Annotated in this window: 41 protein-coding genes, 1 tRNA gene and 2 pseudogenes (1 of these 44 only partly in view); 20 read left to right on the forward strand and 24 right to left on the reverse strand. The window is 65.2% G+C overall.

Going from position 1 to position 45,310, the window contains the following annotated elements:
• Both RZA67_RS10770 and RZA67_RS10775 read left to right on the forward strand, forming a co-directional pair.
• Nucleotides 1-1,102: the 3' portion of a PepSY-associated TM helix domain-containing protein gene (locus RZA67_RS10770; protein ID WP_317212744.1), read on the forward strand. It extends 506 nt beyond the left edge of the window; the window shows 1,102 of its 1,608 coding nt (coding positions 507-1,608); the start codon falls outside the window, past its left edge; it ends in the stop codon at nucleotides 1,100-1,102.
• Nucleotides 1,099-1,428: a DUF3325 domain-containing protein gene (locus RZA67_RS10775; RefSeq protein ID WP_317212745.1), complete on the forward strand. Its 330-nt coding sequence runs from the start codon at nucleotides 1,099-1,101 to the stop codon at nucleotides 1,426-1,428. The genes RZA67_RS10770 and RZA67_RS10775 overlap by 4 nt, the downstream gene beginning before the upstream one ends.
• A gap of 50 nt (nucleotides 1,429-1,478) precedes the next feature.
• Here the strand turns inward: RZA67_RS10775 and rlmKL are convergent, their stop codons facing one another.
• Nucleotides 1,479-3,617 carry a bifunctional 23S rRNA (guanine(2069)-N(7))-methyltransferase RlmK/23S rRNA (guanine(2445)-N(2))-methyltransferase RlmL gene (gene rlmKL / locus RZA67_RS10780; protein WP_317212746.1) on the reverse strand — a complete coding sequence of 713 codons (2,139 nt, stop codon included), beginning with the start codon at nucleotides 3,615-3,617 and terminating at the stop codon, nucleotides 1,479-1,481.
• A gap of 156 nt (nucleotides 3,618-3,773) precedes the next feature.
• Nucleotides 3,774-4,301, reverse strand: a complete 528-nt coding sequence (locus RZA67_RS10785; RefSeq protein ID WP_317212747.1) for a hypothetical protein — start codon at nucleotides 4,299-4,301, stop codon at nucleotides 3,774-3,776.
• A gap of 63 nt (nucleotides 4,302-4,364) precedes the next feature.
• Here RZA67_RS10785 and RZA67_RS10790 point away from each other — a divergent pair, with 63 nt between their 5' ends.
• Nucleotides 4,365-4,940, forward strand: a complete 576-nt coding sequence (locus tag RZA67_RS10790) for an N-acetylmuramoyl-L-alanine amidase (protein ID WP_317212748.1) — start codon at nucleotides 4,365-4,367, stop codon at nucleotides 4,938-4,940.
• Nucleotides 4,941-4,973: 33 nt separating this feature from the next.
• On the opposite strand, the gene RZA67_RS10795 is transcribed toward RZA67_RS10790, so the two are convergent.
• From RZA67_RS10795 to RZA67_RS10810, 4 genes are all read right to left on the reverse strand, one after another.
• The gene (locus RZA67_RS10795) at nucleotides 4,974-5,435 is read right to left on the reverse strand and encodes a hypothetical protein (protein ID WP_317212749.1); all 462 of its coding nucleotides are present in this window, start codon (nucleotides 5,433-5,435) and stop codon (nucleotides 4,974-4,976) included.
• A gap of 226 nt (nucleotides 5,436-5,661) precedes the next feature.
• Nucleotides 5,662-6,543: a sulfurtransferase gene (locus RZA67_RS10800; protein ID WP_317212750.1), complete on the reverse strand. Its 882-nt coding sequence runs from the start codon at nucleotides 6,541-6,543 to the stop codon at nucleotides 5,662-5,664.
• Complete coding sequence (locus tag RZA67_RS10805; RefSeq protein ID WP_317212751.1) at nucleotides 6,540-7,322, reverse strand: CoA pyrophosphatase; 783 nt, start codon at nucleotides 7,320-7,322, stop codon at nucleotides 6,540-6,542. Before RZA67_RS10805 ends, RZA67_RS10800 begins: the two co-directional genes overlap by 4 nt.
• 194 nt (nucleotides 7,323-7,516) lie before the next feature.
• Entirely contained in the window at nucleotides 7,517-8,218 is a 702-nt protein-coding gene (locus RZA67_RS10810; protein ID WP_317212752.1) for an FKBP-type peptidyl-prolyl cis-trans isomerase, read from the reverse strand.
• A gap of 256 nt (nucleotides 8,219-8,474) precedes the next feature.
• Between RZA67_RS10810 and RZA67_RS10815 the strand changes: the two genes are divergently transcribed.
• Nucleotides 8,475-8,828, forward strand: a complete 354-nt coding sequence (locus tag RZA67_RS10815) for a hypothetical protein (protein WP_317212753.1) — start codon at nucleotides 8,475-8,477, stop codon at nucleotides 8,826-8,828.
• The gene (nth, locus tag RZA67_RS10820; RefSeq protein WP_317212754.1) at nucleotides 8,828-9,505 is read left to right on the forward strand and encodes an endonuclease III; all 678 of its coding nucleotides are present in this window, start codon (nucleotides 8,828-8,830) and stop codon (nucleotides 9,503-9,505) included. The genes RZA67_RS10815 and nth overlap by 1 nt, the downstream gene beginning before the upstream one ends.
• A gap of 70 nt (nucleotides 9,506-9,575) precedes the next feature.
• On the opposite strand, the gene RZA67_RS10825 is transcribed toward nth, so the two are convergent.
• Nucleotides 9,576-10,874, reverse strand: a complete 1,299-nt coding sequence (locus RZA67_RS10825; protein ID WP_317212755.1) for a porin — start codon at nucleotides 10,872-10,874, stop codon at nucleotides 9,576-9,578.
• A 303-nt stretch (nucleotides 10,875-11,177) separates the two neighbouring features.
• On the opposite strand from RZA67_RS10825, the gene pstS (RZA67_RS10830) reads away from it, so the two are divergent.
• The 7 genes from pstS (RZA67_RS10830) to RZA67_RS10860 all read left to right on the forward strand — a co-directional run bounded on the left by pstS (RZA67_RS10830) (nucleotide 11,178) and on the right by RZA67_RS10860 (nucleotide 17,861).
• Entirely contained in the window at nucleotides 11,178-12,197 is a 1,020-nt protein-coding gene (gene pstS / locus RZA67_RS10830; RefSeq protein WP_317212756.1) for a phosphate ABC transporter substrate-binding protein PstS, read from the forward strand.
• Between the two features lie 330 nt (nucleotides 12,198-12,527).
• The gene (gene pstS, locus RZA67_RS10835) at nucleotides 12,528-13,613 is read left to right on the forward strand and encodes a phosphate ABC transporter substrate-binding protein PstS (protein WP_317212757.1); all 1,086 of its coding nucleotides are present in this window, start codon (nucleotides 12,528-12,530) and stop codon (nucleotides 13,611-13,613) included.
• An 83-nt stretch (nucleotides 13,614-13,696) separates the two neighbouring features.
• Entirely contained in the window at nucleotides 13,697-14,665 is a 969-nt protein-coding gene (pstC, locus tag RZA67_RS10840; RefSeq protein ID WP_317212758.1) for a phosphate ABC transporter permease subunit PstC, read from the forward strand.
• Entirely contained in the window at nucleotides 14,665-15,528 is an 864-nt protein-coding gene (gene pstA / locus RZA67_RS10845) for a phosphate ABC transporter permease PstA (RefSeq protein WP_317212759.1), read from the forward strand. The genes pstC and pstA overlap by 1 nt, the downstream gene beginning before the upstream one ends.
• Before the next feature lie 19 nt (nucleotides 15,529-15,547).
• Nucleotides 15,548-16,378, forward strand: coding sequence for a phosphate ABC transporter ATP-binding protein PstB (gene pstB / locus RZA67_RS10850; RefSeq protein WP_317212760.1), 831 nt, complete (start codon nucleotides 15,548-15,550; stop codon nucleotides 16,376-16,378).
• A 59-nt stretch (nucleotides 16,379-16,437) separates the two neighbouring features.
• Nucleotides 16,438-17,151 carry a phosphate signaling complex protein PhoU gene (gene phoU / locus RZA67_RS10855; protein ID WP_317212761.1) on the forward strand — a complete coding sequence of 238 codons (714 nt, stop codon included), beginning with the start codon at nucleotides 16,438-16,440 and terminating at the stop codon, nucleotides 17,149-17,151.
• Nucleotides 17,152-17,426: 275 nt separating this feature from the next.
• Nucleotides 17,427-17,861 (forward strand): hypothetical protein, encoded by a 435-nt coding sequence (locus RZA67_RS10860; RefSeq protein WP_317212762.1) that lies wholly within the window; start codon nucleotides 17,427-17,429, stop codon nucleotides 17,859-17,861.
• Between the two features lie 83 nt (nucleotides 17,862-17,944).
• On the opposite strand, the gene radA is transcribed toward RZA67_RS10860, so the two are convergent.
• Nucleotides 17,945-19,327: a DNA repair protein RadA gene (gene radA, locus RZA67_RS10865; protein ID WP_317212763.1), complete on the reverse strand. Its 1,383-nt coding sequence runs from the start codon at nucleotides 19,325-19,327 to the stop codon at nucleotides 17,945-17,947.
• 211 nt (nucleotides 19,328-19,538) lie between these two features.
• On the opposite strand from radA, the gene RZA67_RS10870 reads away from it, so the two are divergent.
• A complete protein-coding gene (locus RZA67_RS10870) occupies nucleotides 19,539-21,596 on the forward strand; it encodes an EAL domain-containing protein (RefSeq protein WP_317212764.1) in 2,058 nt (685 codons plus the stop codon).
• A 519-nt stretch (nucleotides 21,597-22,115) separates the two neighbouring features.
• Here RZA67_RS10870 and cyoD read toward each other — a convergent pair.
• From cyoD to cyoA, 4 genes are read right to left on the reverse strand one after another with little or no spacing between them, the layout of a single operon-like run.
• The gene (gene cyoD / locus RZA67_RS10875; protein WP_317212765.1) at nucleotides 22,116-22,463 is read right to left on the reverse strand and encodes a cytochrome o ubiquinol oxidase subunit IV; all 348 of its coding nucleotides are present in this window, start codon (nucleotides 22,461-22,463) and stop codon (nucleotides 22,116-22,118) included.
• A complete protein-coding gene (gene cyoC, locus RZA67_RS10880; RefSeq protein ID WP_317212766.1) occupies nucleotides 22,463-23,101 on the reverse strand; it encodes a cytochrome o ubiquinol oxidase subunit III in 639 nt (212 codons plus the stop codon). Before cyoC ends, cyoD begins: the two co-directional genes overlap by 1 nt.
• Nucleotides 23,098-25,095 (reverse strand): cytochrome o ubiquinol oxidase subunit I, encoded by a 1,998-nt coding sequence (gene cyoB, locus RZA67_RS10885; protein ID WP_317212767.1) that lies wholly within the window; start codon nucleotides 25,093-25,095, stop codon nucleotides 23,098-23,100. Before cyoB ends, cyoC begins: the two co-directional genes overlap by 4 nt.
• 2 nt (nucleotides 25,096-25,097) lie before the next feature.
• A complete protein-coding gene (gene cyoA, locus RZA67_RS10890) occupies nucleotides 25,098-26,144 on the reverse strand; it encodes a ubiquinol oxidase subunit II (RefSeq protein WP_317212768.1) in 1,047 nt (348 codons plus the stop codon).
• A gap of 271 nt (nucleotides 26,145-26,415) precedes the next feature.
• Here cyoA and RZA67_RS10895 point away from each other — a divergent pair, with 271 nt between their 5' ends.
• Nucleotides 26,416-26,571, forward strand: coding sequence for a hypothetical protein (locus RZA67_RS10895; protein ID WP_317212769.1), 156 nt, complete (start codon nucleotides 26,416-26,418; stop codon nucleotides 26,569-26,571).
• 202 nt (nucleotides 26,572-26,773) lie between these two features.
• Here the strand turns inward: RZA67_RS10895 and RZA67_RS10900 are convergent, their stop codons facing one another.
• From RZA67_RS10900 to RZA67_RS10925, 6 genes are all read right to left on the reverse strand, one after another.
• On the reverse strand, nucleotides 26,774-27,766 hold the full coding sequence (locus tag RZA67_RS10900) for a 2-hydroxyacid dehydrogenase (RefSeq protein WP_317213983.1): 993 nt from the start codon (nucleotides 27,764-27,766) through the stop codon (nucleotides 26,774-26,776).
• Between the two features lie 183 nt (nucleotides 27,767-27,949).
• Nucleotides 27,950-28,567 carry a hypothetical protein gene (locus RZA67_RS10905; protein ID WP_317212770.1) on the reverse strand — a complete coding sequence of 206 codons (618 nt, stop codon included), beginning with the start codon at nucleotides 28,565-28,567 and terminating at the stop codon, nucleotides 27,950-27,952.
• 334 nt (nucleotides 28,568-28,901) lie between these two features.
• Entirely contained in the window at nucleotides 28,902-29,240 is a 339-nt protein-coding gene (locus RZA67_RS10910; RefSeq protein WP_317212771.1) for an immunity 53 family protein, read from the reverse strand.
• A 66-nt stretch (nucleotides 29,241-29,306) separates the two neighbouring features.
• Nucleotides 29,307-32,675, reverse strand: coding sequence for a peptidoglycan-binding protein (locus RZA67_RS10915; protein ID WP_317212772.1), 3,369 nt, complete (start codon nucleotides 32,673-32,675; stop codon nucleotides 29,307-29,309).
• Between the two features lies 1 nt (nucleotide 32,676).
• Nucleotides 32,677-33,393, reverse strand: coding sequence for a DUF1629 domain-containing protein (locus RZA67_RS10920; RefSeq protein WP_317212773.1), 717 nt, complete (start codon nucleotides 33,391-33,393; stop codon nucleotides 32,677-32,679).
• Between the two features lie 132 nt (nucleotides 33,394-33,525).
• On the reverse strand, nucleotides 33,526-34,242 hold the full coding sequence (locus tag RZA67_RS10925; RefSeq protein ID WP_317212774.1) for a DUF1629 domain-containing protein: 717 nt from the start codon (nucleotides 34,240-34,242) through the stop codon (nucleotides 33,526-33,528).
• Nucleotides 34,243-34,519: 277 nt separating this feature from the next.
• Here RZA67_RS10925 and RZA67_RS10930 point away from each other — a divergent pair.
• The 3 genes and pseudogenes from RZA67_RS10930 to RZA67_RS10940 all read left to right on the forward strand — a co-directional run.
• Nucleotides 34,520-34,765, forward strand: a pseudogene (locus tag RZA67_RS10930) (IS3 family transposase); the annotation flags it as partial.
• A pseudogene (locus RZA67_RS10935) lies at nucleotides 34,758-34,949 on the forward strand (integrase core domain-containing protein); the annotation flags it as partial. The pseudogenes RZA67_RS10930 and RZA67_RS10935, both read left to right, overlap by 8 nt.
• A 130-nt stretch (nucleotides 34,950-35,079) precedes the next feature.
• Entirely contained in the window at nucleotides 35,080-35,622 is a 543-nt protein-coding gene (locus RZA67_RS10940) for a hypothetical protein (protein WP_317212775.1), read from the forward strand.
• A 198-nt stretch (nucleotides 35,623-35,820) separates the two neighbouring features.
• On the opposite strand, the gene RZA67_RS10945 is transcribed toward RZA67_RS10940, so the two are convergent.
• Nucleotides 35,821-35,896 (reverse strand) — tRNA-Thr (locus RZA67_RS10945).
• A 144-nt stretch (nucleotides 35,897-36,040) separates the two neighbouring features.
• Between RZA67_RS10945 and RZA67_RS10950 the strand changes: the two genes are divergently transcribed.
• On the forward strand, nucleotides 36,041-36,991 hold the full coding sequence (locus RZA67_RS10950) for a hypothetical protein (RefSeq protein ID WP_317212776.1): 951 nt from the start codon (nucleotides 36,041-36,043) through the stop codon (nucleotides 36,989-36,991).
• Nucleotides 36,988-37,677, forward strand: coding sequence for a hypothetical protein (locus tag RZA67_RS10955; RefSeq protein WP_317212777.1), 690 nt, complete (start codon nucleotides 36,988-36,990; stop codon nucleotides 37,675-37,677). Before RZA67_RS10950 ends, RZA67_RS10955 begins: the two co-directional genes overlap by 4 nt.
• An 86-nt stretch (nucleotides 37,678-37,763) precedes the next feature.
• Here RZA67_RS10955 and ispH read toward each other — a convergent pair whose 3' ends face one another.
• The 5 genes from ispH to murJ all read right to left on the reverse strand — a co-directional run bounded on the left by ispH (nucleotide 37,764) and on the right by murJ (nucleotide 44,720).
• A complete protein-coding gene (gene ispH / locus RZA67_RS10960) occupies nucleotides 37,764-38,714 on the reverse strand; it encodes a 4-hydroxy-3-methylbut-2-enyl diphosphate reductase (protein ID WP_317212778.1) in 951 nt (316 codons plus the stop codon).
• 46 nt (nucleotides 38,715-38,760) lie between these two features.
• On the reverse strand, nucleotides 38,761-39,267 hold the full coding sequence (gene lspA, locus RZA67_RS10965; protein ID WP_317212779.1) for a signal peptidase II: 507 nt from the start codon (nucleotides 39,265-39,267) through the stop codon (nucleotides 38,761-38,763).
• Nucleotides 39,267-42,098, reverse strand: a complete 2,832-nt coding sequence (gene ileS, locus RZA67_RS10970; protein WP_317212780.1) for an isoleucine--tRNA ligase — start codon at nucleotides 42,096-42,098, stop codon at nucleotides 39,267-39,269. Before ileS ends, lspA begins: the two co-directional genes overlap by 1 nt.
• The gene (locus tag RZA67_RS10975) at nucleotides 42,095-43,042 is read right to left on the reverse strand and encodes a bifunctional riboflavin kinase/FAD synthetase (RefSeq protein ID WP_317212781.1); all 948 of its coding nucleotides are present in this window, start codon (nucleotides 43,040-43,042) and stop codon (nucleotides 42,095-42,097) included. The genes ileS and RZA67_RS10975 overlap by 4 nt, the downstream gene beginning before the upstream one ends.
• Before the next feature lie 73 nt (nucleotides 43,043-43,115).
• Entirely contained in the window at nucleotides 43,116-44,720 is a 1,605-nt protein-coding gene (gene murJ, locus RZA67_RS10980; RefSeq protein WP_317213984.1) for a murein biosynthesis integral membrane protein MurJ, read from the reverse strand.
• A 116-nt stretch (nucleotides 44,721-44,836) separates the two neighbouring features.
• On the opposite strand from murJ, the gene rpsT reads away from it, so the two are divergent.
• Nucleotides 44,837-45,106 (forward strand): 30S ribosomal protein S20, encoded by a 270-nt coding sequence (gene rpsT / locus RZA67_RS10985; RefSeq protein ID WP_005408560.1) that lies wholly within the window; start codon nucleotides 44,837-44,839, stop codon nucleotides 45,104-45,106.
• Nucleotides 45,107-45,310 lie beyond the last annotated feature (204 nt).

Genomic DNA, 45,310 nt, shown 5'->3' on the forward strand with positions numbered 1-45,310 from the left:
CCACAAGAAAATATTCAAGGACTTCTTCACCTTCCGCAAAGACAAGGGGCTGCGCTCCTGGCTCGATTTCCACAACGTCAGCGCGGTGATGGGGCTGCCCTACCACGCGATGATCACCTACACCGGCATCGTGACGCTGATGATCATGTACCTGCCGTGGGGGGTGAAGGTGGCCTATCCGCAGGACGAAGCCGCGTTCTACGCCGAAGCGTTTGGCGGCATGAGTGAAGTGACCACCGTGGCCGAGGGTCGCGCCACGCCGATGCCGATCGCACAGCTGCTGGACAGCGCGCGGGCGCACTGGAAAGGCCAGGACGTGGCGGGCTTCAGCGTTACCCATCCAGGCGCGGCCAATGCAGTGATCGACATCCAGCAGCGCGATGGCCGACGGCTTTCCATCGATACACCCGCGCTGCGCTATGACATGGTCAGCGGTCGCCTGCTGGAGCAGACGCCGGCATCCGGTGCCGCCACCGCAACACGCGGCGTCCTGTACGGGCTGCACCTGGCCCGCTTCGCTGACTGGGGCCTGCGCGCCCTGTTCTTTCTCTCCGGCCTGGCTGGCTGCCTGATGGTCGCAAGCGGTGTGGTGCTGTGGGCAGTGAAGGAACGCCCCAAGCATGCCAAACGGGGCCGCATCGGCTTCGGCCTGCGCCTGGTCGATGCGCTGAACATCGGCGCTGTCGCGGGCCTGCCGATCGCATTTGCCGCCTATTTCTGGGGCAACCGGCTGTTGCCGCTGGGGATGGCCGAGCGAGCCAGCGCGGAGGCCGATGTGTTCTTCTACGCCTGGGGCACGGCGCTGTTCGCCGCCTTCGTCTGGCCACGGCGCTTGATGTGGGCCTGGCAGCTGTACATCGGTGCGGCTGCCTTTGCACTGGTGCCGGTGGTCAACGCCCTGACCACCGGTGCGCACCTGGGTGTGACGCTGCGCAACGGCGACTGGGCGCTGGCTGGCATTGACCTGTCGATGCTGGCGTTCGGCGCGATGCTGGCGCTGTGCGGCTGGCGCATGCAGATCTGGCAGCCGGCGCTGAGCGCTGCGGAAAAGAAGAAGCGCGCGGCAGCTGCCGCTGCGTCCGCGTCGGGAGCACGGGCATGATGATCCTGGCGCTGGGGTTGAGCTTTTCGGCTTTCACCGCCCTGTCGTTTGCGATGGAAAAACACCAGCTCGAGCTGCATGGCAGGCAAGCCGCCTCGGTGACGCGGCGACGACTGTGGCAGCTCGCCGGCTGGGCGCTGTTGACCGTCGCCTTCGCGCTGAGCGTGGTCGACCATGGCTGGGCACAGGGGCCGGTGCTGTGGTTGGGCGCAATGACGGTGTCCGGCATGCTGTTGGCCCTTGGACTGTATCCCTACCGTCCGCGCTGGATCGTGCCGGCGGCCTGGGTGCTTCCGATCATCGGCCTGCTGGCCGCGCTGGCGTGACCCTTCCGAAGAGCAGCCGACCGTGGGGTCGGCTCTACCACAGCGTGCCGTCACGGCAGCCGCTTGAGCTCCCAGGCGCGATGGATGCGGGCGTTGCGCTCGAAATCCGGAGCGATGGTCCTGGCGGAGATTTCGCGGCAACGCGCGAAGCCGGCAATCGCGTTCTCTTCCAGTTTGAAACGGCGGAAGTTGTTGGAGAAATACAGCACGCCCTCAGGTGAGAGCCGCTCGACCGCTGCACGCAGCAGCCGCACCTGCTCGCGCTGCACGTCGAAGTCCTCTGCCCGCGACGAATTGGAAAACGTCGGCGGGTCACAGAAGATCACGTCGTACTGACCACGGTCGGCTTCCAGCCACGCCATCGCATCGGCCTGCACGAGAAGATGCTGGCTGCCGCCCTGCCCGTTCAAGGCCAGGTTGTCATAGCACCATTGCAGGTAGGTGGCCGACAGGTCGACGCTGGTGGTGCTCGCCGCCCCGGCCACCGCTGCCTGCACGCTGGCCACACCGGTGTAGCAGAACAGGTTGAGGAAGCGCTTGCCGCGCACCTCGCCCGCCATCTGCCGGCGCAGCGGGCGATGGTCCAGGAACAGGCCGGTGTCCAGGTAGTCGAACAGGTTCACCTGCAGCAACGCGTCGTTCTCGCGCACGGTGATGAACTCCTCGCGCTGCTCGAAGCGCCCGTACTTGCTGCCGCCCTTGCCGCGCTCGCGCGACTTCATCGCCACCTGCTCCGGCGGCACGCCAAAGACCTCGCGGGCGGCCGACAGCAGCTCGTTGCGGCGCCGACGCACGTCGTTCTCCGGAATGGCGGCCGGTGCCGCGTATTCCTGCACATGCAGGAACGTACGGCGCTTGCCGCCATCCTCTTCGTAGACGTCGATGGCGGCTGCGTACTCGGGCAGGTCGGCATCGTAGGCGCGGAAGCAGGTGATGTTCTCGCGCGCGCGCCAGCTCTTGAGTTTCTTCAGGTTCTTGCGCAGGCGGTTGGCCACCATCTGCGCGCCTTCGCTGAGCTCGCGTGGCTGTGCCGGGTCGCGCCCCGGCACGGCCACGGGGTCGCAGACGATCAGCGCGCACTCCAGCGCGCCGTTGAACATCTGATACTTCTTGCCAGCGCGCAGACCCGTGGCGAAGGCCAGTTCTTCATTGCCGCACAGCAGGCTGGCGCGCCACTGCGGCACCGCCTTCTGCAGCGCGCTGCCCAATGCACGGTACAACGCCGGGTCGGCGGCCAGACGCTCGTCGTACGGCGGATTGCAGACCACGCAGCCGATCGCCTGCGGCGGCGCTGCCAGATCGGCTACGTCGGCGCGGGTGAAGCGGATGGCGTGGGCCACGCCGGCGACCTCGGCATTCTCGCGGGCCGCCTCGATCGCCAGCGGATCGATGTCACTGCCCTGGATGACAGGCTGCAACGCCGCCAGACCCGCGCTCTCACGCTCGCGTGCCTCGGCCAGCAGCGCTTTCCAGCCGGCCTTGTCAAAGCCGAGCCAGCGGCTTGGCGGCAGGCTGCCGTGGCGCATCAACCCGGGCGCCACATCCGCGGCCATCAGCGCGCCTTCGATCAGCAGGGTGCCACTGCCACACATCGGGTCGAGCAGACCGCCACCGGCGGCATGCAGCCTGGGCCACTGGCCGCGCAGCAGCAGCGCGGCGGCCAGGTTCTCCTTCAACGGCGCCTCGTGCGCCGCGCCGCGCCAGCCGCGCCGGTGCAGTGGGCCGCCACCAAGATCGATGGAGACACTGGCCCGCCCCTTGCGCAGCGACAGGTTGACGCGCACATCCGGCAGGTCTGTGTTGACCGACGGACGCTCCAGCCCTTCACCGCGCATGCGGTCGACGATGGCGTCCTTGATCCGCTGGGCAGCAAACCGCGCGTGGGTGATCCTGTCACCGGACACATGGGCGTCCACCGCCAGGGTGTGCTCGGGCAGCAGGTGCTGGTGCCACGGCAAGGCGCGGATGCCGTGATACAGCGCGTCCTCGTCGGGGCACTCGAACTCGGCGATCGGCCACAACACGCGGCTGGCCAGCCGTGACCACAGCACGATGCGCTGGGCCTGGGCCAGCTCGCCCTCGGCGTTGACACCGGCGATGGTCGCGGTGGCCTTGGCCAGGCCCAGGGCCGACAGCTCGTCGGCAAGCAGGTATTCGAGGCCCTTGGCGCAGGAAACGAAGAAGTTCACGGGATGAAGTCACCGATGGTCGGCGCACGGCTGGCCGCCATGACGCGCAGAAGTGGGGGCCGCAGGCACGGCCGAGGGGTCCGCGCCAACGGCAGCGGCAGCCCCATTGTAGTCAATGTGGCCGCGGCCGCCCCGTCGGGGTGCGCAGGGCGCTGTTCACAGCCGGCGCAGCAGTGCCGCAAAGGCGTCCGCCGAGGCCTGCACGTGGTTGGCGAGCCGGTGGCCGTCGTCCAGCAGCAGCAGCGGCGCACTGCGCCGCTGGGCCCAGCCGATCACCTCGGCGACCGGGATCAGCTCGTCATGCCAGGCATGGACCACGCTGGTGGGCACATCGGCCGCATCCAGCGCGGGCATCGGGCCCATCGTGGTCGGCGGCACCATCAGGAACAGGCCGGCCACTGGCACCTGCAGCGACGCGATGGCCGAGATGTAGGCGCCCAGACTGGAGCCGGCCAGCACCACCGGCCCGCGCGCGGCCGCCGCGGTGGCCAGCGCGATCAGCCGCTGCAACCGGGCGGGCACATCGCCCACCCGGCTGACCGCCTGCATCGCATCGAGATCGGTGAAATCAGGACGCTCGTGGGTCCAGCCCAGCGACTGCGCCACGTCGGCCAACGCGGTGACCTTGGTGGCGTCCGGGCCGCTTTCAAAGCCGTGGGAGAGAATGCAATGGCCGCGGCTCATCGGCGCGCCCGCGCGGGGGAAGAGAGGGATTTCATGCGCTCATGCTAGTGCTAGCATCGTCGCATGCCTACCCCGTTGTTGCCCGGCCTGCGTCTGCAGCCCCTCCCCTACCACGACCGCCTGGCCGAGCGCCGCAGCAGTGCAGTGCAGCTGGTGGTGATTCACTGCACCGAACTGCCCGACCTCGCAACGGCCCGCGCGTACGGCGAGCGCGTGTTGTATGACAGCGGCACCGGCAACAGCGGGCACTTCTACATCGACCGCGACGGCAGCGTGGTGCAGTACGTGGCACCGGAACGGATCGCTCACCACGTGCGCGGCATGAATGCCGAGAGCATCGGCATCGAGCTGGTCAACAGCGGGCGCTACCCGGACTGGTTCGACAGCCGCCATCAGGGCATGGGCGAAGCCTATCCCGAGGCGCAGCTGCAGGCGCTGGAAGCGCTGCTGCAGGCGCTGCAGACCCGGTACCCAGGCCTGCACACGATTGCCGGTCACGACCAGCTGGACCTGGAACAGGTGGCGGCCAGCGATGATCCGGCGATCAACGTGGCGCGCAAGCGCGACCCGGGTCCGTTGTTTCCGTGGTCGCGCGTGCTGGCGGCCACCCGCCTGCGGCGGTGGCCCGGGGGAGACTGAGGGCGGCCCCGGCAACAGGCGGAGCAGCCCGGATCAGTCGCCCAGACTCTGCAGCAGCAAAGCCGTCTTCGTGGTGCGCTGGCCTTCCAGTGAAACCAGCGCGTCCGGGACCGTCACCTTGCCGGCCGCCGCGCTCTGGTTGCGTACCGCCACCAGCATGGTGAACGCCTGGTGCGGTGCGCCCTTGACCTGCACGCAGCCGACGTAGCTGTCATCATCCCAGTGCACGCCGGTGAAGCCGGGCTCGCCACAGTCGATGTCCAGCACCTGCAGACCAAGGCCCGGATGGTCGACAAGGTCGACGGCGTAGATCTGGATCGCGCCGCTGGTGGCGGTCGACGCCGGTACCTTGATGCGCACCACCGCCGTTTCGCCGATGGCCAGTTCCGGGAAGTCGACCTGCTGCAACGGGGGTTGCGCCTGCTGCGCCAGGACCGGTGCGCTGATGGCAGCCAGTGCGGCCAGCGCGATGGCATAAGAAATGCGTCGAGTCACGAGCGATCTCCAGAGTGGAAGGAAATCCGATCGTGCCCCGCGGAGATATCAGGCAAACAATCCGGAAACGACCAATGGCCGCAACTGCGCGCGGGCGCACATTGCTACCCAATTCGCGTCACGTTTTTCGCTGGGCGTGGCGCCACCTCACGCACGCGTCGCCACTGCAGGCACGTCGACTGCGTCACCGGCGCAGTATTGGCAGCGCCGTACCCTGCGGCCACACTCAGCCGCTGCACGCCACCGGTCGGGTGCGGTCGGCGACCCAGCCGCTCCAGGAATCGGCATAGATGCGCGCACCCGCCAGACCGGCATGTTCCATCGCCAGCGCCAGATGGCAGGCAGTGACGCCCGAGCCGCACATCAGCACCACCTGCGTCGGTTGATGTGCGCCGATCACCGCCTGCAGCTCCGCTCTGAGCTCGTCGGCCGGCCGCATCCGTCCGTCCTGCACGTTCAGCGCGAAAGGACGGTTCACCGCGCCGGGCACGTGGCCCGCAACCGGGTCCAGCGGCTCGACCTCACCGCCGAACCGCTCCGGCGCACGCGCATCCACCAGCCAGCCCGGAGCGTGCTTGAGCCGGTTGGCGATCTCCTCGCTGCCGGCCACCTGCTGCATGTCGAACCGGCCCGGATACGGAGCGAGCGCGGACGGCGCGGCCGCACGATCGGTCACCGGCAGACCCTGCGCCTGCCACGCCGCGAAGCCGCCATCGAGCACCGCTGCACGGCGATGGCCCAGCAGGCGCAGCAGCCACCATAGCCGCGCAGCGGCCATGCTGCCGTCGGCCGCGTCATACACCACCACCTGGGTCTGCGGGCCGATACCCCAGCGGCCCAGCGTGGCGCTGAACGCCTCACTGTCCGGCAGCGGGTGACGACCATGGCCGATGCGCGACAGGTCGGAGAGATCCTCGTTGAGGTCGGCATGAACGGCACCCGGCAGGTGCCCGGCCGCATGCAGCGCGCGACCCGCCCGCGGATCGGCCAGCGAGAAACGTGCATCGATCACCCGGATCGCATCGGCTCCGGGTGGCGGTTCGGCGAGCACAGCCGCCAGGCTGTTCGCATCGACAAGCGTGGTCCAAGGCAGTTCGATCACGGTCATGGCAGTTGCTCCAGGCGACGTCGCAGGTTGTACAGAATGGCAGCGGTCGCGCCCCAGATGCGCTGGCCGGGCCAGGCATATTCCAGGACATGACGCACGCGGCCACGATGATTGATTTCCACCTGGCGCAGGTTTTCCGGCGCCATCAGATAATCGAGCGGCACCTCGAAGACCTCGGCGACCTCGCTGGGCTGCGCGACCGGCACGAAATCCGGGTCGACCACCGCAACCACCGGGGTGACGCGGTAGCCGGTGATCGTCACAAACGGGTCCAGATACCCCAGCGCCTGCACCTGATCGGCCGGCAGGGCGATTTCTTCCTGGCTTTCGCGCAGCGCTGCCGCCACCGCGTCGCGGTCGTCCGGTTCAGTGCGGCCGCCGGGAAAACCAACCTGCCCGCCATGCTGCCGCAGCGTCTCGGTGCGACGCGTCAGGATCACCTGGGCCCCATCGGCACGCGGCACGATGCCGGCCAGCACGGCCGCTTCCACCAGCGGGCCGGACGGCAGCAGGTCATCAAGCTCACTGCGGTTCCAGCCATCGCCCTGCGGGACATGGTCGAGCGGATGCAATGCCTGCAGCAGACGCGCGTGGTCGGCGAGCGGGCCCCGCAGTGACTGCCGCAGCTGCTCGCGCAGGGGCAGCACCTTGTGCAGGATGTGGCTGCGCTGCGTGGCGCTCATTGAAGGCCAGCCGGCGATTTCGTCGATATGGCGCAGGCAGCCGCTGCAGTGCTGGTGCATGTCCAGCGCGCAGACACCGATACAGGGGGATGGCACGACACGCGCCGCAGGTTCCTTTGAGTGCACCCGGCAACAGTAGCGCGAAAGCGGGGCGAAAAGGCGAACGCGGGCTTAGTTGCGGACGGCGCGCCGGTACCTGCCGCGGGTGGGACCGCCTGCGCGGCGGCCGCGTCGCAGGCACAAAAAAACGCCGGTGCACAGCACCGGCGTTTCGGGTCGAGCGCAGCAGATTACTTGACGCTGACCAGCTTGATCTCGAACTGCACGGCCACGTTCGGCGGGAACGGGGTGCGCGGGTCGGCCCCGTACGCCTGTTCCGGCGGCAGGGTAACTTCCCACTTCGAACCGGCCGGCATCTGCAGCAGCGTGTCACGCATGGCCTTCATTTCGACCTCGCTGACCTTGATCGCCGGGATCTGCTGGGCCGGACGGGCTTCGCTCGGACGCTCGCCGTACGGGAACGGGCCGGCCACTTCCAGCTGCACGGTGCTGGCCTGGGTCGGCTTGGCGCCGCTGCCGGACTCGATCACGCGGTACTGCACGCCGCTGGCCAGGGTCTGCACGCCGGACTTGGCGCGGTTCTGGGTCAGGAACTGGGTGCTCTTGGTCTTGTTGTCAGCGGCAGCCTTGTCGTACTCGGCCTTGGCAGCCTGGGCACGAGCCTGCTCGCGCTGCTGGAACGCTTCAACCGCCGGACGCAGCTGGTCGGCAGTGATGCCCGGCTGCTTCTTGGCGTAGGCGTCCTGCAGACCCTTCACCACCGAGTTGATGTCCAGCTGCTCACCACGACCGGTCAGCTCCGCCAGGTTGTTGCCGTAGTCGTAACCGAAGTAGTAGCTCAGCTTGCCCTTTTCGGACGTGATGTCCTGGGCGAAGGCATTGCCCGTCAGGGCCAGGGCCGCGACGGCGACCGCGATAGAACGCAACTTCATCAAACAATTCTCCAGGGGTGGTAACTCAGGGAGCGGTTGGTCAGAAATATCAATTCGCCGCCCTGAGGCGACGGGTTAGCATAGCCGTGGAGACCGTGAACCGCCACTAACGACGCATGCTTCGACAGAGAAAATCTGAAGGAGTTCAATATCACTTTTTTTTAACGTTTTCTGAGAGTTAACGTCGTCCCCACCTCCTGGTTGGTGCCGACACCGGTCTGCTCCCCACTGCTCCGCCCCACACGACCCGCTGAACATGACCCGTAATCCCAAGCCTGCCGCGCTGTTTGCCCAGGTCCAGGCAGATGACCTTGATGCCGCACTGGCCGCCGGCCTGATGGAATACCGGCCTGCTCCTGACGACACCCTGTGCGTTCCGGGCCACCCCGAACTGCCGCAGACGCTGCTGCAGACGCAGGCACGGCTGCGCGCTGCATGGCAGGCCCGTGAGCGTTACCGCGATAGAGCCGTGCGCCTGGCGCGCAGACAGGCCGAACGCGACGCACGTCGTCCGCCGCCTCCGCCGCCGGACGGCAAGGTGGTACTCCCCTCGGCCGCAGCGGCCATTCTGGCGCGGGCCAAGGCGCGCGCCGCTGGCGGTCAGCCCTGATGGCGGCCGCGCGCGCGCCGGCGCGGCGCCCCTCGAAGATGCCGCGCGCCGACGTGGTGGAGATGTTCACCCGTCTGCGCGAGCTCAATCCGCATCCGAAGACCGAGCTGGAATACAGCAGCCCCTTCGAACTGCTGGTGGCCGTGGCACTGTCGGCACAGGCGACCGATGTGGGCGTCAACAAGGCCACCCGTCGCCTGTTTCCGGTGGCCAACACCCCCGCAGCGATGATTGCGTTGGGCGAAGACGGTCTGAAGCCCTACATTGCGACCATCGGCCTGTTCAATGCCAAGGCCAAAAACGTCATCGCCACCTGCGCGATGCTCCTGGAAAGGCACGGGGGCGAGGTACCCCGTGAGCGCGAGGCCCTGGAGGCCCTGCCCGGCGTCGGACGCAAAACCGCCAACGTGGTGCTCAACACCGCCTTCGGCGAACCGGCGATGGCCGTCGACACCCACATCTTCCGGGTCGCCAACCGCACCGGGCTGGCGCCGGGCAAGGACGTGCGTGCGGTGGAGGATGCCCTGCTGCGGGTCATCCCGGCTGAATTTCTGCTCGATGCGCACCATTGGCTGATTCTCCACGGACGCTACGTCTGCAAGGCGCGCAAGCCGGATTGCCCCAACTGCGTCATCGTCGACCTGTGCCGGTTCAAAGACAAGACGCCGCCGTCCTGACGCACGACCAGTACAGAAAAGCCCCCGGCGATGCCAGGGGCTTGTTTCACAGCAGACCCGCTGACGCGTGTTACCAGGCGAACTGGGTACGCAGTGCGTATTGGCCGGTCCTGTCGCCGGTGACCTCGTTGTCACCCTTGGTGTAGTTAAGCATGAAGCGCAGGTTGGGATTGACGTAGTAGTTCACACCCATCAGCCAGCTGCTCACTTCGCGGTTGAGCGTCTCGTTCTCGGCATTGTCGTAACGTGCGGTCAGTTCCCACAGGCCCTTGTCGGCGACCTTCGGCGAAGCGAACACACCGGTGGCCGGCTTGTAGGCCTTGTGACCGCCGTTGAGCATCAGGCTGCCCTGCACGTAATAAGTGGTGACGTCCTGGTCCCGGCCGCCGGGCTGGCCGAAGGTGGCATCGGCGTACTCGGCCTGGAAGAAGGCCGGACCAAACGAACCGGCAGCCTCGACCGCGTAGACGTCCACGGTATTGCGGCTGGCGCCGGTGGTGGTGGCGATGGTCTGCGACGGACCGCGACGGCCGGCATAACTGGAGCTGGCAACGAGGTCGGCCGAGCCCTTGTTGGCATCTTCGCGGCTGAACCAGGCGCCCAGATGCAGGGTGCGGTCGTCGGTGTTGATCGGCGCAAAGGTCACGCGGCCCGCCACACCGGTGCCCTCGTTGCGGCTGGCCGCCGCGCCACGCAGGTTGAACACGCTCAGGCCGGCGGTGTAGTTGTCACCGGCGCGCTGGTAGCCCACACCCTGCTGGAACTGGCGACCGCTGAACAGACCGGTCGCCGAGGCAAACGGGCGCTCCATCATCAGCAGTTCGTTGGAACTGGTCAGTTCCTCCATCGCGCGGTACGGCTTGAAGTGACCAATGGTGAACCTGCCGCCCAGTGCGGAGCGTGCCAGGTAGGCATCGCGCAGGCCGTCGAGGTTGCTGCCGGCCGAGAAGTCCTGTTCCAGTTTGTATTCCCACCCGTAGGCTTTGCCGGCCAGGGTCAGGCGGGCACGGCGGAATTCGGTGGTGCCGGTGGTATCGGCGATGTCGCGGTCGAAAGCATAGGCATCGAAGTGGATGCGGCCACCGACCGAGACCTCGAATTTCTTGTCGGCCGAGGTGACCTTCAGGCCGCCCTTGGTTTCGATCTTCGGTGCATTGTTGACCAGCTTGTCCAGCGCTTCGGCGGTATCGATGTTGACGCCCGACTGCGCGTCATCACGTTCTTCCAGCTCCACCAGCTTGGCCTGCATGGCCGCCAGCTGGTCACGCAGTTCGGCAATCTGCTGGTCACGCGTGTGGGCAGCGGCAGCGGTAAGACTGGTGGTGCCCATGGCGACGCCGAGCGCGGCAGCCAGAAGGGAATGACGCATGGGAAAGCTCTCCGGGTAAGGGTCAGTTGAACAACTGGCTCTGCCGGTGCCGCTCCTGGTCAGAGCATGAACGGTCCGTCAAAGATGCGTTAAATGGTCATCGGCGTTGATGACGGTCCGATGCCGGATGGATGACAACGCGATGACACGCACGCCTTGCCGTGCCGGCAGACGGCGATGGGGTGCCCGCCTCGGGCTGTCACGGTTCGGACATGCAGGTGACGCTGCGGCGTCATCAAACGGTTATGGAATGTGCACCGTCACGACGGGCAGCCGCCTGTCGACCACCCAGGAGCCGTTCCCGTGATCCACGCCTTCAAGTCGCGCGCCGCCATCGCCATGCTGGCCGTGTCGTGTGTCTTTGCCGCCAACGCCAACGATGTGACCGGCGCGGGTGCTTCCTTCATCTTTCCGGTAATGTCCAAGTGGTCGGCCGACTACAAGGCCGCCACCGGCAAGCAGGTCAACTACCAGTCCATCGGTTCCGGCGGTGGCATTGCGCAGATCAAGGCGCGCACCGTTGACTTCGGTTCCTCCGACGCACCGCTCAAGCCGGAAGAACTGGCTGCAGCCGGCCTGGTGCAGTTCCCCTCGGTGATCGGCGGCGTGGTGCCGGTGGTCAACGTGCAGGGCGTTGCACCGGGCGCGCTCAAGCTCGATGGCGCGGTGCTGGCCAACATCTTCCTGGGCAACATCAGGAAGTGGAATGACCCGGCCATCGCTGCGCTCAACAGCGGCCTGAACCTGCCCGACCTGCGCATCACCATCGTGCACCGCTCCGACGGTTCGGGCACCACCTTCAACTTCGTCAACTACCTGTCCAAGGTCAGCCCGGAGTGGAAGAGCAAGGTCGGCGAAGGCACCTCGGTGCAGTGGCCGGCCGGCATCGGTGGCAAGGGCAACGAGGGCGTGGCCGCCTACGTGCGCCAGATCAAGGGCGGCATCGGCTACGTCGAACTGTCCTACGCCCTGCAGAACCGTCTGGCCCATGCGCAGATGCGCAACGCCGCCGGTCGCTTCGTGCAGCCCTCGGATGCGTCCTTCGCCGCTGCCGCCGCGAGCGCCAACTGGGGCGCGACGCGTGACTTCCACCTGGTGATGACCAACGCACCGGGCAACGATTCGTGGCCGATCACCGCGACCAACTTCATCCTGATGCAGAAGCAGCCGCGCAATGCCGCCAGCGCCAAGGCCGCGCAGGACTTCTTCAAGTGGGTGTACACCAATGGCGATGCGCAGGCCCGCTCGCTGGACTACGTGCCGCTGCCGGACCCGCTGGTCCGCCAGATCGAGACCTACTGGTCGCAGAACCTGAAGTACTGATCCGCCGAAAAAGGCCCCCGCAGGCCGGGCAGCGGCAGGGACTCTCTCCCCCTGCCGGTGCCTCCCGGGCGTGTGACCCCACCGGTCATGCGCCCGTTCTGCGTTTCATGAGTCGTTGCCAAGCCTGCCCACAACGCGCTGATCACCGCGCAGTCGGGGGATGCGAACCCGGAACAATCCGCGCCGCCGACGCCGGCCGGGGGCATGAAAGCCTTGTCAGAGCGTGATCGGGGTCATGCCTGTCATCAACGTCATCAGGCTGTAACAAAAACATCATTTCATAGCCGCAACCGCCGGAACGCCCGGCCCTACCCCGCTATGGAGTGACGCATGAAACTGCACCCGGCCGGCCTTGCCGCCCTTTCCCTGGCCATTGCGCTGGGCCTGTCGGCCTGTGGCGACAAGCAGGCTGCCCCGCAGCCGCCCACCGATGCCAGCGCCGCCGCACCGGCCGCAGGAGACCGGGTGTCGGCCGAAGTGTCGGGCGCCGGCGCCTCCTTCATCTTCCCGCTGGTTTCCCGATGGTCGGCCGACTACAACGCCGCCACGGGCGCCCGGATCAACTACCAGTCCATCGGCTCCGGCGGCGGCATCGCGCAGATCAAGGCCGGCACGGTCGATTTCGGCTCCTCCGACAAACCGTTGAGCAGCGAAGAACTGGCGCAGGAAGGCCTGGTCCAGTTCCCGTCGGCGATCGGCGGCGTAGTGCCGGTGGCCAACATCGAAGGCCTGGAAGCGGGCAAGCTGCGGCTGACCGGCGCCCTGCTGGCCGACATCTTCGCCGGCAGGATCAGCACCTGGGACGACCCTGCGCTGGCCGCCGTGAACCCGGGCGTGAACCTGCCGGCAGGCAAGATCACCGTCGTCTACCGCTCCGATGGTTCGGGCACCACGTTCAACTTCACCAATTACCTGTCCAAGGTCAGCCCGGCCTGGAAGAACGGCGCCGGCGAAGGCACCTCGGTACAGTGGAGCGGCGGCGTCGGCGGCAAGGGCAACGAGGGTGTGGCGAGCTACGTGAAGCAGATCAAGGGCGCCATCGGCTATGTAGAGCTGGCCTACGCGCTGCAGAACGCCATGCCGTACGCCTCGCTGCAGAACGCCGCCGGCAACTGGGTTGAACCCAGCGCCGACACCTTCGCTGCGGCTGCCGCGAGCGCAGACTGGGCCAGCGCCAAGGATTTCAACCTGGTCATCACCAATGCACCCGGTGAGCAGGCGTGGCCGATCACCGCCACCAACTTCATGCTGATGAAGAAGCAGCCCAAGGATGCCAAGCGCAACCAGGATGCCCTGGCGTTCTTCAAGTGGGCCTTCGAGAACGGCCAGGCCCAGGCCAGTGCACTGCACTACGTGCCGCTGCCGGCCGAGCTGGTCAGCCAGATCGAAGCCTACTGGGCCGCCGAGCTGAAGTGATGCCGACACGGTGCCCGCCCAGGGCGGGCACCGCTCAGCCTTCCGATGCACCTTCCCGCCCTTTCTGGCCCTGCAGTCACCCAATGAACTCCATCGCCCAGCCGGTAGCCGCACCTTCGTCGCGTGACACGCGCGATGCCCGCAACGACACACTGTTCCGATGGGTGCTGGTGGGCACCGTCATCTTCGTCCTGGTCGCGCTGGCCTGTGCCGCCCTGTCGATGCTGTGGGGCGGCCGCCACGCCCTGCAGAGCCAGGGCCTGAGCTTCTTCTTCTCGGCCGAGTGGAACCCGGTGGAGAACAAGTTCGGCGCACTGGTGCCGATCTACGGCACCCTGGTCACCGCCCTGATCGCCATGCTGATCGCCGTGCCGATCAGCTTCGGCATCGCCTTTTTCCTTACCGAGGTCGCCCCGCGCTGGCTGCGCGGCCCGGTCGGCACCGCCATCGAACTGCTGGCCGGCGTGCCTTCGATCATCTACGGCATGTGGGGCCTGTTCGTGCTGGTGCCGGTGATGACCGAATACGTAACCCCGTTCCTCAACGACACGCTGGGTGAGATGCCGATCATCGGCCCGGTGTTCCAGGGCCCGCCGCTGGGCATCGGCATGCTGACCGCTGGCTTCGTGCTGGCCATCATGGTCATCCCCTTCATCTCCTCGGTGATGCGCGAGGTCTTCCTGACCGTGCCGACGCGGCTGAAGGAGTCGGCCTATGCGCTGGGCTCGACCAGGTGGGAAGTCAGCTGGGACATCGTACTGCCCTATACGCGCTCTGCAGTGATCGGCGGCATCTTCCTCGGCCTCGGTCGCGCGCTGGGTGAAACCATGGCGGTGGCCTTCGTGATCGGCAACAGCGTGCGCCTGTCGCCCTCGCTGCTGGAACCGGGAACCACCATCGCCGCGCTGATCGCCAACGACTTCGGCGAAGCCACCGAAACCTACCGCTCGGCGCTGCTGCTGCTCGGCTTCGTGCTGTTCATCGTCACCTTCATCGTGCTGGCCATCGCCCGCCTGATGCTGATGCGTCTGTCCCGCAAGGAGGGCAACTGATGTCCGGCACCGCTGATTCGCTGTACCTGCGCCGCCGTGTGGGCAATGTCGTGGCCATCGCGGCCTCGTGCATCACCGCGCTGTTCGGTCTGTTCTTCCTCGGCTGGATTCTGTGGACCCTGGCTGCAAAGGGCCTGGCCGGCATCAACGTGGAGCTGTTCACCCAGATGACGCCGCCGCCCATGCAGCAGGGCGGTCTGGCCAACGCCTTCTTCGGCAGTGCCGTCATGTGTGCGCTGGCCATCGCCATCGGCACGCCGCTGGGCGTGCTGGCCGGCACCTGGCTGGCCGAGTACGGCAATGCCCGCAAGGCGGGCACCGTGGTGCGGTTTGTCAACGACATCCTGCTGTCGGCACCGTCCATCGTGCTGGGCCTGTTCGTCTACACCCTGTACGTGATGCAGACCGGCGGCAGTTTCTCGGCATTCGCCGGTGCGCTGGCCCTGGCGTTCATCGTGCTGCCGGTGGTGGTGCGCACCACCGACGAGATGCTCCGCCTGGTGCCTTCGCAGATGCGCGAGGCGGCGCTTTCGCTCGGCATTCCACAGTGGAAGGTGATCGTCCAGGTGCTCTACCGCAGCGCGTCGGCCGGCATCGTCACCGGCATCCTGCTGGCCCTGGCCCGCATCTCCGGCGAGACCGCGCCGCTGCTGTTCACCGCCTTCGGCAACCAGTACTGGAGCAGCAACGTGTTCCAGCCGATGGCCTCGGTGCCGGTGGTGATGAACCAGTTTGCCGGCAGCCCCTACGAATCCTGGCAGGTGCTGGCCTGGGCCGGCGCACTGGTGCTGACCGTCTTCGTCCTGCTCATCAGCCTTGCCGCCCGCGGCATCCTGCTGCGCAACCGTATCTCCCATGACTGACCTTCATCCGGACATTGCCATGAACGATCTTTCCCATGCCGTGCCGATGCAGCGCATCGCAGTGCCGGCCTCGCACCAGGCGCTGGATACGCCGGCACCGGTCAAGCTGGCCGCACGCGGGCTCGACTTCTACTACGACAGGTTCCATGCGCTGAAGAACATCAATCTGGAAATCCCGGAGAAGCGCGTCACCGCGCTCATCGGGCCCTCCGGTTGCGGCAAGTCGACCCTGCTGCGCATCTTCAACCGCATCTACGCGCTGTATCCCAAGCTGGAGGCCAAGGGCGAGGTGTTGCTGGACAACGAGAACATCCTCTCGCCCCGGTACCCGATGAACCGCCTGCGCAGCAAGGTCGGCATGGTCTTCCAGAAGCCGGTGCCGTTCCCGATGACCATCTTCGAGAACGTGGCCTATGGCATCCGTCACCACGAAAAGCTGTCCAAGGCCGACATGGCCGACCGTGTCGAGCAGGCGCTGCGCCAGGGCGCGCTGTGGGACGAGGTGAAGGACAAGCTCAACCAGAGCGCGCTGGGCCTGTCCGGCGGCCAGCAGCAGCGTCTGTGCATCGCCCGTGCCGTGGCCCTGCGCCCGGACGTGCTGCTGCTGGACGAGCCGACCTCGGCGCTGGACCCGATCTCCACCAGCCGCATCGAGCAGCTGGTGGAAGAGCTCAAGCACAAGTACACGATCGTCATCGTCACCCACAACATGCAGCAGGCTGCGCGCGTATCCGATTACACCGCCTTCATGTACCTGGGTGACCTGATCGAACACGACCGCACCGAAGTCATCTTCTCCCAGCCCTCGCAGCGTCAGACCGAGGACTACATCACCGGTCGCTTCGGCTGATCCCGGTCCCGCTCCCACCCAGGGCGCCAGCCGGGCAGCACCCGGCTCTACATGATGAAATGACCATGAATCTTCCCAACGAGCACATCGTCAAGAGCTACGACGAAGAACAGCAGCGGCTGGTGTCTGAAATCGTGCGCATGGGCGAAATGGCCGCCGCGCAGCTGGACGCAGCGATGGACGTCATCGAGAAACGCGACGAAGCGGCTGCCCGGCGCATCATCGCCAACGATGAGGCCATCGACGCGCTTGAGCAGCAGATCAGCCACGATGTGATGCGCCTTGCTCTGCGCGGCCCGATGGCACGTGACCTGCGCGAAATCCTGGCAGGTCTGCGGATTCCGGCCGACATCGAACGCATCGGCGACTACGCTGCCAATGTGGCCAAGCGCTCCATCGCGCTGGGCAAGGTCCCGCCGCTGCCTCAGATCCAGGGGTTGCGGGCACTGGGGCGGCTGGCGGCTGTGCAGGTCCGTCGTGCAATCGAGGCCTATCGCGACAACGATGCCGACGCCGCACTGGCGCTGCGCGAAGACGATGCACGGCTGGATGCCCAGTACACCGCCCTGTTCCGTGAGCTGCTCACCTACATGATGGAAGATCCGCGCAACATCACCCCGTGCACGCATCTGCTGTTCATGGCCAAGAACCTGGAACGCGTCGGCGACCACGCCACCAACATCGCCGAGAATGTCTGGTTCCTGGTGCATGGCGAGCAGCCACTACCGCCACGCGAGAAGCGTGACGAAACCTCCAGCAGTACCACGATGTAGGAGAACCTTGCATTTGGCCTGGGATTTTGCTGATGCCATCCCAGTTGAACCCTGCATGAAGTAAGAGTGTTCCGAGGCGGTACGTGTAGGCCCGCCTCAATCGGGTGTCGCAATGGGCGCGAAATCAATGCCCATGACGAGCCGTATGGACCGTTGCCGGAAGGCAACGGTCTTTTTTTTTGCCCCGCATCGCTTTGTTGCCAACGGTCACAGCAAGAGTGTCGGCTATGCCACTTTTTCAGCGCTCCCCATCGGCCTAGGGTCCGGGTCGCCGGTTGAGCAAACGCGATTCAGCAGGCAAGCACGACACCGTGCGCACTTTTTTCCTTTGTGAGGAACAGGCGATGACCATCTCCAACCTTCATATGGAACTGCTTTCCACGCCGCAGGCGGCGCTGACCTGTAGCACCGCCGCCGAAGGCCGTTGCGGCTACATCAACGCTGCCGAGGGCCGCTGCGGCTACGTCAACGCGGCTGAAGGCCGCTGCGGCTACATCAACGCCGCTGAAGGCCGCTGCGGCTACATCCAGGCCGCCGAAGGCCGCTGCGGCTACATCAACGCCGCTGAAGGCCGCTGCGGCTACATCAACGCCGCTGAAGGCCGCTGCGGCTACATCAACGAGAAGCGGAGCATGACGACCAACGGTCGTCACCTACCAGAAGCGGAGCATGACGACCAACGGTCGTCACCTACCAGAAGCGGAGCATGACGACCAACGGTCGTCACCTACCAGAAGCGGAGCGTGACGACCAACGGTCGTCACCTACCGAGGGCGGGCTGCGGTGGAGGGGGTTATTCGGCGGCGGCGTCCAATGCCTCCGAGAGCCGCTCGACGGCAATCACTTCCATGCCTTTCACGCTGCCACCCTTGGGCGCGTTGGCCTTGGGCACGATCGCGCGTTTGAACCCATGCGTCGCTGCTTCGCGCAGGCGGTCTTCGCCGTTCGGCACTGGTCGGATCTCACCGGACAGACCGACCTCGCCGAAGGCGATGGTCTTCTCGGCCAGGGCGCGGTCGCGCAGCGAGGACAACACCGCCAGCAGCACTGGCAGGTCGGCGGCGGTTTCCTGCACACGGATGCCACCGACGACGTTGACGAACACGTCCTGGTCGCCGACCAGGACGCCGCCATGACGGTGGAGCACCGCCAGCAGCATGGCCAGCCGGTTCTGCTCCAGCCCCACCGCCACCCGTCGCGGATTGGACAGCGGCGAGGCATCGACCAGCGCCTGCACTTCCACCAGCAGCGGCCGGGTGCCTTCGCGGGTGACCATCACGCAGCTGCCCGGCTGCCGCGTGCTGCCACCGGAGAGGAAGATGGCCGACGGGTTGGACACTTCCTTCAGGCCCTTGTCGCCCATCGCGAACACGCCGAGCTCGTTGACCGCCCCAAAGCGGTTCTTGAACGCCCGCAGCAGACGGAAGCGGCTGCCGCTCTCGCCTTCGAAGTACAGCACCGCATCGACCATATGCTCAAGCACGCGAGGGCCGGCGATACCGCCCTCCTTGGTCACGTGGCCGACCAGGAACACGGCCGTGCCGGTCTCCTTGGCAAAGCGCACCAGCCGGGCAGCGCTCTCACGCACCTGGCTGACCGAACCGGGCGCAGCGGTCAGACTTTCGGTCCACAGGGTCTGCACCGAGTCGGCCACGATCATCCGCGGTGACTCCTTGGCGGCATGCGCCAGGATCGACTCGATGCCGGTCTCGGCCAATGCGTTCACCCCGTCCAGGGGCAGCTCCAGCCGGTGCGCGCGCCCGGCCACCTGCGACAGCGATTCCTCACCGGTGACATAGAGCACCGGCAGCTCGGCGGCCATCTTCGCCACCGCCTGCAACAGCAGCGTTGACTTGCCGATGCCCGGGTCGCCGCCGACCAGTACCACGGCGCCCTCGACCAGGCCGCCCCCCAGCACGCGGTCAAACTCGCCGATGCCAGTGCTCACCCGCAGATGCTCGGTCTGCTGGACGTCCTTGAGCGCGGTGACCTTGGGCGGGTCCACCTTGCCAGCCCAACCGGCACGGCGCAAAGACGGCGCCTTGGCGGCCGTGGCACTCTCCAGCACCACCTGGCTCAGCGAGTTCCAGGCGTTGCACTCGGTGCACTGGCCCTGCCACTTGCTGTACTCGGCGCCACACTCCCCGCAGACGTACGCGGTCCGGCTCTTGGCCATGGTTGTTCCTGCTGTTGAAACCGGCAAGGAGGATAGCCGAGCAGGGTCGCACCCGTTGAGATGCGTGCCCGCGATGAACACTGGACCGGCGCCTGAACAGAGTCGTCACGACGGCCGCGCAAGGGGGTGCTAAGGTTCGCCGCCCGCCGGCCGCTAACGGTACGGGCCTGCGCCCCGCTCGCCCCATTTCCGTTGACCCGCAAGGTGTGCCATGACTGGCAGCTACAGCCAGACGCTCGTGCTTTTCTCACTGCTGGTGGCCATCCTGGCCTCCTTCACTGCATTGGACATGGCAGGGCGACTGGCCACCTCGGAGGGGCGCGTCGCGCGCTGGTGGCTGGCCGGTGGGGCCCTGGCGATGGGGCTGGGCATCTGGTCGATGCACTTCATCGCGATGCTGGCCTTCGAGCTGCCCATCCCGATCGGCTACGACCTGGATATCACCCTCTACTCGCTGGCGGTGTCGGTGGGCGCGTCGGCCTACGCGCTCTGGCTGGTTTCACGCCCAGCGCTGCCGACCAGCCGGCTGCTGGCCGGTGCGGTGCTGATGGGGCTGGGTATCGCCACCATGCATTACCTGGGCATGGCCGCGATGCGCATGCAGCCGGGCATTGTCTACGACCCGTTCTGGTTCATCGCCTCCATCGTGGTTGCCATCAGCGCCTGCGCGGCAGCGCTGTGGATCGCCTTCCGTCTTCGCAGCGAGGGGGCGCGCACCCTGCCCCTGCGTGCCATTGCGTCGGTGGTGATGGGACTGGCGATCGTGGGCATGCATTACACCGGCATGGCCGCGGCGAACTTCCAGGAAGACAGCATCTGCGGTGCGGTGGCCGACGGTGGCATCGAATCGCGCTGGCTGGCCGTGCTGGTCATCGTCACCACCATGGGCACGCTGGCCATTGCCCTGATGGCCTCGCTGTTCGACCGGCAGATGCGCGCACGCACCGGGGTGCTGGCCGCATCGCTGGAACGCGCCAACCTCAAGCTGGTCGAGGCCGCCCTGCACGACCCGTTGACCCAGCTGCCCAACCGGATGCTGCTGCAGGACCGCATCGAGCAGGCCATCGAGAAAGCCAAGCGTCGCGGCCATCGCCTGGCGGTGATGTTCTGCGACCTCGACGGCTTCAAGGCGGTCAATGATGCCTACGGCCACCAGTTGGGCGACAAGCTGCTGGTTCACGTCAGCCAACGTGTAAGCCAGCTGCTGCGTCCGCAGGACACGCTTGCGCGGCTGGGTGGCGATGAGTTCGTCATCGTGCTGGCCATCGATGAGGCCGACGATGCGGTAGTGATAGCCGAGCGGGTCATCGCCGCGGTCGCCGAGCCGTTCATGGTGGACGCAGCCGAAATGCAGGTCAGCGCCAGTCTCGGCATCGCGCTCTACCCCGACGATGCCACGCGCGAACGCGATCTGATGGCCCACGCGGACGCGGCGATGTATCACACCAAAGGCACAGGACGTAACGGCTACACGTTCTTTACCGCTTCGATGCAGGTCAGCGCCAACCGCCAGCTGCGGCTGCTGCAGGACCTGCGACGCGCGGTGCAGCGCAACGAACTGGTGCTGCATTACCAACCCAAGTTCGTCGCCGCCGGCCACCCGGCCGTCGGTGCCGAAGCCCTGCTGCGCTGGCAGCACCCCGAGCTGGGGATGCTCGGGCCGGATACTTTCATTCCCATCGCCGAGCGCAGTGGGCTGATCCTGCCGATCGGCGACTGGGTGCTGGACCGCGCCTGCGCACAGCTGCGGCAGTGGCACGATGCAGGCCACACGCACTGGACCATGGCGGTCAACCTGTCCCCGCTGCAGTTCGCTGCGCCGGGACTGGTGGAGACCGTGCGCAATACCCTGGCCCGGCACTGTCTTGAAGCGGCGCGGCTGACGCTGGAGATCACCGAGACGACCGCGATGAAGAACGTGGAGAGCAGCCTGGAGATTCTCAACGCACTGACCGCACTGGGCGTGCGCATCGCCATTGACGATTTTGGTACCGGTTACTCCAGCCTGCTGTATCTCAAGCGCATGCCGGCAACCGAGCTGAAGATCGACCGCGCGTTCGTGCGCGACCTGGAGAACAACACCGAGGATGCAGCGATCGTGTCCTCGATCGTGGCGCTGGGGCGCTCGCTGCAGCTGCAGGTGGTGGCAGAAGGCGTGGAAACCGCCGGCCAGCGCGACTACCTGAGCGCACTCGGCTGCGACCAGCTGCAGGGCTATCACCTGGGGCGGCCGATGGCAGCCGAGGATTTCCTGCTCAAGGTAGGTTGAAGCCAAGCGAAGCGCGACTTCGCTGCGGGTAGATGACGACCGTTGGTCGTCATGCTTGCGGGCCACCACGGAACCTAGAGCAACAGCATGACGACCAACGGTCGTCAGCTACCAAGAGCGCGGCGCCGCCCCGGTAGGTGACGACCGTTGGTCGTCACGCTTGCGGGCCGCCGCAGAACCCACAGCAACAGCATGACGAACAACGGTCGTCAGCTACCAAGAGCGCGGCACCGGCCCGGCAGGTGACGACCGTTGGTCGTCACGCTCTGGGCCGCCGCAGAACCCACAGCAACAGCATGACGACCAACGGTCGTCAGCTACCCAGCACGGCGCGGCTCCGCCCCGGTAGGTGACGACCGTTGGTCGTCACGCTTCGGGCCACCGCAGAAAACACAGCAACAGCGTGACGACCAACGGTCGTCACCTACCCTACGCGCGGCGCTGCTGTCCAACGCGCGGCGGAAAACAGAAAGGCCGCCCGAGGGCGGCCTTTCCGTGTGTGGCAACGTCCGGGGGACGTCAGTGCATCATGTGCACGTTCATGTTGTGCATGACCCACAGGGTGCCGGCCACGATGATGCCGATCACCACGATGGTGAAGGCTGCAGCGTTGACGTTCCAGCGGCTCTCCGACGAGCGGTCCAGGTGCAGGAAGAACACCAGGTGGACCAGCATCTGCAGCACCGCGGTCACGGCGATCACCACACCGTTGACGGTGCGCGAGAAATCACCGGACATCACCATCCAGAACGGGATGACGGTCAGGATCACCGCCAGCACGAAGCCGATCAGGTAGGACTTGATGCTGCCGTGGCTCTCACCGCCGGCGGCATGGCCGTGGTCATGTGCGTGGTTGTGATGTGCCATTACAGCGCTCCATTGAGGTAGACGACGGAGAACACGCCGATCCAGATCAGATCCAGGAAGTGCCAGAACAGGCTCAGGCACGCCATGCGGGTCTTGTTGGTGGCGGTCAGGCCGTACTTGCTGATCTGGATGAACATCACCAGCAGCCACAGCAGACCGGCGCTGACGTGCAGACCGTGGGTGCCGACCAGCGCGAAGAACGCCGACAGGAAGGCACTGCGGTCCGGGCCGTACCCCTGGTGGATCAGGTGCTGGAACTCCCAGACTTCCATGCACATGAAGCCAAAGCCCAGCAGCCAGGTGATGGCCAGCCAGAAGTACATCGCGCCGACCTTGCCACGGTGCAGGAAGATCATGCCCAGACCGAAGGTCAGCGAGGACGTCAGCAGCAGCGCGGTTTCCCATGCCACGAAGGACAGTTCAAACAGGTCCTTCGGGCCGGGGCCGCCGTCGGTGCCGCCAACCAGCACCACGTAGGTGGCAAACAACGAAGCGAAGATGAGGCAGTCGCTCATCAGGTACACCCAGAAACCGAAGACGGTGTTGCCGCCGGTGTCGTGGTGCTCGTGCTCATCATGGCCGTGGGCCGCCGCTTGCGCGGCGTGCCCATGGCTCAGGGTGTGGGTTTGCGTGCTCATGCCTTCAGCTCCGACTTCACCAGGCCCTGGGCTTCCAGGTGCTTGCGGTGTTCGTTTTCAATGCGCTCCACCTCGGCCGCCGGGACCCAGTAGTCCACGTCCTGGTCGAAGGTGCGGTAGATGAACGTGCCGATCATGCCGACCAGGCCCACGATGGCCAGCCACCAGATGTGCCAGATCATCGCAAAGCCGAACACCAGGCTGAAGGCGCCGATCACCACACCGGTGCCGGTATTGCGCGGCATGTGGATGTCGGTGTACTTGACCGGCTTCGGCCAGGCTTCACCACGCTGCTTGCGCTCCCAGAAATCGTCCAGCTCGGTGACTTCCGGCAGGGTGCCGAAGTTGTAGAAGGCCGGCGGCGAAGAGGTTTCCCACTCCAGCGTACGCGCATCCCACGGGTCGCCGGTCAGGTCGGCGGTCTTCTTGCGGTCGCGGATCGACACGTAGATCTGGATGACCTGGCACAGGATGCCGGCGCCCACGATGAACGCACCGGCTGCAGCGACCAGCAGCAGCGGCTCGTACGCCGGGTTGACGGTGCTCTGCAGACGACGGGTCATGCCCATGAAGCCCAGCACGTACATCGGCATGAAGGTCACATAGAAGCCGATGAACCAGCACCAGAAGGCACACTTGCCCCAGAACTCGTTCAGACGGAAGCCGAACATCTTCGGCCACCAGTAGGTGATACCGGCGAACATGCCGAACACCACGCCGCCGATGATGACGTTGTGGAAGTGGGCGATCAGGAACAGGCTGTTATGCAGCACGAAGTCGATGGCCGGGATGGCCAGCATCACACCGGTCATGCCACCGATCACGAAGGTGATCATGAAGCCGATGGTCCACAAGACCGGGCTGGTGAAGTGCACGCGGCCGCGGAACATGGTGAACAGCCAGTTGAAGATCTTCACACCGGTGGGAATGGAGATGATCATCGTCGTTATGCCGAAGAAGGCATTGACGTTGGCACCCGAACCCATGGTGAAGAAGTGGTGCAGCCACACGATGAAGGACAGCACGCCGATGGCGGCCGTGGCGTACACCATGCCCTTGTAGCCGAACAGTGCCTTGCGCGAGAAGGTCGCGATGACTTCGGAGAACACACCGAACGCCGGCAGGACCAGGATGTACACCTCCGGGTGACCCCAGATCCAGATCAGGTTGATGTACAGCATGGCGTTGCCGCCACCGTCATTGGTGAAGAAGTGCGTACCCAGGTAACGGTCCAGGGTCAGCAGCACCAGGGTGATGGTCAGCACCGGGAAGGCGGCGACGATCAGCACGTTGGTGACCAGCGCCGTCCAGGTGAAGATCGGCATCTGCATCAGCTTCATGCTGGGGGTACGCATCTTCAGGATGGTAATGAAGAAGTTGATACCGCTCAGCGTGGTGCCCAGGCCTGCGACCTGTAGGCCCCATATGTAGTAGTCCATGCCGACGCTTGGACTGTATTCGATGCCCGACAGCGGCGGGAAGGCCAGCCAGCCGGTGGCGGCGAACTCACCGATCCACAGCGACAGCATGATCAGCACCGCACCTGCCACGAACAGCCAGAAGCTGAGCGAGTTGACGAACGGGAACGCGACGTCGCGCGCGCCGATCTGCAGCGGCACGGCCAGGTTCATCAGGCCGGTGATCAACGGCATCGCCACGAAGAAGATCATGATCACGCCGTGGGCGGTGAAGATCTGGTCGTAGTGGTGCGGCGGCAGATAACCCTCGGACCCGCCGACCGCGATGGCCTGCTGGGTACGCATCATGATGGCGTCGGAGAAGCCGCGCAGCAGCATGACGAAGGCGACGATCAGGTACATGACACCGATCTTCTTATGATCCACCGAGGTGAACCACTCCTTCCACAGATAACCCCACAGCTTGAATTTGGTGACCAGGGCGACGACGCCCAGGCCACCGAGCACCGCGCCGACCAGCGTGGTGAGCACGATTGGATCGTGCGGGACCGAATCCCAGGAAAGTTTACCCAACATGCTCATTCTCCCGAGCCTGCGTGGCCGCCATGGCCAGCGTGCTCGTCTTCGGTGGTATGGGCATCATGATTCACGCCGGAGGCCTCGGACTTGTGCTCCTCGACCGGGGCGTGACCCTCGTGACCCTCGTGCGAGCCGGCATCGGCCGCCGCGGCACCATGGCTGGTGTGCTTCATGCCGTAGTGCTGGTTGTCGCCCATGTGCTTGGCGATGACCCAGTCGAACAGGCCTTCTTCAACCTGGCCGTAGTACGTCACCGGGTACCACTCGGCATTGCGCTCTTCGCCCAGGGCCTTGAACGAGGCCTGGTCCAGGGTGTTCTGACCGGCACGCACCTGCGCCAGCCACTGCTGGTATTCCGCCTCGGTGACCGAGTGGGCGGTGAAGTGCATCTTGGCAAAGCCGGCACCGCTGTAGTGCGAGGACATGCCCGGGAACTCACCGGTCTCGTTGGCGATCAGGTGCAGCTTGGTTTCCATCGCCGCCATCGAGTAGATCATGCTGCCCAGATGCGGGATGAAGAAGGCATTCATCACCGTGTCGGAGGTCAGCTTGAAGTTCAGCGGGGTATCGACCGGGAACTTGATCTCGTTGACGACCGCGATCTTCTCTTCCGGGTAGATGAACAGCCACTTCCAGTCCAGCGAGATCGCCTCGATGGTCACCGGCTTGACGTCCGAATCGATCGGACGGTACGGATCCAGCGCGTGCGAGGAACGCCAGGTCAGCACGGCCAGCACCAGCACGATCATGCACGGGATCGACCACACCACCACTTCGATGGCGGTGGAGTGCGACCACTTCGGCTCGTAGCGGGCCTTGGTGTTGGAAGCGCGGTACTTCCAAGCGAAGACCAGGGTCATGATGATGACCGGAATGACGACCAGCAGCATCAGCACGGTAGCCGTGATCAGCAGCGTCTTTTCGTCATGGCCGATCTGGCCCTTCGGATTGAGAATGGCTACTGCGTCGCAGCCGGTGAGCATCACCAGCATTGCAAACAGCAAGCCTGGGCGCAGATAGCGTCCAAGGGTTTTCAACGGAATCATCGGTCGATCCAATTGCGTAGGGAATGCCTCTCCCGCCCTGCCCGGTCCGGCCAAAGCCGGCCCGACCTGTCGGTTGGGACAGGCGCGGGAAGACGGGAGTCGAGTCAGCCTTTCAATTTTAGGCCGTCACCGACCATTTAAGAAAGCCATTGACATTGATCCGACGCAGTTTTGGTCGTTTTCGGCCTGCGACACGTTGTCGCACGGACCTGTCTGGCGCCACGCCCACGGCATGTATATACATGCAGGCCGCCCGGATGGAGGGCTTCTGGTGTGGCGGGACTCTGGCTTCGGATGGGACTCTGGCTTCGGCTGGGACCCCGGCTTCGGCTGGGACCCTGACTTCGGCTGGGACCCCGGCTTCGGCTGGGACCCCGGCTTCGGCTGGGACCCCGGCTTCGGCTGGGACCCCGGCTTCGGTAGGTGACGACCGTTGGTCGTCACGCCTCAGCGGCGCAGCCGTGCCGCGCTGGTGTACTCCAATCAACGGCGTGACGACCAACGGTCGTCACCTACCGATCAACAGCGTGACGACCAACGGTCGTCACCTACCAAAGCAGACGCGATCTCCGTGGATCACTCCGCCCAGCGCGGCTCGGGTGTTGGCCGTCACGCCCTTGCCGACCCCCTCACCCTACCGCGTTGGCACACGCCCGGCCAGCAGCAAAATCCCCCAGATTCGCCAGCGTGATCGCCGCGATCTCCTCCAGCGCCTCCCCGGTCAGAAACCCCTGGTGGCCGGTCACCAGCACGTTGGGGAAGGTCATCAGCCGCGCGAACAGCTCATCTTCGATGATCTGCCCGGACCGGTCCTGGAAGAACAGCGGCCCCTCCTGCTCGTAGACATCGATGGCCAGGCTGCCCAGCCGTCGCGACTTCAGCGCACCGATCACTGCCTCGGTGTCCACCAATGCCCCGCGCGAGGTATTGACCAGCATCGCGCCCGGATTCATCAACGCCAAAGCCGCATCGTCGATGAGATGGGTCGTCTGCTCGCTGAGCGGACAATGCAGCGACACGATGTCAGACCGCTGCAGCAGTTCGGTCAGCGGCACCACATCGCCCAGCTCGGCGAACGCCGCCGACGGGGCCGGATCGTGCCCAAGCACGGTGCAGCCCAGCCCGTGCAGGATGCGCGCGGTGGCCAGGCCGATCCGCCCGGTGCCGATGACGCCCACGGTGCGCCCGTGCAGGGTGCGGCCGATCAGCCCGTCAAGCATGAAATTGCCCTCGCGCACCCGGTTGTAGGCCCGATGCGTGTGCCGGTTGAGGGTCATGATCAGGGCCAGCGTGTGCTCGGCCACCGCCTCGGGAGAATAGGCAGGCACCCGTGCCACGAACAGGCCAAGCCGTGCCGCCTCGGCCAGGTCGACATTGTTGTAGCCGGCACAGCGCAGCAGCACCGCGCGCACGCCGTGGCCATGCAAGGCGCGCAGCGACGGCGCATCCAGGCGATCGTTGACGAATACGCAGACCAGCTGGCAGCCCTCAGCCAGCGCGGCGGTGTGCACGTCCAGCGCCGCGTCGTAGTACAGCAGCCGCGCCGGCAACCCGGCCTGCTGGTTGGCCTGGTCGAGGAACTGGCGGTCGTAGGGACGGGCACTGAAGACCGCCATCTGCAGAGGCGTGGAAGCGGAAACAGCGGTCATGGCGGCTCGCACAATGGATGGGCATGGGTTTGCATGGTGCACGAGTGCGAGGGACGTTGGGGTCCGAATGGTGGCGGCATGGGACGTCCCTGCACTGCCCGCGGCCAGACGGACCGAGCCAGGGTCGATCCATCCGGTGCGCGCAACGGCTCCCGGTCAGCCTGGCAGCCTGCGCCATCTGCACATCAGTCGGTCACGCGGGTCGTTCAACGCGCGCAGCGGCGTGATCTTGCTGGCCACCACCCAGAAGTCGGCATGGTCGGGGATCCGGATCATCGAGAGGTCCTGCCCCAGGTGGCGCAACCCCGCCAACTGTCGCCCGGTAGGCGAGTCGAACGGGAAGTCGGCAAGAAACTGAGCTTTACCCTCGATCATTACCGCCGCACCGAGCGGGACACCCGCCCACTGTCGCGCAAGCTCAGGTGACAGCAACACCGCGACCGGCGGCAGCGGTCGACCAAACGGCCCATCAGCGTCTTTCTCGTCGATACTGCCGATAGACGCGATAGCGTGGCCGTCGTACTGCGGGCCCTGCACGCCTTGATAAGTGGCACGCTGCATCTCACCGTAGGCGCGTGCGGCGAAGCGGATCTCCTTGCCGTCGAACGATGGTTGCAGCGACTGCACCCCGAGATCGCGATATGGCACCGCGCCGTCGACCCGCGGGTAGACCAGGTCCTCCGGCTTGGGCAACTCCAGGCAGACCGTCCGCCTTACCTCGGGCGAGAGAAAACCGGCAGCTGCTGCCAGTGCCACTGAAAACAGGCCGCCCAACGTAAACCGGCCCCTGCGCGAAGCCCAGAAACCGTTCTGCCCGGTGCTGCCAGGCTCATTATCCTGTGCCATTCCGTCCCCCTGTCCTTGGTTGAACCCTGCGCACGGCAGCAACACTGCCGGCGATCACGTTCCATCAGTTTCGTTGTCGCTGTCACGGCGCCAGATCGACCTGGGCTGTTCACGTTCTCCGGGTTCACGGGCCGACGCGGACTACCTCAGCTCAGTATGCCCGCCCAGGCCTCGCGCAGGAAGCCAAGGCTCTGCTCTTCGGAAGAGTGCCTCTCCACGTCAGGCCTCCTTTCCATTGAAGATTTGACTTTGAACTGTCGCGCTACTCAATCCCCAGGGGCGGAACTCGCGCATCCTGACGGCCTATGGAGCAACCCTCAGCGAAGTCCAGAAACTGAAGCACGATCTCCTCCAGGTTGAGCGCTCCACCGCAACCGATATAGCGCCCATCCGAAATCTCGGACTGAATCCAGTCGATCTCCGACCGATCGACGCGTGTCCTCGGTAGCGAATATTCACTTAATTCCGTATCAATGAGGTCAACAGTGAGGATCCAGCCGGGGTTATCCAAAGTGTCTATCTTGACACCGTAGGAATGCTCCCAATCTCCATCACAGTGATTCGAGTACCATCTTTGCAACAGCGCAATCGCAGTGTCCATAAGTAATTCAGGTTCCGCTCAGCGGTCTGAGCTGGCAATGGAGGTCGGCGAGATCTGACGATGTTTTCAGGTGTGACCTCCCAACGTCATCACCGGCCCGCTTGGATTCTGATTGATCTGTTGCTGTTCCTTCTGGAACTGCGCCAATTCCAGCGCACGCTGCTGCGCCAGTTCCTGGATCTGTTGCACACTCTCTTCCAGCGTCGGTGCCGGGGTGGTCAGCGATACGTCGGTGTGGAAACCCGGTGTATTTCCGTAGACAAAGGCGATGTCACGCTCGACAGTTGTTTTCCTGAACTCGGCCACATGCTCTACCCCGGCCTCCTTGGCCGCATGGAGCACTTCGGCCGCCTTCTCTTCGGATGTGCCTGCCGGCAGCGTCGAGCGGATCGCGGCGAACAACGCGAAATCGGGGTGATCGCTCGGAAACGCCCGCTGCGCAGCGGGTAAACATGGCGCGGCCTGCTCCAGATCGCGATCACGCCCGGGAGCATTTGGCCCCACACCCGCCCCGTCGAGGCGCGCCGAGGCAGCATGGCCGGTGCGCTTCCGCTCCACATGCGGTGCGGTCGGCGAAGTCTCCTCCTGGTTGACGGGGCTTTGGAGCGAGGACGCTTCGTGCCGGGGATACGCGTTTGCCAGCCGCCCCAGCTGCTCTATGGATGCCGGTGGCTCTGCCAACCGCAGGGGCTCCTGACGGGACTGCCGGGCCAGCGATAGCGCTGTGTCCACGGCCGGATCGGCCACACCCGTGGTCGGGAGGCCATGGGCCTGCTGGAACTGGCGCACCGCATGCTCGGTTTCAGGGCCGAAATGCCCATCCTGTGGCACCGGTTGACCGTTCGGACCGTGCGCGCCGACCTGGTGCAGGCGGTACTGAAGAAACTCCACCTCCGGCCCGCGATGCCCCACGCGCAAACCTTCCCTCTCATCGGGCGTGGTCGACACGGACGGAGCCGGTTCGGCAGGTGTGGTGACGCGCTGAGCCTTCTCCGGCTGTGCAGGCTCAACGTGAGCCGGTGCAACGGCAGACACGGTCGGTGCCGGCGCTTGTGCCGGAACGGCTTCGGTGGCCTGCGCCGGCTTACGCTCGCGCTGCGCATCCAACACCGCGCGTGGCGCCTGCATGCCGGTACTACGCGATGCATGCACAGTGGTCGCCGCGAAGCGTGCCACGTCGTGCGTCTCCTGCATGGAAAGGCCTTGCCGATGGGCTTCACTCAGCGCCTGCTGGTGGGCGTCCCGCTCCTGCGGTGACAGCGGCGCGATGCGCAGTTCGGGTACATCGTACTGCGGTGCCTGTCGCCTGCTCGCCTGCACCTCCTGCAGCGCCTGCTGGATATCCTCGGTGCTGGTGGTGGCCACGACGCGATACGCGCCGTCCGCACCCATCTGGTAATGGTCGACAGCGCGCAGTGCCCGTGCGGTGCCGCCCTTGATGATCTGGCCGGTGGCATCAACCTGCACCTGCGCCGCCTGCGATTGCAATTGCACGGGCCCGGTGAGCCCGTGTGCGTCGCGGGTGCGCTGCGTAGCCAACGCAATGGCTTCGGCGACATCGGGTTCCAGCTCAATACCAGAGAGCCGATAGCGATGGACCAGTTCATCCTGCTGTTGCCGCTCGGGCGTCAACGGCGGCTGGGCCTGCAGTTGCGCGACCCGTTGCTGGTGCGCGACCACGAACGGCTGGCGAAGCACACGCGTCAGCTCCAGTTCGGCCGCCAGGTTGCCCTGCGCCACAACGCCGTTGTGCGACCACGCGCCGTCATCGCTGCGCTCGTAGCGGGTGTTGTCACTGCCGATCACCACAGGGGACCTGGGCAGCGCGGCCTGCACGGCGGGCGGCAGGTCACCGAGCTCGTGGCCCCGCTGCGCGAGATGATGTTCCTGGTACAGCGCGGCGATGGACTCACGTCCGGTGGCGATGTTCTGCAGGATGCGGGCCACGGCCTGATGGTTCAGCTCGGCGGCGCGCTCGGGCGTTGCCGTCTGCGGTTGCAGGATCGGATCGCGGGATGTGCCCACATTGACCAGACGCTCCCAGTCCTCGGTCAGCGCATTACGGCGCCAGTTGGGGTTGGTCGCGCCGGTCCGGTCGCTGTTGCCCGCAGGGATATCAAATGGATCCTGCGGCGTGGGTGCGTTGGCCAAGGCGATTTCTGCGGCCCGGCGATTGGCCGCGAGATTCAACTCGCGGGTTTTCGCGTAACTGGCGTGGACACGACCCGCGACGGGATGTTCCAGCCCATCACGCGGGTTGCCCAGCTGCGCTTGCCGACTCCAGCTGCCGTCCCTGAATGTCCATTCCACGTTCTGGCGGTCGGTCTGGTGCGTGATCTCGCGGGCATCTTTCCACTCGACCGCCTTCTCCAGCACGATCGCACCGGCTGCCGCCGTGCTCGCGATCACCGCGGCCGGGGCGCCGACAAGGTACGCCGTCGTGCCGGCGGCCCAGCCGCCGAGGCTGCGCCCGGCGAAGCGTTCCAGCTCCGACTTCGCCGCCCGCGGATTGTCCTGCCTGTCCAGTTCGGCCGCGCGCTGCAGACTCAGCGTCAGGTCGATACCGGTTGCCAACGGACCGGCTGCGCGCAGCAGGGTGTGCTGCGGTACTTCGCCGAGTATCGCCTCGAGGGTAGCGAAGCCGCCTTGCGACAACGGCTTGTAGCTCGCCCGGGAAAGACCGATCAGGTCGTAGACCCCATGCTTGGAGAGCGGGCCAATGCCAGGCAGGTCATCCACCAGTATCTGCTGGATTCTGGCGGCATTGGAATCGGACAAGGCCAGACGCCCGGATGCCTGCGCATCGGCAATGGCGAGCCTGAACTCCATGCGCCCGGCCACATCCCGCACCGGCGGCTCGCCCTTGGCACGCACCACCAGCATCGGGCCGTTGTGGACCTGTTCGATCAGGTCCATCACACGCCGTTCGGAATGGATGATGGCCGCCCATTCGGATTCCACCATGGTCATCGAGCGCAGCGACTTCAGTGTGTCGGGGTGGTTGGCCCGCACCTGCTCAAGATCGGAAAGGCTCTGGAGATTCCTCTGCCGCCCCTCTTCCCGCGACATGTTGCCGGGGATGCTGGGGAAGATTTCGCGGTGGATCATGCCGACTTTGAGTGTGTCCTGAAGCTCGTGCACATCGGAAAGAGCGCGTTTCAGTGCGTCGATATCATCAAGACCTGCAGATCCAACCCTATCGTCGAGAATGCGGTTCAGTTCTACGCGAACATATCGGGTGTACGAGCTATCCGTCTTTCCACGATGCGGCGCGGCGTCGATCTGGTCTGCAAAGTCCTTGTCGTACGGAAGATAGAGACGGTTACTTGAAGCGTCTTTGTCGATCAGTTGATTAGCGGCAAGCGCTCCCAGCAGGGGGTGCCCATCAAAAATGCGCGACTCGATGACATGGTGACTTTGCAGGATGGTCGCCATTTCAGCGGTTCTCCGGCCAGTAGCTCGGAGGTAGCGTGTAAACCCCAAGAGCGGCGGCGTCTTCAAGCAACACACCACGGGTATCGGGCTCTTTACCGAAGCCGTGTTCGATCAGCGCGTCTCGCAGCGTGCGATCACAGAAAACCATCATGCTGTTGTAGGGAGTCAGGAAGACGTGCGCAGAACCCACGACATCCTTCTTGAAAGCGAATCTGGCACCACTACCTTCGCTGTAGTACTTGCCGCCCGGGTAACTGTCTTTCAGTAAAATGCGGATCTTTGAAGTGGTTTCATCAACTGCGTCAAGTGTCCTCACTACATCACACAGGTAGTGCTTCGGTCCAACGGTACCGTCATGGAGGATGAACTCGCATTCCGCGAACGCGAATCCCTCTGGGTCGACGGACTCAAAGACTCGCTTCAGTGGCTCGGAAACGAGCCAATAGCCGCCGAAGCTGGAATCGAGATCGTTCACCATGCGATCCGGCCGGCTTTGACGCAGACGAGGCATCTCATTGAACGAGCGAAACGCTGCGCCATTGGGCTGATGGAGCCTGTCTGGCGGCGTCACGACTTGACGCATGTTCTCGAACACCACGCCATGCTCAGGGCCGTCCATATCTACGCTGAGGATGTAAAACTCCCCTTCCTTCGGGCGGTTGATGACGATATCTCCGTCATCAAGTGCGAAAGTTCCCTTGTCATTGTTGCCGGTCATGGGTGTAGCCTCGATGTTGCAATGATTGGATGGATCCGATTGTGCGTCGTTAAGCCCTTGTTCGCGGTAGAACCGGGCTCAGCGAACATTCTCGACTCGATGACATGGTGACTTTGCAGGATGGTCGACATATCAGCGGTTCTCCGGCCAGTAGCTCGGAGGTAGCGTGTAAAGCCCAAGAGCGGCAGCGTCTTCGAGCAACACGCCACGGGTATTGGGTTCTTTACCGAAGCCGTGTTCGATCAGCGCGTCTCGCAGAGTGCGATCACAGAAAACCTTCATGCTGTTATAGGGAGTCAGGAAGACGTGCGCAGAACCCACGACATCCTTTTTGAAAGCGAATCTGGCGGCACTACCTTCGCTGTAGTACTTTCCACCCGGGTAACTGTCTTTCAGCAAAATACGGATCTTTGAAGTGGTTTCATCGACTGCGTCAAGTATTCTCACCACATCACACAGGTAGTGCTTCGGCCCCACGGAACCGTCATGGAGAATGAACTCGCATTCCGCGAATGCGAAGCCCTCCGGGTCGACGGACTCGAAAACCTGCTTCAGGGGTTCCGAGACCAACCAGTATCCGCTGAAATCGGAATCCAAGTCTCTAACGGTCCGCCCTTTATGCGTTTGGCGCAATCGAGGCTTCGCCTTGAGCAGCGGAAATCCCCCATCCTTCGGGCGCAGAATCAATCTTGGTGGCGTCAGAAGCTCATCTTCATTTTCGAAGACAACCCGATGCCCTGGGCCACCCGGTTCTACGCCAAGAATGTAGAACTCCCCTTCCTTCGGGCGGTTGATGACGATATCTCCGTCACCAAGTGCGAAAGCGCTCTTGTCACTGCTGCCGGTCATGGGTATGGCCTCGATGTCGCAATGTTTGAATGGATCCGATCGTGCGCCGTGAAGTTTTCGATGGGTGCGGAACCGGTCAATAACGTCCGTACAGGGCCCGGCAGCGCTCCGTTTCAGTGACGATCGCGCCGCCCTGCGAGCCACGGGGCTGCGAGCGGTTCCGCTTGCGAAGCAGCGCGTGATTGGTGACGAGGGTGCGCGAGAAGTCCTTGCCACAGGTCGAGTTGTACCCCGCTTTCAGCGACACTTACAAGAAGGTCAATTCAGGTCATGAGGAGTGTTCGTATCAAAGCTTAGGAAATTCAGTGCCGAGTTCAGCGCGGTACGCTCGGGCAGGCGAGCCAGCCCGGCGTCAGCTGCTCCCAGGTGGCCCGGAAGCTGGGAATTCGCGACACCTTGCCGACCCCGTTGGGAGCGCGGGGCACAGAGCCAAGGCATTGTCGCTTCGGCGGCACCGGAACACCTCGGGATGAGGAGTTGGCCTGCCTCAAGGCGCGAGTTGGCGTGCGTAAAGAAGGAACGGGGTGGTCGAACGCGTGATCCGGACGCTCAAAGAGCAATGTGTGCACCGACATCGCTCCGAGGGCCGGACCAACGCGCTGCGGGTGATTGCTGACTGGATCGCCTTCTACAACCAACAGCGACCGCATCAGGCGCTGAAGATGATGACCCCAGATGCGGCTTATGCCGCTACATTGACCGCGTGACCTGAGCAGAAAGCGGTGGGTCTTTACAGTTCAATTCAGGTGTTGCGCTTGCAAGTTGAGACCGCCCTTACTCAAGAGCAAGCACTGACGGCCGCTAGTCATTAACGGATAGCAAAGAAAGGAGCATTAAATGAACCAGTGGCCTCCGCACTCAAGGATCATATGCAGGAACCTGGACCAACAAGTAATCGCCAAGTCGAGCCGTAGCAGGCTCGATTTGTCTGACTCGCTGATGTCTGGCGATGCATCCGAGATACTTGAATGTACGATTGAGGTGTCAGTACAAGCAGACTCATGGACGACATGGAAAAATGAAAATGTCGAGAAGATCGAACGCCACATCGCTTACGACCTGAACTTCGATGCGTATGAAGTCGACATCAGAAGGATTAGCACGCCAAGTCGCGCACTGTGCAGCAAGCCATTCACATGGCAATTAAAGATATGGGTTGACTATGGTGACGATGATGACAGCGCAATTGCTCGCAAGGCAATTGGCAAGCGCTTCAAGGCCGCCAACAGCAACGCATCGGTAAAGACGATCCAATCGAAAATCGAAAGCGTATTCGGGCTACCTCGCGGCAGCGTCTGCCTACTTGACCCCAGCGGCAAGAACGCGCCCGCAGGGAGCAAGATCAGGAGCCTTCGAGAAAAGTGGAAGCGCACCGAGTAGTAGAGGTATGTCTGTAAGCCCCAACAAAGCCCGCAGCATCCAATCACTCGACCTCCTCTCTCCCAGGTCAGCGTCGCTGTTTTGGGCGATACACCGGGCCTGACCACACGCGCCAACCCAAAAACCTCGACAAATCAACGATTTCCGCCTTCGACCAAACAAAAAGCCCCGACCTGGGCCGGGGCTTTTCATCAAACATGGTGCCGGAAACAGGAGTCGAACCTGCGACCTACGCATTACGAATGCGCCGCTCTACCAACTGAGCTATTCCGGCTGAGCGGGCAAGTTTACGGGGCCGCCGGGTAACGGTCAATCCATTCGCAGTGACGCGCAGGAGGCGTCGTACGGGATCGCTATAGGCCTCTTCACGGCGGAGCGGTACGCTAGGGGGCTTGCTCTACTGCCACTGCCCTACCCCATGAAACCCATGCTCTGGTTCTGGGGCGCGTTCCTGCTGTTCTTTGCGCTCCCCTTCCCCTGCATCATCTACTTCGGTGAGCAGTCCGGCTCGCCCGCTCCTGCCTCCACCGCGTGGGCGCTCACGCTGCTGGGTGCCTCGCTGGCGCTGTGGCTGGGGCTGATCTACCAGTGGCTGGACAAGCTCCTGCTGGGCCCGCCTCGCTCCCTGCTGCGGGTCAAGGACATCAGCACAAGCGGCCTGCCCCGCCGTGCGCGGATCGAGCGCGCCATGCAGACTGGAACGCACGTGCGCGGCTTTGCGCAGTGGCAGTTGCAGCTGGCCTTCGACAACCTGTCAGATACCCCGATCACCGAGCAGCTGCAGGTGGTCGATACGCAGCCAGCCTTGAACCGCTTCGTCGAGGGTCGGTCGCTGGACATCCGCCTCAGCCGTCAACCGGGCCCGTTCCCGAACATGGTGCTGGAAGGGGCGCAGTCCGAGCTGGACACCGGGAGTCTGGTGCGCCGTGCGCTGGGGCTGCTGCTGTTCGTCGCGTTGATCTGTGCCGCGTATGCGATGGTCTGGCAGCGCCAGAACGCGGGGCTGGGCTGGACGTTCCTGTCGCTGGGCCACCCGCTGCTGGTCTGCCCGTTCGTGCTGTGGCTCTACGTGCTGGCGGGGCAGTTGTTCCTGCGCAGGATTGGCGGCGATGCCCGCGGCGAGGTGCTGAAGTACCGCGGCATCGGCGTGGAGGCCAAGGTGCTGGGGGTCCGGCAGACCGGGACCTACCTCAACGAGCAGCCACAGGTGGAGTTCGAGCTGGAGTACCCCGATACGCGCGGTACGGTTCACCGGACGAAGGTGCGCCATTTCATCGCGCAGATCGACCTGGCCCACATCCCGCGCGAACGCGTGCAGGTGCTTTACGACCCGGAAAATCCGGCCACTGTCCGCATGGAGGTCGCATGAAGCGGGTACCTGCCACGGGCTGGCCGTTCGCCCTGATCCTGTTGCTGCTGCTCTGCGTGGCCAAGCTCGGTGGCGCCTGGGCGACGATCGAGCAGACGCTGCGGGCCGACGCGGTGCGTGCCGAGGCGGAGGCCACACGTGCGCAGGCAGCGCAGATCGAAGCGCAGCAGCGCGCGCGCGCCAGCGAACCCAAGGCGCCTGCGCCAAACCGGTTGTTCGACCAGGCCTGGCTGGTCGATGCCCGTGAACAGCTGCTCGCGCTGCCGCAGTTCGAGGGCCAGCCGCTGAAGGTCTTCGATGACATCCACTTCTACGACGACGGCCGGATCAACCTGGAAGTGGTGGATCCGCTGCAGCCGGGTAACGTGGATGAATACGGCTTTGACGAGGGCGTGTGGACGCGCGGCAAGCCGGTGAATCCGAACCGCATGGCGCCGCTGATCACGCTGGAGCGCAACAGTGCGCCGCTGGCGGATGTCGACTTTGCGGTGGTGGCGCGCATCGCCTCCGCGTTAAGGGAGCATCGTGCGCGCCTGCAGGCCGAGCCGGAGGAGGTCAGCCATGTCTACGTGGTGGTCCGTCGCGGCAAGCTGCGCTGGCTGCCTGAGGATGTGCATGGCGATCGGGAGTCGGTGGAGCTCAGGTATGACGCGGGCGGCAATGTGACGGCGGTGCGGCGGCGTTGAGGACGTCCCGCCGGAGGCCAGAGCGTGACGACCAACGGTCGTCACCTGCCGAGGGGCGCCCAGCGGGCGCAGGGCGAGGCGGCTGATCAGTCGATCAGGCGCAGGCGCAGTTCCTTGGGCAGGGCGAACACCATCGATTCGGGTTCGCCGTCCAGTTCGCCGACGCTCTGCGCGCCAAGCTCGGCCAGCCGGGCCAGCACGCCGTCCACCAGCACCTGCGGCGCGGAGGCGCCGGCGGTGAGGCCGATGTGCTTCTTGCCCACCACCCACTCCGGGTTGATCTCGTGCGCGCCGTCGATGAGGTAGCTTTCCACCCCTTCGCGCCGGGCCAGTTCGCTCAGGCGGTTGGAGTTGGAGCTGTTCGGCGAACCGACGACCAGCACCAGGTCGCAGCGTTTGGCCAGGTCACGCACGGCATCCTGCCGGTTCTGCGTGGCGTAGCAGATGTCATCGTTCTTCGGCCCCTGCATCGCCGGGAAGCGCGCGCGCAGCGCGTCGATGATGCCGCGGGTGTCATCCACCGAAAGCGTGGTCTGGGTGGTGTAGGCAAAATTCTCCGGCTGCTCGATCTCCAGCGTGGCGACCTGCTCCACGTCTTCAACCAGATAGATGCGGCCGGTGCCGGCTTCCTGGTTCCACTGGCCCATGGTGCCTTCCACCTCGGGGTGGCCGGCATGACCGATGAGCACCACGTCGCGGCCAGCGCGGCAGTGCCGGGCCACTTCGAAATGCACCTTGGTCACCAGCGGACAGGTGGCATCGAAGACCTTCAGGCCACGGCGCTCGGCTTCGCTGCGCACCGCCTGCGATACGCCGTGCGCGCTGAAGATAACCGTGTTGTTGTCCGGCACTTCGTCGAGTTCCTCGACGAAGATGGCGCCGCGCTGCTTGAGGTCATCGACCACGAACCGGTTGTGCACCACTTCGTGGCGCACATAGATGGGCGCGCCCAGCGTCTCGATCGCGCGCTTGACGATCTCGATCGCACGATCGACGCCGGCACAGAATCCACGCGGGTTGGCGAGCAGCACATCCATCAGTTCGGTCTCCCGGCCAGCGCCGGCTTGCGGTTTCGGGGAAGCATTATCGGCTCTTTTTACGCGCCTTGCCGTCGAACACACCAAACAGCACCAGGCCGATGGCACCGCCGACGATGGCCGCATCGGCGACGTTGAACGAGGGCCAGGTGTAGCTGCCGATGTACCACTGGATGAAGTCGACCACGTGACCATGGACCTGGCGGTCGATCACGTTGCCGATGGCACCGCCGATGATCAGCGCGAACGGCAGCGCGTTGCGCCAGTCCGCGCGCGGGGTCCGCGCCAGCCAGTACGCCATCAGGGCACTGATGCCCACCGCCAGGGCGGTGAAGAAATACAGCTGCCAGCCACCGGCTTCACTGAGGAAGCTGAAGGCCGCGCCGGTGTTGTAGGTGCGGTACCAGTTCCAGAAGCCATCGATCACCGGTACCGGCTGGAACTCGGGCAGGCTGGACAGCACCCAGGCCTTGCTCCACTGGTCCAGGCCGATGATGGCCGCCGACAGCAGCAGCCAGACCAGCGCGTTGGGACGCGGACGCGGGGCGGCCATCAGAACCACCGCCGGGCTTCGCCCGCCCCGTCGATGTTGACCACGCAGCGACCACACAGCTCCGGATGGGCCGCATCGCTGCCCACGTCCTGGCGGTGATGCCAGCAGCGCACGCACTTGGCCTTGGTGGTGGGCTGGGCGCTGACGAATACCTCGTCCGTGCTTGCCGGGCGCACCTGCACGTCGCCGCTGATGAACAGGAAGCGCAGCTCGTCGGCCAGCGGGGCCCAGCGCGCGGCCTGTTCACTGCTGGCCGCCACGGTGATCTCCGCTTCCAGCGCGGCACCGATGGCGCCGTTGGCGCGCATCGGCTCGAGCACCTTGGCCACCTGCTCGCGCACGGCCAGCAGCTGGTCGAAATCGCCGGCGTTGAGCTGGGCATTGGCCGGCAGGGGTGCCAGACCGTCGTACCAGGTGGTGAACAGCACGTGGCCGGCACGTTCGCCGGGCAGGTAGCCCCACAGCTCGTCGGCGGTGAAGGTCAGGATCGGCGCAATCCAGCGGGTGAAGGCTTCGGCGATGTGGTACATCGCGCTCTGCGCCGAGCGACGGCCGTGCGAGTCGGTCGGCATGGTGTACAGCCGGTCCTTGGTCACGTCCAGGTACAGCGAGCCCAGGTCCACGCTGCAGAAGTTCAGCAGCAGCTGGACGATCTCGGCCATGTTGTAGCTGTCAAACGCTGCCTTGATCTTCTCCTGCAGCTCGAAGGCGCGGTGCACGATCCAGCGGTCCAGCGCCACCATGTCCTGCAGCGGCACCTGGTGCGCGGCCGGGTCGAAGCCATCCAGGTTGCCGAGCAGGAAGCGGGCGGTGTTGCGCAGGCGGCGGTAGGCATCGGCGTTGCGCTTGAGGATTTCCTGCGACAGCGACATCTCGTTGCTATAGTCGGCCGAGGCGATCCACAGGCGCAGAATGTCCGCGCCCAGCTTGTTCATGATGTCCTGCGGCTCGATGCCGTTGCCCAGCGATTTGGACATCTTGCGGCCGTGCTCATCCACGGTGAAACCGTGGGTAAGGCACTGCTTGTACGGCGCCTGTTTGTCGATGGCCACACCGGTCAGCAGCGAGGACTGGAACCAGCCGCGGTGCTGGTCCGAGCCTTCCAGATACAGATCGGCCGGCTTGCCGAAGCCGCGCGCGGCCAGCACGCCCTCGTGGGTCACTCCGGAATCGAACCAGACATCGAGGATGTCGGTGACCTTCTCGTAGTCGGCCGCTTCGGCACCGAGCAGCTCGGCAGCGTCCAGCGCGTACCACACGTCGATGCCTTCGGCTTCCACGCGGTCGGCCACCTGCTGCATCAGCTCCACCGAGCGCGGGTGAATCTCACCGGTCAGCCGGTGGGTGAACAATGCAATCGGTACACCCCAGGTGCGCTGGCGCGAGATCGTCCAGTCCGGACGGCCGTCCACCATGCTCTGGATGCGCGCCTTGCCCCAGCTCGGGAACCAGCCCACGGTGTCGATGGCGGCGAGCGCGTCGTTGCGCAGGTTCATCTTGTCCATCGAGATGAACCACTGCGGGGTCGCGCGGAACACCACCGGGGTCTTGTGCCGCCAGCAATGCGGGTAGCTGTGGCGGATCGGCGCGAAGGCCAGCAGGCTGCCGTTGTCACGCAGCACCTGCACGATCTGCTCCTGCGCCTTCCACAGGTGCTGGTCCGCCAGGACCACCTCGCCTGCCGGCGGGGTGGATTCGAGGTAGACACCACGGCCATCGATGGGGGTGATCTGGCCAGCGTTGTAGTGCTCCAGCAGGCCGTACTTCTGGCTGACCACATAGTCTTCCTGGCCGTGGCCGGGGGCGGTGTGCACCGCACCGGTACCGTCCTCATCGGAGACATGCTCGCCGTTGAGCAGCGGTACGTCGCGCTCGGCGTAGAACGGATGGGCCAGCACCAGACGCTCCAGCGCGGCGCCGGTGGTCTCACCGTGCAGCACCACCTCGTCCACGCCGTAGCGCTGCAGTGCGCGCTCGGCCAGCGCAGCAGCCAGCACCAGCCAGCGGCGTTTGCCGCCGTGGGCCGGACCTTCGGCGAGCACGTAGCGGATGTCAGCGCCCAGCGACACCGCCAGCGAGGCCGGCAGCGTCCACGGGGTGGTGGTCCAGATCGGCACGGCGACCTCGACGTCGGCCGGGATGGCCACGCCGAACGCCTGCGCCATGGCCTGCACGTCGCGCGCGGCGTAGGCCACGTCAATGGCAGGCGATTCCTTCTCCTGGTATTCGATTTCCGCCTCGGCCAGCGCCGAGCCGCAGTCAAAGCACCAGTACACCGGCTTGGCGCCGCGCACCAGGTGGCCGTTGGCCACAATCTTGGACAGCGCGCGGATCTCATTGGCCTCGAAGTCGAAGCTCAGCGTCTTGTAAGGGTTGTCCCAGTCACCGGTGACGCCCAGCCGCTTGAAGTCGGCGCGCTGGATCTGGATCTGCTCTTCGGCGAACTCCCGGCACTTCTGCCGGAACTGCACGGCATCGAGCTTGACCCCGACCTTGCCCCATTTCTTCTCGACCGCGATCTCGATCGGCAGGCCATGGCAGTCCCAGCCCGGCACGTAGGGCGCATCGAAGCCGGCCAGATAGCGCGACTTGACGATGATGTCCTTGAGGATCTTGTTGACCGCATGGCCCAGGTGGATGCGGCCGTTGGCGTACGGCGGGCCATCGTGCAGCACGAACAGCGGGCGGCCCTGCGCGTTGTCGCGCAGCTGCTGGTAGAGCCCCTGCTCTTCCCAGCGCGCCAGAATGCCCGGCTCGCGCTTGGGCAGGTCGCCGCGCATCGGGAACTCGGTGGCTGGCAGGTTCAGGGTGGTCTTGTAGTCCTGGCTCACGCAGTGGCTCGCAATCTGTGTTCGGTAAGAAGGGCGCGCGCCTGCTCGGCGTCGCGGTGCATCTGGTCGGTCAGCGCGGCCAGATCATTGAATTTCTCCTCGTCGCGGAGTTTTGCGACGAACTCGACTTCCACATGCCGACCGTACAGGTCTGCCTGGAAATCGAACAGGTGCGCTTCCAGCAACGGTTCGATGCCGTCCACCGTTGGACGGGTGCCGAAGCTGGACACCGACGGCCAGGGCTGCTCGAACACGCCGTGCACCCAGGTGGCGTAGATGCCTGAAAGCGCCGGGGTGCGCGGGTAGCGCAGGTTGGCGGTGGGATAGCCCAGCGTACGGCCAAGCTGGCGGCCACGCACCACCCGGCCGCTGATGCTGTACGGCCGCCCGAGCAGATCGCCAGCACGGGCAAAGTCACCGGCCACCAGCAGCTGGCGGATGCGCGTGCTGGAAATGCGTTCGCCGTGCAGGTCCACGGCCTGGATCTCGCCGGCGCTGAAGCCCAGCTCGGCGCCCATCTTCTGCAGCAGCGCAAGATCGCCACCGCGGCGGTTGCCGAAGTGGAACTGTGGACCAATCCACACTTCGCGCGCCGACAGCCGCTGATGCAGCAGCCGCTGCACGAAGGTCTCGGCCGGCATCGCTGCCATTGCCGCGTCAAAGCGCAGCAGGCCGATGGCGTCCACGCCCAGCTCGCGCAGCATCTGCACCTTGCTGCGGGCCAGGGTCAGCCGCGGCGGCGGCGTGCCTTGGGCAAAGAACTCGCGCGGCAGCGGCTCGAAGGCCACCGCCACGGCCGGAACACCCAGCGCACGCGCACGGGCGACCGCGTGGCGCACCAGTGCCCGATGGCCCAGGTGCAGGCCGTCAAAAGCACCAATGCAGACCACGCTTCCGTTGGGGAACAACGCCCCGCCTTCAACGCTTCGGAACAACACGCTCATCTGGTCCGGCCGGCCCGCAAAGGCCGCCGCTGTTTCGGTGATAACCATGAAGTATAGCCGCCAGCGACCCGGATCAATGCCCGCGCAGGTCACGCGGGCGCAGGCCCAGCGCCAGCTGCGCCACCAGATAGGTGACACCGCCGCTGCCCACCAGCAGCGCCAGGCTGCCGATGCGCTGCCACTTGTCCATGCCGGTGAAGGCCGGCAGCCAGTGCAGCAACGCCAGCAGCACCGCCACCATGGCCAGGCAGGACAGCACCAGGCGCAGCACGTACCGGCCCCAGCCCGGACGGCGCTGGTAGACATCGGTCTTGCCCAGCCAGTACCAGAGCAGCGCCAGGTTCAGATAGCTGGACAGCGCGCTGGCAATGCCCAGCGCCAGGTGCAGGCCGGGCTGCCGGCCCAGCGCGGCCATCACCCCCTGCGACCTGAGCTCCTCGGGCACCATCACCTGGTACAGCACCGCCAGCAGCGCGAAGTTGAAGACCATGTTGGCCACCAGCGCGACCAGACCGGCGCGCACCGGGGTCTTGGTGTCCTGCCGCGCGTAGAAGGCCGGCAGCACCACCTTGAGCAGCGCAAAGGCCGGCAGGCCGAAGCTGAGCCCATAGACGGCCAGGGCGGTCATCCGGGTGTCGAACGCAGTGAACTGCCGGTACTGGAACAACGTGGCGATCAGCGGCTCGGCCAGCAGCAGCAGGCCGAACATCGCGGGCACGGCGATCAGCAGGGTCATGCGCAGGCCCCAGTCCAGCGCATTGGAAAAGCCATCGCGGTCGGTGCCGACATGGTGACGGGCCAGTGCCGGCAGGATCACCGTGCCCAGCGCCACCCCGAACACGCCCAGCGGCAGCTCCAGGAAGCGGTCGGCCAGCGACAGCCACGACTGCGAGCCGTCGGTCAGCTTGGCGGCGATCACCGTATCGAGCAGCAGGTTGATCTGGGCCACCGAGGAGCCGAACAGGGTCGGCACCATCAGGGTCATCACCTTGCGCACACCCGGGTGCCGCCAGCCCCAGCGCGGCAGGGTGAGCAGGTTGATGCCCTTCAGCGCCGGCAGCTGGAACAGCAGCTGCAGCAGGCCTGCCGCCAGCACCGCCCAGCCCAGCGCCATGATCTGCTTCTCGGGCGTGCCGCCCAGCCGCGGCGCCAGCCACAACGCGCCGGCAATCATGCACAGGTTGAGGATCACCGGGGTCAGCGCCGGCATGGCAAAACGCTGGAAGCTGTTGAGCGCACCGCCAGCCAGCGCGGTGAGCGAAACGAACAGCAGGAACGGGAACGTCAGCCGGAACAGATCGACCAGCAGGCCCTGCTTGGCCGGGTCGGTGTCCACGCCGCTGGAGAACAGGCTGGCCAGGTGCGGGGCGAAGATCAGCGCCAGCGCGGTGACCAGCATCAGCACCCCGCCCAGGGTACCGGCCACGCGCGCCATCAGCTCGCGCAGCTCCTCATGGCTGCGGGTCTCCTTGACCTCGGTGAACACCGGCACAAAGGCGGTGGCGAATGAGCCCTCGGCGAACAGGCGGCGCAGGAAGTTGGGCACGCGGAAGGCGACCCAGAAGGCGTCGGTGACCGCATTGGTCCCGAACGTGGTGGTGATGACCTGGTCGCGGACCAGGCCGAGCACCCGCGAGACCATCGTCATGCTGCTGAACGACAGCAGGCCCCGCAGCATCCTCGGTGAACTCACTCAACAATCCTCTTGACAATCGACTTGACGTACATTTTCCGGACGCCCATACTACCGAGCTTGCTGTTCCCATTACACCGTTTTTTCAGGAAACCACCACCGTGGCCAATATCAAGTCCGCCAAGAAGCGCGCCAAGCAGACCGTCGTGCGCAACGCGCGCAACGTGGCTCAGCGCTCGATGCTGCGCACCGCTGTCAAGAAAGTGATCAAGGCGCTGGACGCCAACGATGCCGCCGGCGCCGAAGCCGCCTTCGCCGTTGCCCAGCCGATCCTGGATCGCTTCAGCGCGCGTGGCCTGATCCACAAGAACAAGGCTGCCCGCCACAAGAGCCGCCTGAACGACCGCATCAAGGCCCTGAAGGCTGCCTGATCCGGCTCGTTGCCGGAGGCCCCACGGGGTTTCCGGCGGCATGCAAAACCCGGCCTTGGCCGGGTTTTTTTATGCACATGCCCCGGCCTTGGCCGGGTTTTTTTATGCACATGCCCCGGCCTTGGCCGGGTTTTTTTATGGGTATGCTCCGGCCTTGGCCGGTTTTCTTGCTTCTGGTAGGTGACGACCGTTGGTCGTCACGCT

The organism is Stenotrophomonas sp. C3(2023), from assembly GCF_032911385.1.
Classification (GTDB): Bacteria; Pseudomonadota; Gammaproteobacteria; order Xanthomonadales; family Xanthomonadaceae; genus Stenotrophomonas.

What these genes read in the sequence shown, in the direction of transcription:
- RZA67_RS10775 (WP_317212745.1), top strand. Translation starts at nt 1,099, where the DNA reads ATGATGATCCTGGCGCTGGGGTTGAGCTTTTCGGCTTTCACCGCCCTG.
- RZA67_RS10785 (WP_317212747.1), bottom strand. Translation starts at nt 4,301, where the DNA reads ATGAGCCGCGGCCATTGCATTCTCTCCCACGGCTTTGAAAGCGGCCCG.
- RZA67_RS10790 (WP_317212748.1), top strand. Translation starts at nt 4,365, where the DNA reads ATGCCTACCCCGTTGTTGCCCGGCCTGCGTCTGCAGCCCCTCCCCTAC.
- RZA67_RS10800 (WP_317212750.1), bottom strand. Translation starts at nt 6,543, where the DNA reads ATGACCGTGATCGAACTGCCTTGGACCACGCTTGTCGATGCGAACAGC.
- RZA67_RS10810 (WP_317212752.1), bottom strand. Translation starts at nt 8,218, where the DNA reads ATGAAGTTGCGTTCTATCGCGGTCGCCGTCGCGGCCCTGGCCCTGACG.
- RZA67_RS10815 (WP_317212753.1), top strand. Translation starts at nt 8,475, where the DNA reads ATGACCCGTAATCCCAAGCCTGCCGCGCTGTTTGCCCAGGTCCAGGCA.
- nth (WP_317212754.1), top strand. Translation starts at nt 8,828, where the DNA reads ATGGCGGCCGCGCGCGCGCCGGCGCGGCGCCCCTCGAAGATGCCGCGC.
- RZA67_RS10825 (WP_317212755.1), bottom strand. Translation starts at nt 10,874, where the DNA reads ATGCGTCATTCCCTTCTGGCTGCCGCGCTCGGCGTCGCCATGGGCACC.
- pstS (WP_317212757.1), top strand. Translation starts at nt 12,528, where the DNA reads ATGAAACTGCACCCGGCCGGCCTTGCCGCCCTTTCCCTGGCCATTGCG.
- pstC (WP_317212758.1), top strand. Translation starts at nt 13,697, where the DNA reads ATGAACTCCATCGCCCAGCCGGTAGCCGCACCTTCGTCGCGTGACACG.
- pstA (WP_317212759.1), top strand. Translation starts at nt 14,665, where the DNA reads ATGTCCGGCACCGCTGATTCGCTGTACCTGCGCCGCCGTGTGGGCAAT.
- pstB (WP_317212760.1), top strand. Translation starts at nt 15,548, where the DNA reads ATGAACGATCTTTCCCATGCCGTGCCGATGCAGCGCATCGCAGTGCCG.
- phoU (WP_317212761.1), top strand. Translation starts at nt 16,438, where the DNA reads ATGACCATGAATCTTCCCAACGAGCACATCGTCAAGAGCTACGACGAA.
- radA (WP_317212763.1), bottom strand. Translation starts at nt 19,327, where the DNA reads ATGGCCAAGAGCCGGACCGCGTACGTCTGCGGGGAGTGTGGCGCCGAG.
- RZA67_RS10870 (WP_317212764.1), top strand. Translation starts at nt 19,539, where the DNA reads ATGACTGGCAGCTACAGCCAGACGCTCGTGCTTTTCTCACTGCTGGTG.
- cyoD (WP_317212765.1), bottom strand. Translation starts at nt 22,463, where the DNA reads ATGGCACATCACAACCACGCACATGACCACGGCCATGCCGCCGGCGGT.
- cyoC (WP_317212766.1), bottom strand. Translation starts at nt 23,101, where the DNA reads ATGAGCACGCAAACCCACACCCTGAGCCATGGGCACGCCGCGCAAGCG.
- cyoB (WP_317212767.1), bottom strand. Translation starts at nt 25,095, where the DNA reads ATGTTGGGTAAACTTTCCTGGGATTCGGTCCCGCACGATCCAATCGTG.
- cyoA (WP_317212768.1), bottom strand. Translation starts at nt 26,144, where the DNA reads ATGATTCCGTTGAAAACCCTTGGACGCTATCTGCGCCCAGGCTTGCTG.
- RZA67_RS10910 (WP_317212771.1), bottom strand. Translation starts at nt 29,240, where the DNA reads ATGGACACTGCGATTGCGCTGTTGCAAAGATGGTACTCGAATCACTGT.
- RZA67_RS10915 (WP_317212772.1), bottom strand. Translation starts at nt 32,675, where the DNA reads ATGGCGACCATCCTGCAAAGTCACCATGTCATCGAGTCGCGCATTTTT.
- RZA67_RS10920 (WP_317212773.1), bottom strand. Translation starts at nt 33,393, where the DNA reads ATGACCGGCAACAATGACAAGGGAACTTTCGCACTTGATGACGGAGAT.
- RZA67_RS10925 (WP_317212774.1), bottom strand. Translation starts at nt 34,242, where the DNA reads ATGACCGGCAGCAGTGACAAGAGCGCTTTCGCACTTGGTGACGGAGAT.
- RZA67_RS10940 (WP_317212775.1), top strand. Translation starts at nt 35,080, where the DNA reads ATGAACCAGTGGCCTCCGCACTCAAGGATCATATGCAGGAACCTGGAC.
- RZA67_RS10950 (WP_317212776.1), top strand. Translation starts at nt 36,041, where the DNA reads ATGAAACCCATGCTCTGGTTCTGGGGCGCGTTCCTGCTGTTCTTTGCG.
- RZA67_RS10955 (WP_317212777.1), top strand. Translation starts at nt 36,988, where the DNA reads ATGAAGCGGGTACCTGCCACGGGCTGGCCGTTCGCCCTGATCCTGTTG.
- ispH (WP_317212778.1), bottom strand. Translation starts at nt 38,714, where the DNA reads ATGGATGTGCTGCTCGCCAACCCGCGTGGATTCTGTGCCGGCGTCGAT.
- lspA (WP_317212779.1), bottom strand. Translation starts at nt 39,267, where the DNA reads ATGGCCGCCCCGCGTCCGCGTCCCAACGCGCTGGTCTGGCTGCTGCTG.
- RZA67_RS10975 (WP_317212781.1), bottom strand. Translation starts at nt 43,042, where the DNA reads ATGAGCGTGTTGTTCCGAAGCGTTGAAGGCGGGGCGTTGTTCCCCAAC.
- murJ (WP_317213984.1), bottom strand. Translation starts at nt 44,720, where the DNA reads ATGCTGCGGGGCCTGCTGTCGTTCAGCAGCATGACGATGGTCTCGCGG.